This is a genomic window from Wenzhouxiangella limi, assembly GCF_010499265.1.
Taxonomy (GTDB): Bacteria; Pseudomonadota; Gammaproteobacteria; order Xanthomonadales; family Wenzhouxiangellaceae; genus Wenzhouxiangella; species Wenzhouxiangella limi.
Genome location: NZ_JAAGSC010000041.1, coordinates 1 through 49470 on the forward strand (window position 1 = coordinate 1; position 49470 = coordinate 49470).

Here is a 49470-nt window from a genome sequence, read left to right on the forward strand (position 1 = left end):
TCATTGGAATCAGACATGTTTCCACTCCGTTAGCGCCCTGAATGTTACAGATAAAACCGATCAGGAACTGTTGGACTGGATGTTGACACACAGGGTTGCGCCGCTGGTGCCGCCACCCCAAGTGTCCGACCGAATTCCGCTCGACTCCTTGTCGGGGGCTGTGCGGCCGCTGGTGAATACGTACGCATTGATACGGGGGCAGTCCTTCACGATCGCGGTCGCATGGGTGGCTAGATAAATGTCAATCCGCTGTTTGCTCTTGTTCTCAGTGTTGCGCCAGTAGTCGCCTTCGATGTCGGCCCAGCGGATCATGCCGATCTCGCCGATGCGCTGGCCGGTGCATAGAGCCAGCCGCAGCGCGTGGCCGTAGGGGTAGCCTGCCAGTTCGCACGCTCGCCACAGGATTCGGATTTCGGCCCGGTCTAGCGTCCGTGACCGCTTCAAGGGCTTGGTTGGGTTCTTCAGGCCGACGGCAGGGTTCGCCGGCAGGTCGTACCGATCCAGCGCGTATTGGAACAGTTGCCGGATGATCGATGCCGCTTGATTCGCGCCGGATGCGCTGATTTGGCGCTGCGCATCCAGAAACCGAATCAGGTCGCCACGGGTGATGTCGGCGGCATCGTGCCCTCGGAACGCCTCCACGATCCGCGCCAGCAGATAGGCGTAATTGACGCGGGTGCTTTCGGCCAGCCCGTCGAAATGGTGGCGCTGCCATTCCTCAGCCAACTTCTCGAACAGTCGCTTCTGATCTCGATCTCGGGATGTGCGCTGCTCGGCCCTTTGACGCGCCTGTTCGGCTTTCGGATGCTTGCCAGTGGCGATGGTTTCCTCGATGCGCCCGACCTCTTGGCGGGCATCGGCGATGCCGACCGAGGGCCAGTCGCCCAGCTTTAGACGGCACAGTTTGCCGTCTATCCGGCGGAGGTAATTCCAGACTGCACCGCGTGGCCCGATCCGAAACACCAGCCCTTGTGTCAGGATGTCGCGGTAGTCCGTTTGGGTGTGGTGTTCCTGCCGCAGCAGGGCCTCGATCTTCTTCTGACTGACCTTGATTGCGGGCATCAGTAGGCCTTTCTAGGTAACTTTCTAGGTAACTTTGGCTATGTTACCTGAAGTTAAGGCGTGTTATGGTCTGATGTCAATATTTTGATAAAACCCAATAAATTAAGGATTTGAAGGGCAGTTTCGGGTTATATGTTGTTCGGCTAAGATAAGATGCAGCATCATTTTTGTAATCAGAGGGTCGGGAGTTCGAATCTCTCAGCCGGCACCAGTTCAATCAAGCTTGTTCGCCAGTTTCCGGTCTACGGTTCCGAACGCTTATTTTCCTCATTAACCAAAAGTCTCCGGAACACCAGCAGGACGCCGCCGAGCCCAATCAGCAAAAGCCCGCCCAGCAGAAAAGGCAGCATCCAGAAGGCCATCGACTGATCGGCGGTACCGGCGACAGACCATGCTTCAAATGCATAGAGCCCGATCGCAGTCGTGCCGGCAGCGATCAGTGAACCGCTTATCAGCAACAAGATCCGGGCGCGGAAACTGCGGTCTTGACAAGTCATTACTAGCCCCTGCTGTCGAGATGTGCGGGTACATGTCTTGAGTGCATCGTGGTGATGGTATCCGGGGTCGAAGTGCAGCACCAGCCACAGGGCTCTGGAACTGGATCACCCACTTTGCCGTATCTTATGCAGGCCGAAACGATCAACCCGCGGAGACCGTCGATGAGCGAAATAGCGAGAAAAGCCGTCATCCTGCTCAGCGGCGGGCTGGATTCGGCCACCGCGCTCGCCATGGCCTCGGCCGCCGGCTTCGAGTGTTTCGCCCTGTCGTTTCGCTACGGCCAGCGCCACAGCGTCGAGCTCGATTGCGCACAGCGACTCGCCAAAGCCATGGGTGCCAGGGAGCACCACATCGTCGACTTCGATCTGCGCCATTTCGGCGGCTCGGCGCTGACCAGCGACGTGGAAGTGCCCAAGGGTCGCACCATGGATGACATGGATTACATGAGCGCCGACATTCCGATCACCTACGTGCCGGCGCGCAACACGGTGTTTTTGTCCTTCGGCCTGGCCTGGGCCGAGGTGCTCGAGTCCTTCGACATCTTCATTGGGGTCAATGCGCTGGATTATTCCGGCTACCCCGACTGTCGGCCGGAGTACATCGCCGCCTTCCAGACCATGGCCAACCTGGCGACCCGTTCCGGGGTTGAGGGTCGCGGGGCCCTGACCATCCATACGCCGCTGATCGAACTGACCAAGGGCGAGATCATTGGCAAGGGCGTGGACCTGGGCGTGGACTACGCCATGACCAGCAGTTGCTACGACCCGGACCCGCACGGTCGACCCTGCGGCCAGTGCGACTCCTGCCTGCTGCGCAAGAAGGGTTTTGCCGAGGCCGGCCTGCCGGACCCGCTGTACGTGAAGTTCGGGATGGGCGAATGACGCAAGAAAGGCTGATGCACGCGGCCAGCGTGCCCTTCGAGGCCGCGCGCGAACTCGACATCCTGCCCCAAGGGCACCGCGCCAGAGGCCTTCACGGCCACAGCTTCCGGGCCCGGGTTCGGGCCAGCCTGCCTGAGGACTGGGCGCAGTTCAAAGGGGTTGAGACCGACGATCTGGAGCGCGCCCTGGCCGGGTGCGTGCGAGGCCTCGATTACCGTTACCTGAACGATCAGCTCGCCGTCCCGACCGACGAAAACCTGGCCCGCTGGATTCGCGAGCGCGTCGACATTCCCGGCCTGGACAGCATCGGCATACGGAGTGCCGCCGACCGGGGCGCCGATATCGACCCCCACGGCCAGGTCCATGTCTGGCGCCGGTTTCGGTTCGAGTCCGCCCACCAGCTGCCCAACGTCCCGCCCGGGCATAAATGCGGGCGCATGCACGGTCACGGCTTTGTGGTCGCCGTGCACTGCAAGCAGGGCGAGCACGGGATGGGGATGGATTCCGATCAGCTCGAACGCTGCTGGCAGCCGCTCCACCAAGAACTCGACCACGCCTGCCTGAACGACATCCCGGGATTGGACAATCCCACCAGCGAGCATATCGCCGGCTGGATCTGGCGGCGTTTGCAGCAGACCCTGCCCGATCTGTCCTGGGTCACGGTGTATGAAACCGCGACCGCCGGCTGCAGCCATGACGGCGAGCACTACCGGATCTGGAAGGAAATGAGCCTGGATAGCGCCGTGCGTCTAAACAATGCGCCGCAGGGCGACCGGCGCCGTCGCATTCATGGCCACAGCTTTACCGTTCGACTCCACCTATTGGCAGGGCTGGACCAGGTCATGGGCTGGGTGATGGACTACGGTGACGTCAAGACGCTGTTCCGCCCGGTGTTCGAGCGGCTCGATCACCAGCCGCTGCATGGATTGCCCGACCTCGCCGATACCGATCCGGCCAGCCTGGCGCGCTGGACCCGGCGCGCAATCGGCGACCAGCTGCCGGCGCTGGATCGAATCGACTTCTACCAGACCCCAGGCTGCGGCGCCATCCTGTCCTGGGGCGCGCGGCCCCCGGCCCTGCCGATCTGACGATGACCTACTCGGCCAAGGAAATTTTCTACACCCTGCAGGGGGAGGGCGGCAACGTCGGTCGGGCGGCGGTGTTCCTGCGCTTTGCCGGCTGCAACCTGTGGTCCGGACTGGAGCGCGATCGGGCGGCCGCGGTGTGCAGTTTCTGCGACACCGACTTCGTCGGCACCGACGGCCCGGGCGGCGGCAAGTTCACCAGCTCCGAGGATCTGGCCGAAGCGGTCGCGAGTCACTGGCCGGGCGCGGCCGAGGGTCGAGGTCTGGTGGTGTGCACCGGCGGCGAGCCCTTGCTGCAGCTCGATGAAACGGCGATCGAAGCGCTGCACGCGCGCGGCTTCGAGATCGCCGTGGAGACCAACGGCACCATCGCCGCACCGGCCGGCATCGACTGGCTGTGCGTCAGCCCCAAGGCCAACGCCGAGCTCAAGCAGTCCTCGGGCGATGAGCTCAAGCTGGTCTACCCGCAGCAGCTGGCGCGGCCTGAACAGTTCGAGGGCCTGGACTTTCGCCACTTCCTGCTCCAGCCCATGGACGGGCCGGAGCTGGAACGCAACACCCGCCTGACCATCGAGTACTGCCTCAAGCACCCGCAGTGGCGCTTCAGCCTGCAGACCCACAAGGTGATCGGGGTGCGATAGTGGCCGTCAGCGCTGCGCCAGGCGAAATGCGGCGTCGTGCTTGCCGATATGATGACTTGATGGTGACTCGAATCGAAAGCGGTCTGGCGGTGCTGCAGTCCAATCGGCCCGAAGATCTGCGCCAGCTGCTGGTCTCCCGGCTGGGCCGGGCACCGCTGGCGCCGCTGGAAGACGAGATCATCCTGGTCCAGTCCGGCGGTATCGGCCGCTGGCTGCAGCTGGGCATGGCCGAAAGCGTCGGTGACGACGAGCTGAGCGGCGGGCTGGGCATCAGCGCCAGCGTGCGCACGCTGCTGCCGGCGCGCTTCTTGTGGGAGGCCTACCGCCAGGTGTTGGGCGAGCAGCGCCTGCCCGAGCACTCGCTGTTCGACGCCGAGCGCCTGCGCTGGCTGATCTATCGGCTGCTCGACAGTCTGCTCGGCCGCCCGGGCTTCGAGCCGATCACCGGCTACCTGGCGGTGGAGCCCGGCGATGCCTGGCGCCGCTTTCAGCTCGCCGGGCGTGTGGCCGACCTGTTCGAGGCCTACCAGTTCTTTCGCGCCGACTGGCTGCTGGACTGGGAGGCCGGTCGCGATCGGCTGCGCCTGGCCGGACGCTCCAGCCAGCCGCTGCCGGCCGAGCAGGCCTGGCAGCCGGTGCTGTGGCGGGCCCTGATCGAGCAGGCCGGCGCCGCCGGCGGCCAGCACCGGGCACGCCTGCACGCCGATTTTGTCGCCGCGCTTGAAGACAGCGGGCAAGCGTTTCCAGACCTGCCCCGGCGGGTCAGCGTGTTCGGCATCAGTTCGTTGCCCGAGCAGAGCCTGCGCGCGCTGGCGGCGCTGGCCCGGCGGATCGAGGTCCTGGTCTTCGTCCACAATCCCAGCCGCTATTTCTGGGGCAACCTGGTCGAAGCGCGCGACGACTACCGGCGCTGGAATCCGCGCCATCCGCTCAAGACCGGCATGCCCGACCGGGCGCTGGCCGAGACCGAGATCAGCGACTGGGGCAACCCGCTGCTGGCGTCCTGGGGCAAGCAGGGCCGCGACTTCATCGGCCTGCTCGATCGCATGGACCGGCCCGAGGACTATCGCCACTGGTTCGACGATCGTATCGACCTGTTTTCCGACTTCGCCCGGAACGACCATGCCCCCCTGCTGGCGCAGCTGCAGCAGGATATCCTGGAGCTGGAGCCGCCGCCGTCGCCCGACCGGCGCAGCCAGATCGGGCGCAACGACGAGTCCATCGTTTTCACCATCGCCCACAGCCGCCAGCGCGAGGTCGAGATCCTGCACGATCATCTGCTGGCCGCGTTCGAAGACGACCCCAGGCTGCAGCCGCGCGACGTGATCGTGATGGTGCCCGACATCGAGGACTACGCGCCGCACGTCGAGGCGGTGTTCGGTCGCTTTGCCGGCGGCGAAGGCCAGTCATCGCGCGACGAACGCCAGATACCTTTCTCGATTGCCGATCGCAGCGATCGGGCCGGTTCGTCGCTGCTGCGCGTGGTCGAGGTTCTGCTGAGCCTGCCGCGCTGGCGCTTTACCGCCGCCGAGGTGCTGGACCTGCTGCGCCAGCCCGCGGTGCGCGCGCGCTTCGGGATGCAGGCATCAGATCTGGATCTGGCCGAACGCTGGCTCGACCAGGCCGGCGTGCGCTGGGGCCTGGACGGCGCCCACCGCGATGCGCTGCTGGACATGACTGGCGCGTTCGAGCAAAACAGCTGGCGCTTTGGGCTGGACCGCATGATGCTGGGCTACGCCAGCGGCGACCCCCTCGAGCATGCCGGCATCCTGGCTTTCGATGAAGTCAGCGCCGGCGAGGCGCCCCTGGTCGCGCAGCTGGCCGGGGTGGTCGAGCAGCTGGGCCACTGGCGAACGGTTCTGGACACCCCGGCCACGCCGACCGAGTGGGGCGCGCGCCTGGGCGCCCTGGTCGAGGCGTTCCTGGCGCCGGCGGACGACGAGGAGGCGCTGGCCCGCCACCGCTTCGACGCGGCCGTGACCGAGCTGCTCGACGGCATGCGCCAGGCCGGGCTCGACCAGCCGATCGCGCTGGAGGTGGTCCGCGACGCGCTGCTGGCCAGCCTGGACACGCACGGCCCTTCCAGCCGCTTTCTGGCCGGCCGGGTGAATTTCTGTACCCTGCTGCCGATGCGGGCCATCCCGTTTCGCCGCGTCTGCCTGCTGGGCATGAACGACGGCGAGTATCCGCGCACCCGCAAGCCGGCCGATTTCGACCTGATGGAAGCGCACCGCCGGCCGGGCGATCGCAGCCGGCGTGAAGACGATCGCTACCTGTTTCTCGAGGCTTTGCTGTCGGCGCGCGAACAGCTCTACGTCAGCTGGGTGGGTCGCAGTATTCGCGACAATGCGCCGATTCCGCCCTCGGTGCTGGTCGGGCAGCTGCGCGACGCGATCACGGCCGGCTGGACCCTGGCCACAGGTGTGCAAGAAGAAACCGGGCTGGTCGACCATCTGACCACCGCCCACCCGCTGCAGCCGTTCAGCCGGGAGTATTTCCGCCCCGGCCAGACCCGGCTGATCACCTACGCGCGCGAATGGGGCGAGGTCTGGGACCCGGGGCGCGAGCGCGAAGCGGGTTCGGCCGGGCTGGCGCTGGCGTGGCCTGAGCAGGCAGTGAGGCTGCGCGAGCTGGCGCGGTTTTATCGCCGGCCGGCGTCGGTGCTGGTGCAGCAGCGCCTGCGCGCCCGCCTGCTGCGCAGCGACGATATCGGCGTCATCGCCAGCGACGAGCCGCTGGAGCTCGGCGGCCTGGCGCGCTGGCAGCTGCTCGACGACTTGCTCGCCGCGCTGGCCGAGGGGCCGGACCCGGGCCAACGGCTGGGTCGGTTCCAGCAACAGCTTCGCCAGGCCCGCCTGGCTGGACGGCTGCCGCCGGGGCCGGTCGGCGAGGCGATGGCGACCGAAGCGTTGGAGCAGGCCGACGAGATTGCCCGGCGCTACGTCCAGGCGCTCGACCCGCTCGGGCCGCCGACCGAGGACCTGGCCATCGACCGGGCAGTACACCTTAAGCTAAGCGGCAGCCAGGGCCGGGTTCGAATCGAGGATTGCTTGAGCGGTCTGCGCGCCGACCAGGATGCGGGGCTCAGCCGGGTCTGTCTGCTGGCCAGCGGCATCGGCAATGCCAGCACGCCGGCCTGGGACAAGCTGGCCGGGTACTGGCCCGATCACCTGGCCGCCTGCGCCGCCGGCCAGTCGCTGCGCACCGTGCTGGTCGGCAAGGACAAGACGCTGGCGCTGGAGCCCGTGGAACCCGCGCTGGCCGGCGATTGGCTTGAGCGCCTGGTCGAGTGCTGGCTGGTCGCCCAGACCGGTCCGATCCCGGCCGCGCCGCTGGCTTCCTGTGCCTACCTGAAAGCCTATTACGCTGATCTCGACAAGGCCCGTGAGCCGGGGCTGGAAAAAGCGCTGGACAAGGCAGCGCAGGCCTTTGCGGGCGGGCCGTTCGCGCCAGGCGACCTCGGCAAGGACCCGTCGCTGGCGCGGCTCTACCCCGACTTCGATGCCCTGCTGGCAGACGATGGCGGCGACGCATTCCGGGCCTGGTCGGAGCGTCTTTACGGTCCGCTGGTGCGGGCTTTCCTCGACCAGGGCAAGCGCCGATGAACGCTGCGGCCGCGCATCTGGATCCGCTGCGCTTTCCGCTGCACGGCGTGCGCCTGATCGAGGCCAGCGCCGGCACCGGCAAGACCTGGAGCATCACCGCGCTGTACCTGCGCCTGGTGCTGGGGCACGGCCGGGCGGGCGACGAAGCGCTGACGCCACCCGAAATCCTGGTGCTGACCTTCACCCGGGCGGCCACCCAGGAGCTGCGCGACCGCATCCGCCGGCGGCTGGCCGAAGCCGCCGACGCCTTTCGCACGGGCCACGGCGGCGACGACGAATTTCTGTGCGCGCTGCTGGCCGACTACCCGGATACGGTCGGGCGCGCCGCCTGCGCCCGTCGGCTGCAGGTCGCGGCCGAATGGATGGACGAGGCCGCCGTCCACACCATTCATGCCTGGTGCCAGGGCATGCTGCGCCAGCACGCCTTCGACAGCGGCAGTCTGTTCGAGCAGGAAGTCGACAGCGAAGACCGGGCCCTGTTCGAGCAGGTGGTCAACGACTACTGGCGATGCTTTCTCTACGTTCGCCATCCGCTGGCCCAGTCGCTGCTGGAGCAGCTGCCGTCGCCGCAGGCGTTTTCGAGCGTGCTGCGCCAGCTGCTCACGCCCGGTCTGTCGATTCGCTACCGCGGCCGGGACGTGGCCGGGGTCGCGCCGGGCGCGCTGCTGGCGAAGGCCCAGGCCCACCGCCAGCGCCTGGCCGACCACGACTGTCGAGCGCTGCTCGTCGCCTGGGCTGGAGTCGGTGGCCAGGTGCGCACGGCGCTGGAAAGCGCGCTGAAACAAGGGCACTTTTACGCCGACTCCAACAAGGAGGCGGCGCGCTTCAAGAAGCGCTTCCCGAGCGTGCTGGACGCGCTCGATGCCTGGCGCCCGGGCGATCCGCTGCCGCTCGACCTGGACCTGCTTCATGCCCGCGTCCTGCTGACCGTCAGCAAGAAGAACAAGGCCCCGTCCCACCCCTGGCTGGATCAGCTGAGCGCGGCGCTGGACGCCGCGCCGGCGGCGCCCGAGCTGATGCCCGCGCTGTGGGCGCACGCCGTCGACTGGGTGCGCGCGCGCTACCGGGTCGAAAAGCGTCGCCTCAATCGCCTCGACTTCGACGACCTGCTCACGCAGCTCGATCAGGCGCTCGACGAGGCGCGCGGTCCGGCCCTGCGGCGGCGCATTCTCGAGGCGTTTCCGGTCGCCCTGATCGATGAGTTCCAGGACACCGACCCGGTCCAGTACCGGATCTTCGAGCGCCTCTACCAGCCGGAGCGCGACGATCCGCGCCACGGCCTGTTCATGATAGGCGATCCCAAGCAGTCGATCTACGCCTTTCGCGGCGCCGACATTTATACCTACCTGCGCGCGCGCTCGGCCACCGCCAGCGAGGATCACTTCACCCTGCCGAAAAACCACCGCTCGACCCGGCCCATGGTCGAAGCGGTCAACGCCCTTTTCGCCGCCGGCGACGCCAATAAGCACGGCGTGTTCGGCTTCCGCCGGGGCGATGATGATCCGGTGCCGTTCCTGCCGGTCGCAAGCCGGGATCGCGGCGATCGGCTGCTGATCGACGGCCAGGAGCGCGCCCCGCTGACCTTCTGGCATCAGCCGCCCGAGGGCGACGGCAAGGCGCTGGCCAAAACCGCGCACCGGCCGCGCCTGGCCGAGACCACCGCCGCGCGCATCGCCCGGCTGCTCGACCAGGCCCGCGGTGATCGTTCCACCACCGGGTTTCGGTCCGAAGACGCGACCTGGCAGCCCTTGCGGCCGGCCGACATCGCCATCCTGGTCAATGACCGCCACGATGCGGCCTTGATGCAGCGGGCGCTGCGCCAGTGCGGCGTGGACTGCGTTTACCTGTCCGAGCGCGACTCGGTGTTCGACCAGCCCGAGGCGGTGGACATGCTCGCCATTCTAGAGGCCGCCGCCCAGCCGCTGGACGATCAGCGCGTGCGCAATGCCCTGGCCACCGCCAGCCTGGCGCGGTCGCTGGAAGAACTCGACGGCGTCGGTCGCGACGAGCAGCAGCTGGAAAGCGAGATCGGCCTGTTCGTCCGGCTTGGCCGGATCTGGCGGCAGCAGGGCGTGCTGGCGATGGTGCGTCACTTGCTGGTCGAAAAGTCGATCCCGGCTCGCCTGCTGGCCTCGCGTCGCGGCGGCGAGCGCAGCCTCACCAACCTGCTGCACCTGGCCGAGCTGCTGCAGGCCGAAAGCGACCAGCAGGAGGGGGAGCAGGGATTGATCCAGTGGTTCCAGGTCCAGATCGCGCGCGAGCACCGATCCGACAACGACAGCCAGGTCATTCGCCTGGAAAGCGACGCCGACCTGGTCCGGATCGTGACCGTGCACAAGTCCAAGGGTCTGGAGTTTCCGCTGGTGTTCATCCCGTTTGCCAGCTGTTACAAAACGCCCGGCTCGCCGCCGTTTTTCGAGTACCACGACGCGGCCGGTGACCGCATCGCCGAGCTCGATACCAGCGATGCAGCGGCCAAAGCGGCCGGCGAGTGGGAAGCGCTGCAGGAGCGCGTGCGCCTGTTCTACGTCGCCGTGACCCGGGCCAGCCATGCCTGCTGGGTGGGCGTGGCCGAAATCAGCGGCTGCGGCGATGCCGCACCAAACTACCTGCTGGCCAAGCCCGGCTTGTCGGCCGGCCTCGAGCAATTGGCGAACGCCTCGCCCCGGATCGCGCGGGTCGAGGTCGACGATCAAGTGGTTGGACCGCAGTTGCCCGGTCCGGATGACGGCGGCTTCAGGCCCGAACCGGCGCGCGAATACCGGGGCGCGCCGCGCGAGAACTGGTGGGTGGCCAGCTACTCGGCCCTGCGCCACGGCGCGGGTGCCGCCAGCGGACCCGAAGAAGCTCAGACCCCGATAGAATCCAACCTTGCCGAGATGGTGCGCGAGCAGCGCGAGCAAGCCGATCGCCCCGAGCTGCCCGCGCGCGAACCCCGGGCCGGCACGATCCACGCCTTCCCGCGCGGCGCCACCCCCGGCAATTTCCTACACCTGCTGCTGGAGTGGGCCGCCGATCAGGGCTTCGCCGAGGTGCTGGAGCGGCCGCAGGCGGTGCGCGAGCACCTCGGCCATCAGCTGAAACGACGCGGCTGGTCGGGCTGGACAGAAACCCTGGAACAGTGGCTGCGCAGCCAGATCGAGGCGCCGATCGCGCTGGGACAATCCAGTCTGCGCCTGCGCGATCTTGAGCGCCGGCCGGCGAGGTATCGACCGGAGCTCGAGTTCTGGCTGGCCGCCGATCAGGTGGATGCTGCCGCCGTCGATGCCCTGGTCAGCCGCCACACCCTGGGCGGCCGTCCCCGAATCCCGTTTGAGCCGCGCGAGCTCAACGGCATGCTGCACGGTTTCATCGACCTGGTCTTCGAGCACCAGGGGCGCTGGTATGTCGCCGATTACAAGTCCAACTGGCTGGGGCCCGACGCCTGTGATTACACCATCGAAAACATGACCGAGACCGTGCAAACGCGCCGCTACGACATGCAGTACGCGCTCTATACCCTGGCCCTGCACCGTCTGCTCAAGCATCGGCTGGGGGCGAGTTACCGGCCCGGGCAGCAACTCGGCGGCGCGGTCTATCTGTTCCTCAGGGGCTGCGAAAATCCGACCACCCGGGGCGTGTTCTTCGAGCCGGCCAGCCCGGCGCTGGTGGCGACACTGGACCGCCTGTTCGCCGGCGAGGGGGCAGACGATGCCGGCTGAGGACCTGCAGGCCGACCTGGCGCTGTGGCGCGAGCTGGGCTGGATCCGGCGGCTGGAGGAAGAGTTCGCCCGCTTCCTCTGGCGGCTGCAGCCGGAGGCCGACGAGCGGGTCGTGCTGGCCGCAGCGCTGGCCAGCCACCAGCTGGGCCGCGGCCACGTCGCCCTGCCGCTGGATGCCTGGCTGGCCGACCCGCAGGGCTTTCTGGCGCTGCCGCCGCATCACCATGAACCGGCTTCGACGCTGGCCGAGCCGGCCCGCAGGCACCAGCAGGGCCTGGAGGCGCTGCGGCGTCGCCTGCAGGCATTGACCGTCGCCGACCTGGCCGAGCGCCTGGCCGCTTCAGGCCTGGTCGATGCCGGCCCCGGCACGGCGCCGCTGGTCTTTGATCGCGCGCATCTCTACCTGCGCCGCACCTGGCAGGCCGAAACCGCCATCGTTGCCTCGATCGCCCGGCGCGCGGCGGCCGGCGCTCCGTTGGTGGCGGCCGCAGAGGTCCGATCGGCCATCGACGAGATCTTTGCGCCGGCCGGCGACCCCGTACCGGGCAGCGCCTCTGGGCCGGATTGGCAGAAATTCGCCGCCGCGCTGGCGGTGCGCAGTCCGTTTACCATCGTCACCGGCGGCCCCGGCACCGGCAAGACCTGGACCGCGGTACGCATCATCGCCCTGCTCCAGCGCCTGCATCGCAAGCATTTCGACCAGCCGCTGCGGATTCGCCTGGCCGCGCCCACCGGCAAGGCCGCCCAGCGCCTGACCGAGTCGATTTCGGCCGGCTGGCTGGCCCTGCAGAACGCCCAGGGCCTGGATGCCGCGGGCGCGCCGGAACCGGCTTCGACCCTGCACCGCCTGCTCGGCAGCCAGTACCACACGCGCCGTTTCCGCCACGACCGGACCCACCTCTTGGCGGCCGACGTGGTCATCGTCGACGAGGCCAGCATGATCGACCAGGAGCTCATGCAAAGCCTGCTCGATGCGCTCCATCCGGCAACCCGGCTGGTGCTGCTCGGCGACAAGAACCAGCTGGCCTCGGTCGAGGCCGGCTCGGTCTTCGGCGACCTGTGCCGCGGCGCCGAGCAGCTGGACTATAGTCAGGGGATGAACGACTGGCTGGTCCAGGTTTTGGGCCATCGGGCCGGTCCCGACGGCGAAGGCGGGCTGGCCGACCAGCGCGTCATGCTGCGCCGCAACCGGCGCTCCACGCCCGGCATCGGGGAACTGGCCGAGGCGGTCAACGCCGGCGATGCCGATCGAGCGATGCAGCTGCTGCGCGACCCCGAGCGCGCCGAACTGGCGTGGGCCGATGGCATCGAGGAGCCCGACGACAGGCTCTGGGACTTGCTCGGCAACGCTTACCTGGCCTATCTGGAAGCGATCGAACAATCCCGGCCGACGGGTGACCAGCCGGGTCAGGGCGAGATCGATGGCTGGGCCCGGTCCGCTCTGGCGGCCTATGGGCGTTTCCAGGTGCTCACCGCGCTGCGGGAAGGGCCGTGGGGCGTGACCGGCATCAACCGCGGCATTGGCGAGTGGCTGGACCGGGTCAAGAGCGGCGGGCCAGCGGCCGCCGGCGCGGGCGAATGGTTCCACGGCCGGCCGGTCATGATCACCCGCAACGACTACGCGACCGGCCTGATGAACGGCGACATCGGCCTGTGCCTGGCGCTGCCGCACGCCGGCCAAACGCGGCTGCGCGTGGTCTTCCCCAAGGCCGATCACAGCCTGCTCTACCTCAGCCCCGGCCGGGTGCGCGAGGCCCAGACCGCCTGGGCGATCACCGTGCACAAGGCCCAGGGCAGCGAGTTCGATCGTGCGGTGCTGGTTCTGCCCGGGCAGTCCAGCCCGGTGCTGACCAGAGAGCTGATCTACACCGGCCTGACCCGGGCCCGCGACGATTTCACCCTGGTGGCGCCCAGCGCGAGCGTGTTCGCTCAGGCCGTTGGCCAGCGCACCCGGCGCTCGTCGGCGCTGGCCGACCGGCTGGGCCTGCGCGTTTAGTGGGCCAGGCGTCGAATCTGCGAGATTAGACGACGCTGTGGTTCAGTCGGTCAGCCCCATCCGGCGCAGAACCGCCTCCAGGCGCTGGTGGCTGTCCTGGTTCAGCGGCGCCAGCGGGCTGCGCACGCTGCCGGCGGGGATGCCGCACAGGTTCATCGCCGCCTTGATCGGCACCGGGTTGGTTTCGATGAAGGCGGCCTGGAACAGCGGCAGCAGCTCGTAGTGAATCGCGCGGGCGGCGGCAAAGTCGCTGCCGGCGGCGGCTTCAACCAGGGCCACCATGCGCTCGGGCACCAGGTTCGACACCACCGAGATCACGCCGTGACCGCCGATGCTCATCAGCGGCAGGGTCAGCGCGTCGTCGCCGGAGAGCACGTAGAACGGCCGTTCGCGCTGCATGGCGATGCGAGCGATAACGTCGGCCATCTGGCCCAGGTCGCCCGAGGCTTCCTTGACCGCCACGATGTTGGGCAACTGGGCAATCTCGGCCAGAGTGTCGGTTTCGACGTTGACGGCCGTGCGGCCCTTGATGTTGTAGACGATGACCGGCAGCGCGGTGGCTTCGCTGATGTCGCGGTAGTAGCGCACCAGGCCCGCCTGGCTGGGCTTGTTGTAGTACGGGGTAACGATCAGTGCGCCGTCGGCGCCGGCTTTTTCGGCCTCGCGCGTGGTCCGAATGGCCTGGGCGGTGTTGTTCGATCCGGTGCCGGCCCAGACCTGGACGCGCCCGGCGACGCGCTCGACCGTGTGGCGAATGACGCCGTCGTGCTCGGCGTTGAACATGGTCGGTGATTCGCCGGTGGTCCCCATGGGCACCACGCCGGCCACCCCGGCCGCGATCTGGCGCTCGAGGATTTCATCCAGGGCGTCGTAGTCGATCTGCCCGGCTTCGTCGAGCGGCGTGACCAGCGCGGTGTGGACTCCTGTCAGCTTCAAGTGATCGCTCCTTGTGGTGTTATCGGGCCGAGAAGGCGTATCGGCGATTGTACAGAGATCAATGCCCGGCCCCTTTAAATCAGCCCGACAGCGGCTTATTCAGGGGCTCGGCAGCACGCGCGGGCTGAATGGGCCGAAATCCGGGCGGCTGTCGCTGGCTCGACCGGCCAGGAACTCCGCCAGCGCGTCGCGATCCAGCGGCCCGATCTCCTCGCGCGGCAGATCGGCAAGCAGGCCGTAGCCGTCGCCGCCTTCGGCCAGGAACAGCGGTACGGCCAGGGTCAGTACCTGGTCGGCGCTGATCGCGCTGCCCTTGTGCTCCAGCGATTGAATGCGCGTTCCCGGCGGCGCCTCGGGATCGAAGCGCACGCTCAGCCCGCTGACCAGCGGATAGGCGTTGCGCGCCGTCGGGTGGCCGGCCAGGGCCTGCTCCATCAGCGCGCGAAGCTCGGCGCCGGTCGCGCGCAGGCGGACCAGCCGGTTGTCGAACGGCAGCACGGCGGCGACGTCGGCCAGGGTCAGCGCCGGTGGCTCGGCAACCAGGTCGGCGCGCAGCCCGCCGGCGCTTGCGAAGCCGATATCGCTGTCCAGGGCGTGGCGGAAGGCGTCGGCGACCAGGTGGCCCAGGCGCGTGTCTTGGCCGCGGGCCGCCTCGCGCGACAGTCGCCAGCCCTGCTCGACGGCCAGCACCGGCTCGGCCAGGCGCTGCTCCAGCAGGGCGGTGTAGCGGTCGCGCATCTTGGCAAGCGCCGGCTGTTCGGGTGCCGAGGCATCGACCGGGATCACGCTCAGCCGCCAGTCATTCTCCTCAGGCCCCAGCCACTGGGCTCGGATCAGGCTGGAGATATTGCCGGCCGAGCGGGCCAGGTAGCTGCCGGCCAGGTAGTCGATGCGCGAGACGGTTTCGGAAGTTTCTTCGCCCAGCACCAGGTCGATGCCGGGCACCTGCCGGACCATGTCCAGGTCTTGCTCGGCCGTTTGCTGGGTCAGGGCGACGATCAGCTGCGCGCCGGCGTTGTCCAGTGCGGCCACGGCCGAGCGGGCGGAGGCGACCACGTCCTGCTCCAGCACCCGGCCTTCATGGCGGGTGGTGGCCATGGCGGTGGTGATGCCGAACACGCCGACGCGCACATCGCCCGCCTTGAGGATCCGGAACCGCTCCAGTCCGTGAAACGCGCGGCCGTCGGTCTCGGTCAGGTTGGCCGTAACCCAGGAAAAATCCGACCGATCGACCAGCCGCCGGGCCTGGTCCACGCCATGGTCGAACTCGTGCTGGCCGAAACTGGCCGCGTCGATGCCGATGGCGTTCATGGCCTCGACCATGGGCTCACCGCGCATCAGCCCGAACAGGGTCCCGCCGGCCAGGTCGCCGCCGAACAGAACCAGGACGTCTGACTCGCGCGAGCGTTCGGCCTCGATCAGGCCGGCCAGCCGGGCCACGCCGCCACGCACCCCGCCGTCGACCGGCGCGATCTCGTGGGCGTCGTTGAAGTACAGGATGGTCAGCGCAACGGCCGGGCTGGACGCAAAAAGCGCCACGGCAAGCAGGGCGATCAAACTTGATCTGCCGGAAAATCTCATGCCAGCCCGGTTCCCCTGATGGGTCCGGGGTCTGGATAGCCAATGCGCCGCCTGACCCACTAGGCGACCCGTTCCAGCACCCTCGACGCGGCCGGATCACCGAACCATTCCATGACCAGATCGAGCTGGGCAGGGGCCGATTCAAGACGATTGAACACCGCGCGCAGGCGCTCATGTCCCGGCGTGCCCCGGGCGTACCAGCCCAGGTGCTTGCGCGCGATACGAACGCCGGCCGCTTCGCCGTAGAAGTCGTGCAACGCCTGCAGGTGTCCCAGAAGGATGTCGCGCACCTCGATCGGGGAGGGCGGTGCCGTGTGTTCGCCGGTGTCGAGGTAGTGCCGGATCTCGCGAAAAATCCAGGGCCGGCCCTGCGCGGCCCGGCCGATCAGGAGGCCATCGGCGTCGGTGTAGTCGAGAACGAAACGGGCTTTTTGCGGCGAGTCGATGTCGCCGTTGGCCAGCACCGGAATGTTCAGGCTTTGCTTGATCCGGGCGATGGTGTCGTACTCGGCACAGCCTTCGTATTTCTGATCGCGGGTGCGCCCGTGGACGGCCAGGGTATGAATGCCGCAGTCTTCGGCTATACGGGCGATGACCGGCCCGTTGCGCTGATCGCGATCCCAGCCGGTTCGAATCTTGAGCGTCACCGGCACGTCGACCGCGGCCACGACGGCGCGCAGGATGCGCTCGACCAGGCCCTCGTCGCGCATCAGGGCCGAGCCGGCCCAGGCCTTGCAGACCTTCTTGGCCGGGCAGCCCATATTGATGTCGATGATGTGCGCGCCTTGGGCGACGTTGTGGCGGGCGGCCTCGGCCATCTGTTCCGGGGCAGTGCCGGCGATCTGGACGCTGACCGGTTCCGGCTCCCCGACATGATCCATGCGCTGGAGCGACTTGCGCGTATGCCACAGCGAAGCATCGGATGTGGTCATTTCCGAGACCGCCAGGTCGGCGCCCATGCGCTTGCACAACTGCCGGAAGGGTTTGTCGGTGACCCCGGCCATTGGCGCCAGGCCCAGTAGAAACTTTCGGTCGCCGATCATGGTCTTGGAATCATCGCCAGACGATTTGTCATTTATCAGGTCATTTCGCGTTGTAAACGCTTGATGCGAGCTGTTGGCTCGATGAATTTCATGGTACCTTGATCGCCAGGCAAGGGGTGGTAAGGCCGGCTCGGGTGAGGCATTGCTCGAACCGATGCCCGGGGTACAGTGAGCCGGGGAGTCGAGTCATGGTGCAGGATCAGGAACGTCGAAGCTTTCATCGTTTCCCTTTTGAAGGTCGGGGGCTGCTCAGCGTGGGCAACGTGCAGCGAGTGCACTGCGGCGTGATCGATGTTTCGATTAATGGAGCCCTGCTCGAGCTTCAAGAACCGGTCGAGTTCGGCACGGGGGCATCCGGTGAGCTGGGGCTGATTCTGCGCGGTCGAATCCGCCAGTCCCAGGTAGACCTGGAATTTTCGATCGAAGTGGTCTGGCAGAAAGACCAGGTGCTCGGCTGTCGATTTATGCGGGTCGACCCCGAGACCTTCGAGCAGCTGAAGATTTTCGTTGCCGACAACCTGGGCGATACAGCCTTGCTGGACCGCGAGCTCACCAAGCTGGGTTACTGGCCCGGTGTGGGACCTTCTTCTGTCGCCTGACTAAGGCCCAGCCAATCCGCCAGTTGCTGCTGGAGCGCATCCAGACCCTGTCCTGACGTGGCCGAGAAGGCCTGCACGCCCACGCGCGGGTCCACCTTTCTCCCAATCTGCATCAGGGTTTCGCTCTGTTTGCCGCGACCGAGCTTGTCGGCCTTGGTCAGCACCAGATGCAGTGCCAGCCCCCGGCTGCCGGCCCACTCGATGAGTTCGATGTCGCTGTCTTTGAGCGGATGGCGGATGTCCATGACCACGACGATGCCGACCAGGGACTTGCGGCGTTCCAGATAGGTTTGAATGAGGCCGCGCCAGTGGCGCTTCAAATCGCCGGCCACCTTGGCATAACCGTAACCAGGCAGGTCGACCAGGTGACGGTTGGGGTCAAGCTGAAAAAAGACCAGTTGGCGTGTGCGGCCGGGCGTTTTGCTGGTTCTGGCGAGGCTGTTGTGACCGCACAAGCGGTTGATCAGACTTGACTTGCCGGCGTTGGAGCGGCCCGCGATGGCCACCTCCACACCCTGGTCGGGCGGCAACTGCGACAGGTTGTGGATGCTGTCCAGGTACACTGCGCGGCGAAATATGGCCACAGGCTGGCTCATCGACTGGATCAGCTCCGGCTAAACAGGCGATAATATCAGGTTGTTGACTTTGCTGAATGGAGATTCACGGGCATGCTTCGAGTGTGGATGATGCTGCTGATTCTGGCCCCGGCTGCGGTGTGGGCGGTGGGCGATCCGGAACGCGGCGCCGAGCTGGCGGAAGCCTGTGCGGCCTGTCACGGACAGGATGGCAACAGTTCTGTCTCCGACTGGCCGAAAATTGCCGGCCAGCATCCCGACTACGCTGCGCGCCAGTCCCGGCTGATTCGAGAGCAGATTCGCGACGTACCCGAGATGTATCCGATGGTCATGAACCTCAGCGACCAGGATCTCCAGGACATCGCCGCGCACTATGCTGAGTTTGATGTCGAGCCCGGGGTGGCCGACGAAGAATTGGTCGAGCGCGGCCAGACGCTGTTTCAGGCAGGAGATCTGCAGGCGGGGATTCCGTCCTGTTCCGGCTGCCATGGTCCGGCCGGCGATGGCATTCCGGGGGCCCATTATCCCCAGCTCCGCGGTCAGCACGCCGACTACACCGCAGACAGGTTGCAGCGGTATCGGTCCGGAGAGAACTACGGGGACGATGACCCCTACAGCCACATCATGACCGCGGTGGCGCGCAACCTGACCGATGCCGATATCCAGGCGCTCAGCTCCTACATCGAGGGCCTGTATCCGGCCCGCTTTGCCGAGGGGACGTCCCGCTGAGGGGAACTGAAGTCGCCCGGGCCGGTCTGTAGCCCCGTCCTCTGACATATCCCATCGCAGGAAACAATGACAATGAGCAGATTGAACCACATCACCCTGTTTTTCGGCTGCCTGGTCTGGCTGGGCCTGTCCGGCAGTGTCGCGGCCCAGACGTTCGAGGAGGGTACGCATTTCCACGCCATTGGCTCGCCGGCGACGCCGCCGTCTGACCGGGTCGAAGTGGTGGAAGCTTTCGCCTATCCTTGCCCGGCGTGCCGCAACTTCATGCCGATCATTGCCGAGTGGGCCACCGGGCTTCCGGATCACGTCAGTCTGAGCCACCTGCCGGTTGGCCTGCAGCCGGGCTGGGAAGTTTTCGCCCGGGCGTACTACACGGCCGACGTGCTGGGGCTGGGCCAGGACGCGCACGAAGCGATGTTCCGAGCGCTTCACGACGAGCGGCGGCAGTTTCGGAGCATCGAGGACATCGCCGAGGTTTACACCGAGTTTGGCGTCGAGGTCGAGGAATTCGTCAACACGTCGCAGTCGTTTGCCGTGGATGGCCGTATGCGCCGAAACCGCAACGACATCATGGGTTTCGGCGTGCGCGGGACACCGACCATGATCGTGCAGGGCAAGTGGCGGCTGAGTCCGACGGACTTCAACAGCTACCAGGAGCTGCTGGCCGCGGTCGATTACCTGATCGAACGTGAATCCGAAGCCCTGGAGCAGTCCGGCAACGGAAGCGCGGACACCCAGTAGTTGCCCATGATTGGTGCTCCCCGGCAGTTGCGGCTGCTGAGCTACAACATCCAGGCCGGGACGACCACCGGGAAATACCGGGAGTACGTGACCCATAGCTGGCGGCAACTGTTGCCCAATCACCAGCGGGTTGCCAATCTTGACGCCATCGCCGAGCTGCTGCGCGATTACGATATTGTGGCGCTGCAGGAAGTCGATTGCGGCAGTCTGCGCTCCGGCTTTCTCAATCAGGCCAAGTACCTCGCCAGCCATGCCGGCTTTCCCTTCTGGCATTACCGGGGCAATCGCAAGGTCGGGGTCATCGCTCACGCCGGTATCGGCCTGCTCAGCCGGATCGAACCCAGCCTGGTGGAGGAACATGGCCTGCCTGGGGCCATCCCCGGCCGGGGCGCGCTGGTCGCGCGCTTCGGAGAGGGTGAGCAGGCCCTGTGGCTGATGGTGCTGCATCTGGCCCTCGGCCGGCGGGCGCGGGCCCAGCAGCTGAAGTACCTGTCCGGCCTGGTCCGGGAATATCCCAACGTGCTGGTGATGGGGGATTTCAATACCGGGCCGGGCTCGCGCGAGCTGCGCACGTTTTGTGACCACGCGGGCCTGGTTGTTCCAGCCGGCGACGTCATGACGTTTCCGTCCTGGAATCCGCAACGGTCGATCGACCACATCCTGGTCTCGCCGCGGATGGACATCGCCGAACTTGGTGCGCTGCCTATCCGATTTTCCGACCACCGCCCGCTGGCCATGCGCCTGAACCTCAACGGCGCCGTCGAACTACCAGAACATTCGGACGGCAATCAGCAGCAGTAACAAGCCGAAGATCCGGCGCAGGCCAGCGGCGGGCAGCCGATGCGCCAGCGCCACGCCCGCCGGAGCCGAGACCGCGCCGGCCATGCCGACCACCACGACGCCGGGCCAAAACAGGTAGCCCAGGCTCAGATCCAGAAGGTGCTGGTTCCAGCCGGCGATCAGGAAGCCGACCACACCACCCAGGGCGATCGGCCAACCGCAGGCAGACGCAATCGCCACGGCTTGAACCGGCGCAAAGCCGTTGCGGACGAGATAAGGTACGTTGAAGCTGCCGCCGCCGATGCCCATCAGCGCTGAAACGCCCCCGATGGCCGGACCGGCCAGCCACCAGCCCCGGGGATATGGACTGATCGGAGGCCGCGAAGGGTTGAGCGACAGGAGCATCCGAATCCCGATCAGGGCGGCCAGCAGGGCGAAGACCTTGGCAAGCAACTGGCCGGGCAGCGCCGCGGCGAAGACCGCTCCAAGCCCGGCGCCCACGGCCATGGCCGGCGCCAGGCGCGCGACTGTGGGCCAGTGGACCGCGTCGCGGCGGGCGTGGAACCAGACCGCGCTGGCCGAGGTCAGCAACATGGTCCCCAGCGAAGTCGCCACCGCGACCGGGACTGCGATCTCGACCTCCACGCCGCGGGCCCGCAGCAGAAAGCTCAGGGCCGGAACGATGACCAGGCCGCCGCCAATACCGAGCAGCCCGGCCAGCAGGCCGGCCGTCAGCCCGGTGATCAACAGCAGCAACACAAGGAGCAGCACTTGTTGGACGGTCTCTCGACGCGCGACAATACCCGTCATCTTGAAGCAGGCAACAGGCGGATGGCAAGCTGGCTGATCAGGGGCTTGACGGTGGCACTGGCCGTTGGAGCGTCGACGTGTGCCCTGGCGGATCGCGCATCCGAGCGTGAGCGCTTCATGCAGGGCTGGCAGGCGGCTGGGCGTGCCGATCATGCCGCCGTGCGGCAGGCCATAGCAGCCCTGCCGGACTACCCGCTAACGCCATACCTGGAATACGAACTCAAGCGCCAGACGCTCAATCAGATTCCGAGCGCCGAGATGAGCCGTTTTTTGGCCCGGTACCGCGACTGGTCGTTCGGCGCCGCGCTTGAAACCCGGTGGCTGAGAAGCCTCGGTGAGCGCGGCGATTACGAGCTGCTTGGCCGCTACGGCCGGGATTCGGCCGATACGGAAGTCCGCTGCTGGCTGGCGCGGGCGGATATCGCGGCCGGCCGCAGCGAAGGCTTGAGCGAACGCATCGCCCGGTTGTGGCTGGTTGGGCGCTCGCAGTCCTCGACCTGTGATCCGGCCTTCGAGTGGTGGCGGCGTCAGGGTCATCCCTCGACCGACCAGGCCTGGAGACGCTTCCGGCTGGCCCTGGACAGTGGCGAGACCGGACTGGCCCGTTACCTGCGCCGCTATCTGGATCAGGAGCAGCGCGCGTGGGCCGATCACTGGCTGGAGGTTCGGGCGCGGCCGGGCAGGCTGATTTCGCTGGCCCGACTGTGGCCCGACCGCGAGCAGTCCCGCCAGCTGGTTGCCGATACCCTGACGCGTATGGCCCGCCGTGATTGGCAGGAGGCGGAACGAGCCTGGCAGGTCTTGCGCAATCGCTTTGACTTCCCGCCCGCCACGATCGCGGCCGTTGAGCGCGAAATTGCGCTGTTCCGGGCGGTCGCACTGGATTCGCGCGCGGTCGCGGCCATCGATGCCCTGCCGGAACGGGCGCTCGATCAGCAGATGCTCGAATGGCGCGCCCGGTCGGCGATGGCCCAGGGCGAATGGGAAGAGGTGCTGGCCAGCATTCAGCGCATGCGCCTGATCGAGCAGGGGCAGTCCCGCTGGCGCTACTGGCGCGGACGGGCCCTGGCCGAACTCGGCCGGGCTGAGGCCATGCTGGCATTTGGTTCCCTGGCAGGAGAGGCCACCTATTACGGGTTTCTGGCGGCGACCTGGCTGCAGCAGGATCTCAGCCTGTGTCCGCAGGATCTTGCGGCCGATCCGGCCCGACAACGACGGCTGATGCGGGATGCGGAGTTCGAGCGGGCCATCGAGCTGTTCGAAGTCGGACTGTTCAATCACGCCCGACGCACCTGGTCCAGCGTCTGGCGGCGTCTGAGCGAAGATGAACGTCACCAGGCCGCATTGCTGGCCGCCGGCCGCGGCTGGCACGATCGTGCGATTGCCGCCCTGGGTGCGTCCGGCCTGATGCGCGCCTACCCCTGGCGTTTCCCCCTGATCGAAATCGGTCGGGTCTCAGAGCACGCGGCCCGCCGGGAAGTGGACCCGGCGCTGGTCTACGGTCTCATGCGGGCCGAGTCGGCCATGCAACCCGATGCCTTGTCGCCCGCCGGGGCACGCGGCCTGCTGCAACTCATGCCCGGCACGGCACAGGCCGTGGCGCGGCGTCACGGGCTGCCGTTCAACGGCGCTGCCGACCTGATGGATCCGGCGATCAATATTCCGCTTGGCATTGCCCATCTGGGGGAGCTGCAGCGCCGTTACGAAGGCGACTGGATCCGCGTTGCCGCCGCCTACAATGCGGGCGCGAATGCCGTAGCTCGCTGGCTGGAAGAGCGCCCGGACAGCGATCCCGACGTCTGGCTGGAGACCCTGCCGTTTTTCGAGACCCGCGACTACGTGCCCCGCGTGCTTGCCTTCGCGACCATCTACGAATGGCAGCTGGAGCGTTCACCAACGGTGCTCGCACGGTCGGTCCTCCCGCAGCAGGTCAACGGGGCGGCGACTTTTCAGTGCAGCGAGTAGCCCGCGATCGGCGTCTTGAAGGCCTGGAGGTATACCAGGTCGGAGGTTCGGTGCGCGACCGTTTGCTCGGACTGCCGGCCGGCGATCGCGACTTCGTGGTTGTTGGCGTCGGACCACAAGAGCTCGAGGATCGGGGATTCCGGCCGGTCGGTCGCGACTTTCCGGTCTTTCTGCACCCCGAAACCGGGGAAGAATATGCCCTGGCAAGAACCGAACGCAAGCAGGGTCGGGGTTATCGCGGTTTCGTGTTCCGCACCGGCTCCGGGGTCAGCCTGGAAGAAGATCTGGCCCGCCGGGATCTGACCATCAACGCCATGGCCCTGGCTCAGGATGGACGCCTGATCGATCCGTTCAACGGACGTCTGGATCTGCAGGCCGGCCGCCTGCGACATGTTTCTGAAGCCTTCCGCGAAGATCCCGTGCGCATCCTCCGTCTGGCCCGTTTTGCGACCCGCTTTGGTCACTTCGAGATCGCCCCGCGAACCCTCGAGCTCTGCCGCGAAATGGTTGCAAGCGGCGAGGTCGAGCACCTGGTCGCTGAGCGCGTATGGCAGGAAATGAGCCGGGCTCTGATGCACGAGCCGCCGTCGCGCTTTATCGACGTGTTGCGTGAGGTCGGCGCGCTGGCCGTCATCCTGCCCGAGGTCGACGCCCTGTTCGACGGAGCCGGAACGGGACGGCGCGTGCTCAGGGTCCTGGACCGTGCAGCCGAGCTTGGGGCCGAACTGCCGGTGCGGTTTGCGGTGCTGGTCGGCCGCACGGCAGAGGACGGCGGCTCGATTCGGGCGCTGTGTCAGCGCTTGCGCGTTCCCGCCGCCTGTCGCGAGCTGGCCGAAGCTTTCGGGCAGCTCCGATCAAAGGCTCACGAAGTGGCACGCCTGGATGCCGACCGCGTTCTGTCAGTGCTCGGACAGCTCGACGTTTTCCGGCGACCGGAACGTCTGCAGAGCTTTCTGCTGGCTTGCGAGGCGGACTTTACGGCGGGCTCCGACGCGCAGGCCAGCAGCTATCCCCAGGCGGAGATGTGGCGCAGGGCGGCCGCGGAGGCGCGCGCCGTGGACGCCGGGGCCCTGGCCCGAACGGGTTTGCGGGGTCAGGAAATGGCCGAGGCACTGCGGCGGAAGCGAACGGCGCGAATTGCCGATGTGCTGCCCGGGGGTGAGGTCAAAAAGTGCTGATGTATCTATGTTCCAGTAAATCGTGATAAGCCTCGGCCGGTTGCGGACGGCCAAGCAGATAGCCTTGAACAAAGTCGACCCGGCATTGGATAAGGTGACCGAGCTGGCCGCGGGTCTCTACCCCCTCGGCCAGCACTTTCATGTTGAGGCTGTGAATCAGCTCCACGATCGCGCGGGTCAGGGCCAGTTGCTGTTCATCGTGCTCGATGCCCTGGACGAAGCTGCGGTCCAGCTTGACGTAGTCGACCCGCAGCCGCTGCAGATGCGCCAGCGAACTGTAGCCGGTGCCGAAGTCGTCGAGGCTGACCTTGATGCCCTGCTCGCGCAGCCGCTGGACGGTGTCCAGGCCGGCCTCGAAATCGGTGATCGCGGCGGCCTCGGTGAGCTCCACGTCCACGTAACCCGGGCTGATGCCGCGGGTGCGGCACATCTCGACCAGTTTATCCGTTAGGGTCGGCTGCTGAAAGCGCTCGGCCGAGACATTGATCGATACGCTGACCGGGGCCAGTGCAAGATCGCCATGCCACTCGGCGAGCTGGTCCATGGCCTGGGCGAAGATCTGATCTTCCAATTCGTCCAGCACGCCCAGTGAAGCGGCATCCTGCAGGAAATGATCCGGGCCCAGGATGCCCTGCGTCGGATGATGCCAGCGCAAGAGCGCCTCGAAGCCGGCAATGCTGCGTTTGCGGATGCTGATGAGTGGCTGGAAATGCAGGACAAACTGGCCTTCCCGGCAGGCCTGACGCAGCTCCGTTTCGCGATGGACCAGATCACCTGGTCCCGAATCCATGCTGGAAGTCCGGTGTAACATCAACTCTCTGGCCTCGGGAGGCGACTGCAGCTGGGCTCGATGGGCCTGGGTGAGCAGTACGGCAGCGTCGTCGCTATGATCCGGTCCAATGCTCATGCCGCCGCTGACGCTAAGAAAGAACTCCTGTGCACCGTGATGAAACGGCAGGCGCAAACGGGCCAGGATTTTCTCGGCGTGTCCGACAGCGTCTTCGCGGCGCCGGATGTTGGGCATCAGAATGATGAAGTCGCGTTCTCCGGTTCTTCCCAGAATGAAACGCTCGGGCAGCTTTTCGCGGATGCGGCGGGTCAGGTCACGCATCATGTCTTCGGTGTGGTGCCAGCCCACCGCTTCGCTGACGGCTTTGAATCGATGGATGCCCAGCGCAAGTACGGCCACGCGACGATCCTTGCTGGCGCGGGTACGGAGGATTTCCTGGCTGAGCAGGTTCTCTACCTGGCGCTGGTTCGGCAGTCCTGTGGCCGCGTCGTGTGTGCGGAAGTACAAAAGCCGTTGTTCTGCCGACAAGGCCTTGACCTTCGCTGTACGGGCCCGTTCCTGTTCGTTTTCCAGCAGCCAGATGACGATGCTCAGACCGATGAAAGTGAGGCTCATCAGGCTGATCAGCGACAGAAAAGGGATATGAAACAAAGGCCGGACGCTGGCATCGGACGTGATGTTCAGGACACTCGAATAGAGCATGAGCAGGCCCGCGACAACAGACGCTGCCGTTCCCAGGACCGGACTGATCAGAGCTGGAAAGCGGTGTCTGACCTGGTTCATTTGCCAGCCAAGCCAGAGGAAAACAATCGCAGCAATGCCATAGGGGACCGAGACCCGGAAAAGGTTCGCCAGCAGCGGGTCGTCGGCCACTAAAAGCCGGCCTCCCCCCAATGCTGTGCCGAAGAGCACGGTCGCGCTCACCAGGAGGCGTTCGGTCCGAGGTGCCAGCGGCTGCTGCTTCAGGGCACTTTGCATGCCGATCACCAGCCAGGTTAAAAAAGCCAGCAGCGAAATGGTTTCGGCAAAGAGGAGTGCTTCGTGAGCACCGAAGAGATCGGCTTCGTTGGTCGTCAGAACCAGATTGACCGCTGACAGCCCAAGATGGAGACTCAGGGCGGTAAAGGCCAGGGCGAGCTGGCGCAGAAAATGGTGTTCCAGCGAGCGCAGGAACATCCACAGTAGCCCGGCGAGAACCAGCGCAGCCAGTCCCTGCACCAGCAACGTGGCAATGACGAACTCAGAAGGGGTCACGGGCGGTCCGCGCGCTGCATGGACGACGAGGATGATTGGCAGACACTGGCGTTTTTCTTGGATCGGACAATGCCCGCATGCTACCGGAATCAGGCGCCAAGCGGCAATTTGTCGAATCGACATCAGGTCCTTTCTTCACAAAAGTCGTTGACGCGCCGATGACCGCGTTCTGATATTCTTCGCCCGCTTCGGAAGTGGAGAGTTCCCGTGCCTTTGACCCGCCTTGGGCTGGGCAACCCTGTGGCGGTCGCCGTGGGTTGCATCCTGCTCGTGATTTTCGGCCTGATCAGTCTGAACCGATTGCCGATTCAGCTCACGCCCGATATCGACCGCCCGACGATCAGCATCAGCACCGGCTGGCGAGCGGCTGCGCCGACCGAGGTGGAGTCGGAAATTCTCGAACCGCAGGAAGACCAGCTGCGCGACGTTCCCGGCCTGCAGCGCATGACCTCGACCGCGCGCCAGGGCAGGGCCTCGATCAATCTCGAGTTTGACGTCAACGTCGATTTGAACCGCGCGCTGATCGAAGTCATCAACCGGCTCAACCAGGTGCCGCGCTATCCGGCAGACGCCAGCGAACCGACGGTGCGCGTCGGCTCCGATCAGTTCGGAGACACCATCGCCTGGTTCGCGATCCGGCCGATGCCCGAAAACAACCGGCCGATCATCGAATATCAGGATTTCGTCGATGAGGTTGTGCGTGAACGCCTGGAGCGCATCCCGGGCGTGTCTTCGGCCAACCCGCGCGGCGGGCGGCCTTTCGAAATCCGCGTCACCTTCGATCCCTTCCGCGCCGCTGCCATCGGCGTCGATCTGACCCGCATCGGGCAGCGGCTGGGCCAGAATGCCGATGTGTCCGGTGGTTTCCAGGAGGTTGGGCGACGTCAGTTCACGCTGCGCTTTGCCGGCCAGTACGAGGTCGCCGACCTGGAAAACCTGGTCCTGGACTGGCGTGACGGCAGTCCGGTGTTTCTCCGCGACGTCGCCCGGGTCGAACGCACCATGCGCGATTCCAGCGGCGTGATGACCCAGAACGGTGGCCCGTCGATTGCCATGAACGTGATCGCCGAGCCCGGGGTCAACGTGCTGGAGGTCATGGCAGACCTGAAAGCGGCGATCGAGGAGCTGCGCCAGACCCACATTGAACCGGCCGGGCTGTCCATTACCCAGGTCTCCGACGATACCATCTACATTCGCCAGTCGATATCGATGGTGGCCACCAACCTGTTGCTGGGCATGGGCCTGGCCATCGTGGTGCTGTGGTGGTTCTTCCGCAAGATGCGCGCCACGCTGATGGTCGCGCTGGCCATACCGCTGTGCCTGTGTTTCGCCTTCCTGGTGCTCGACGGGGCCGGCCGCACCCTCAACGTCATATCGCTGGCCGGGCTGGCGTTTGCCGTCGGCATGGTGCTCGATGCCGCCATCGTGGTACTGGAAAACATCGTCCGCCAGCGCGAAATGGGTCGCGCCCCGCTGGAGGCGGCCGACCGGGGGACCGGTCAGGTCTACGGTGCCCTGCTGGCTTCGACGGCGACCACGGTCGCCATCTTTGTCCCGGTGATCTTTCTGCAGGACGAGGCCGGACAGCTGTTCGCCGACCTGGCGGTGGTCATCTCTGCCGCCATCATCTGTTCCTTGCTGGTTGCGATTCTGGTCCTGCCGGCGGCCAGCTACCGGTTGCTGGGCAACGCCGAGCTCGTCGACCGCAAGGCGAACTGGTGGCAGGCGGCGACCGGCTTCATCATGCGCCTGACCGACACCCCAAAGCGGCGCTGGAGCTGGATCGGCGGCCTGACCGTGATCCCGCTGCTGATCGGCGCGCTGCTGTTGCCCCCGGCCGACTATCTGCCTGAGGGCCAGCGCAACTTCATTTTCGGCTTTATCCAGACTCCCTCGGGCATTGGCCCGGATACGGCCGAAGAGGAGCTCGTCGACGTCATCAACCAGCGCCTGATTCCGTACCTGGAAGGTGAGAAGGAACCGAAAATCCGCAACAGCTTTCTCGGGTTTTTCGGCACCGGAGCCTTTTTCGGGATTCGTGCCGAGCGCGACGAGGATGTCGATCGCCTGGTCGAGGTCGTCAACCAGGAAATCCTGACCGGGTTTCCGGACACCTTCGGCCGCGCCAACCGTTCACCCATCTTCGGTGGGCGCGGCAGCCGACGCATCGATGTCGATCTGCAGGCCGCTGATTTCGAGGAACTGCTGGAGGCCGGCCAGATCGGTTTCCGGCTGATCCAGGACGTGCTGCCCGGTGCGACGGTGCGGCCGCAACCGGGACTGGAACTCGCCGAACCCGAACTGCGCCTGGTCCCCGATGATCGCCGTATCGCCGAGCTGGGGTGGACCCGGAGCGATGTGGCCACGCTGACGAGGGCGCTGGGCAGTGGCGCTTTTCTGGGAGACTACTTCGACGGCGATCGACGGCTGGACGTGATTCTGCGCGGCGAAGAGTGGCTCACACCCGAAGAGCTGATGGGTATGCCACTGCATACCCCGTCGGGTCGCATTGCCACGCTGGGCGAGCTGACGCGCCTGGAAATGACGGCGGGGCCGAACCAGATTCGACGCGTCGATCGCAGGCGAACCTTGTCCTTGCAGGTCACGCCGCCCTCGGGAATCCCGATGGAAACCGCCCTGGAGACCCTGCGCGCGGAAGTCGACCCGCAGCTGCGTGCGGCCTTGCCGGCCGACGGCGTCATCACCTACCGCGGCACGGCCGAGGCGCTGGGCGAGACGCTGCGCGCACTCGGCGGCAGCTTCCTGCTGGCGATCGTGATTCTCTACCTGCTGATCTCGGCCCTGTTCAGATCGTTCCGGGATTCCATCCTTGTGCTCATGACCATTCCGATGGCGACGGTCGGCGGCATTATTGCCTTGCGCATTACCGGCATGCTGACCGGCCAGGCGATGGACATGCTGACCATGATCGGCTTCGTGATCCTTCTGGGACTGGTGGTCAACAACGCCATCCTGCTGGTCTATCGAGCGCGCGATGGGGAGCGCGACGGCCTGACCCGCCGCGAGGCGGTGGAGACGGCGGTGCGCCTGCGCCTGCGACCGATCCTGATGAGTACCTTTACCAGCCTGTTCGGCATGCTGCCGCTGCTGCTGCTGCCGGGTGCCGGCACCGAGCTCTACCGCGGGCTGGCTGCCGTGATCGTCGGCGGCATGGCGCTGAGCACCTTGTTCACCCTGATCCTGTTGCCCAGCCTGTTGCGGGTCAACGAAGAAAACGTTCGGGCACCTGCTTCGGAAGTGGTCCCGGCATGAGGACGTTCGGTATGAAAATGTTTGTGCAAGTTTTGACGCTGCTGGCGTTGCTGGTGCCGGTGGCTCAGGCCCAGTTCGGCGGCGCCTCGCCGGTGGAACTGAGCGAGGCGCGGGTCACCATGATGGCGCCGACCATGCAGGTCGCCGGCACGGTGGTCTCGCGTTCGGACGCCTCCTTGGCGGCCGAGGTCGAAGGCCGCCTGATCGAGGTGGCTGACGTGGGAACGCGGGTCGAGGCCGGCGACGTGATCGCGCGCATCGAGGACACCCCGCTGCGCCTGCGGGCTCAGGAGCTGGCCGCCGAAATCACTCGCGCCCAGGCTCGGCTGCGGTTTCTCGAGGCGGAACTGGTTCGCTTCGAGCGCCTGGCCGAAACCAACCTGGCCGCCGTCAGCCAAATCGAACAGACCCGTTCCGAGCGTGACGTGGCGACCAGCGATCTGACCGTTGTGCGCAGTCGCCTGGAGCAGATTGAAGATCAGCTGGAGCGCACTCGAATCACCGCGCCGTTTCCCGGTGTTGTTGTTGAACGGGTGGCTCAGGCCGGCGAACGGGTCGCGGTCGGCACCCGCGTGGTTCGCCTGGTGGATCCGGCCAGTCTGGAAGTCGTGGCTCGCGCGCCCCTGAGCTATTACCGCTACGTCGAGCCGGGAGATGAGCTCGGGCTGAACTTCGCAGACGAAGAGCTGATCGCGCCGGTTCGCACCGTGGTCAGCGTCGGCGACGAATCCCGCCACGTCTTCGAGCTGAGGCTGGACCTGGCCGAATCCTTGCCGGTCGGCCAGACCGTCAGGGTCACCGTCCCGACGGCAAACGTTCGCGAGGTACTGGCCGTGCCGCGCGATGCGCTGGTGCTGCGCGGTGACGGCATCGCCGTGTTCATCGTCGACGAAGACAACACCGCGCGCCGCATCCGGGTCACGACCGGCATTGGCGCCGGCGACTGGATCGAGGTCTCCGGCCCGATTCAGGCCGGTGATCGGGTCGTCATTCGTGGCAACGAGCGCCTGCGGCCTGGGCAGGAAGTCAGCGTTCAGGGTTAATCACACCCCCAGCGAGCGGCCGGCGCGTCCGCCCTGCGACGGTCTGTCGTCCTCGAGGCACGACGTTTCGCAGCGCTGGCCCATCGCGGGCCATGGGTTCAATTTCCCCGCCAGATCATGGTGATCACCGGCATCGCTAGGGGCGAGAGCATCAGGCTTTCCAGCGCCGGCTCGGATTGCAGCATTTCAGCGCAGGTCGAATTCATCTGCTCTTGCGTGCCTGGATCACCCAGGGCAATGATAAGCGCGCCGGCGCTCAGACGCCGGGTGGTCGACAGGACGTCATCGCTCCACTGGGCGCCGCAAACCACGGCGGCATCGAAGCCGGTTCCGATCTCGGCGTCGACTGTGAGCGACTGTCGACGTAGCACCCAGTCCAGACCGGCATCGGCCAGCAGCTTGAGGGTGTGCTCCCGAGGTCGCTGCCCGGCGGCGTGGATGCGGCCAGTCTGACCAATGCTTACGGCTGCCGCAGCCATCAGCAGGACGCCGTCGTCGCTGTGACCGTTCATCAGGACCTTCCGGGGCTGGCGAGTACGCAACAGCCAGTAGACCCAGCTCAGGCGCTCGATATCGCAGACCGAGGCGGTGCTCAAGCGCTCGCTGAGCGTGCGGCGCAGGCGCGGGTCGGCCCGTGTGAGGATGACCTGTTCGGCAGGCGCTGAAGATCTTTGAGACCAAAGCATTTGCATTCCTTGAGGCTGTGCCGGTACGGATGTTTCCGGCTCAAGGCTGCAAGCTATCATAGAATGGTTCTTAAATACAAATGATTCGTATTTATTGACTGTTTTGTTCCGGGCTGATTGCCGCACCGGTCGCCAGTGGCGACGACCTGATCAATATCCTTTTCCTCCGGCAACGGCGAAGACTGTTTGCCGACCATCGTCGACCAGCCGCACGCGGCAGCCGTAGAGCCGACTCAGATTCTCGGCGGTCAGCAATTGTTCGGTCGGTCCGGCGGACCATTCTCCGCGACCATACAACAAGACAATATGGGTGCAGTAGCAGGTCGCCAGGTTGACCTCATGCAAGGCCATGATCGCGCCCTTGTTTTGCGCTCGAACGCGACCGACGAGCACGTCGAGGATCCCGACCTGGTTGGCGGGGTCCAGGTGATTGGTTGGTTCGTCGAGCAGCAGGACCTTCGGATCCTGGACCAGCAGGGTCGCCAGGGCCAGCCTTCGGGATTCGCCGCCGGATAGTTCCATGCAACTGCGGTCGGCCAACTCAAGCAGACCGAGATCGGTCAGGGCCTGACGCGCCATCGCCCGGTCGGCGCCTGACTCGCGCGACCAGGCTTTCAGGTAGGGATGGCGACCGACCAGGGCGGTTTCCTCGCAGCTGGCATCGAAGGCGTAACGGGTGTGCTGGGTGAGCATGCCCAGTCGTCGGGCAATCGCCCGACGTGGTTGCGCGACCAGCGCCTGCCCGTCCAGACGGATCTCGCCGCTGGCGGCCGGATGAAGTCCGGCCAGGGTCCTGAGCAGCGTGGTCTTGCCGACACCGTTTGGACCCAGCAAACCCCAGAATTCACCGGGGCGCACGGCCAGCGAGAGATCTTCAGCGACCCGGACCTGGCCGATGCTGACCGAAAGGCCCTTGGCCTCGAGCAGGGTGTTGTCAGCGCTGGCACCCATCAGCGAATTTTGACGGCCCGATGGAGCAGGAGCAGGAACAGCGGCACGCCGATCAGCGCCGTCAGGACGCCGACCGGCATCTGGCGTGGTCCGAAGGCGCTGCGCGCGATCGTGTCGGCGACGACCAGAAACGCGCCGCCGAACAGCGCCGCGGCGGGCAGCAGCCGGCGATGATCCGAGCCCACGATCAGGCGCATCAGGTGGGGCACGATCAGGCCGATGAAGCCGATGGCCCCGGCCAGCGATACCGCCAGCGCGGTCAGCAGGGAAGCGGCTACATAAATTTCCCAGAATCGCTGGCGGGTGGCTTCCCCCAGCAGCGCCGCCTGCAGCTGACCGCCGGCCATGACGTTGAGGCTGCGCGCGCGCAGCCACAAAAGCCCCAGGCCCAGCGCCAGCGGCAGCAGCCACCAGGTCGACAGGCTGGCATAGCTCAGGTCACCCATGAGCCAGAACAGCATGCTTCGGAGCGAGGCATCCGGACCCAGCGCCAGAATCAGCGAGATCAGCGCGCCCCAGCCGCTGGCCAGCACCACGCCGGTCAGCAGCACCCGGGTCGTGCTCCAGGGTCCGCTGCCGCGCGCCAGCACGAAGACCACGATCATGGTCAGCAATGCACCAGCGAAAGCCAGTAGGGGCACCGGCAGAAAGCTCAGTCCCAGGGTCATGCCCAGCAAGGCAAACACGGCCGCGCCCCCGGACAGCCCGAGCACATAAGGGTCGGCCAGCGGGTTGCGCAGCAGCACCTGCATCAGGCAACCGGCCACAGCCAGCAGGCACCCGGTCACCAGCGCGGCCATCGCCCGCGGCAGGCGCAGTTCCAGCACCACGCGGGTCATGGCCGCATCCGCTTCCCACGGCCAGGCCCAGCCCGAGCTACCCCAGCAGACCGCGAGCAACAGGCTGGCCGGTACCAGCGCGATCAGGGCAAGCCAGAGGGCAGGGTGACGCATGGCTGACAATCGGGGCGGGAATTGATTACCATTCGGGTAGATTCTATTTTGCGGCACGGTATCACAGCCGGTTCGCGACAAGCGATAACAATGATCGACCCGGACGGTTTTCGCCCCAACGTGGGCATCGTGCTGGCGCGGGATGATGGTCGAGTGTTCTGGGCCCGGCGGGCCGGGCAGGACGGCTGGCAATTCCCGCAAGGCGGCATGAACACAGATGAAACGCCGATCGAGGCGATGTACCGCGAACTCGGCGAAGAGACCGGTTTGCTGCCGGAACACGTTCGCGTGCTCGGTGCCACCCCCGGCTGGCTGCGTTACCGGCTGCCCCGACGTTATCGCAGGCGCCATCAGCGGCCGGTCTGCATCGGCCAGAAGCAGGTCTGGTTCCTGCTACACTTTCTGGCCGATGACGCCGTTTTTCGACTCGACGCCGTCGATCATCCTGAGTTCGACCTCTTTCGTTGGGTGGACTTCTGGTACCCGGCGCGCAACGTGATTTCGTTCAAGCGTCGGGTCTATGCGCGCGCGCTGAAGCATTTCGAACCGCTACTGCCGAATATGGCCAACAAAGCGGACGTGAACGGCGGCTAGGCTTCTGCTCGTTCTCGCCTTGTATTTCGAACCTTGAATCCTGGAGTAGCTTGACCGGATGGATCTGATCGGCGCCGCTATTTTGCTGTTCGTGGTCATGGACCCGCTGGGCAACATCCCCATCTTTCTGGCGGTGCTCGACAAGGTGCCGGCAGAACGCCGCTACCGCGTGCTGATTCGCGAGCTGATCCTGGCCCTGATCCTGCTGCTGCTGTTTCTGTTTGCAGGCAAGTACGTGCTGGCGTTTCTGGGCTTGAGCGAGGCCTCGATCAGCGTGGCAGGCGGCATTATCCTGTTTCTGATCGCGGTGAAAATGATCTTTCCGGTGCCGCGCTCGATGCGCGACGACTACGACGATGACCACGACGAGCCTTTCCTCGTGCCGCTGGCGGTTCCCATGATTGCCGGGCCCAGCGCGATGGCGATCCTGCTGCTGCTGGCCACCGGCGAGCCGGGACGACTCGCGATCTGGACGGTGGCGGTGCTGCTGGCCTGGGGGGCAACCGCGGTGATTTTGTTGGCCGCCCCGTTACTCAAGCGATTGCTGGGACAGCGCGGACTGATCGCCACCGAACGCCTGATGGGCATGCTGCTGGTCGCCATTTCCGTGCAGATGTTTCTGGAAGGCGTCGGCCAATTCCTCGGAGTGAGAGCCATTTCATGAGATTCTGGATACTTTTGTGCTTGTCCGCTTTGCTGACCGTCCCGGCGGTGGCCGATATCTTTAGTGCGGACGATCTGGCGGTCGCCCGCGAGCTGCGCGAGCAGGCCCTGGCCGGTGACGGCGGTTATGAAATCGTGGCCGACCTGACCACCCGCATCGGCCCGCGTCTGGCCGGCAGCGAGGCCGATCCGCGCGCCGTCGCCTGGGCCGAGCGATTGCTGACGGAGATGGGTTTCGATCGGGTCTGGCTGGAGCCTGCGACCTTCCCGACCTGGCACCGCAACCTGGAGCGGGCGCAGATTACCGAGCCGGTGGCCTTCGACATGGTCACCCTGGCGCTCGGTTTCTCTCCGGCCACACCGGCTGGCGGACTGGAGGGCGAAGTCGTCATGTTCGATGATCTCGCCGCCCTGGAGGCCGCCGAGCCGGCCGAGGTCAAGGGTCGAATCGTGTTCATCCGCAATCGTATGCGCGCCGCGCGTGATGGCTCCGGCTACGGTCCCGCCGTGCAGGCGCGCTCGATCGGGGCGCGGGTGGCGGCTTCCAAGGGCGGACTGGCCCTGATGATCCGCTCCATCGGAACCTCTTCGAACCGCTTTGCCCACACCGGAACCCAGCGTTTCGACGCCGATACCCGGGCGCTGCCCGCCGTGGCCATCTCCAATCCCGACGCCGATCGCCTGGAGCGCCTGATCGCCATGGGCGAGCCGGTTCGGGCCGAGATCGAGGTCGATGCCGAGTTCATCGAGGCCTATACCTCGCACAACGTCATCGCCGAGATCACCGGTTCGAAATACCCGGAACAGATCGTCGCTCTGGGCGCGCACCTGGATTCCTGGGACGTGGGCACCGGCGCGCTCGACGACGGCGCCGGCATCGCCATCGTCACCGAGGCCGGGCGCCTGATCCTGGACCTCGAGCAGCGCCCTGATCGCTCCATCCAGATCATCTACTTCGCGGCCGAGGAAATCGGACTGTGGGGCGGCCGGGCCTGGGCCGAGGCCAACGCCGACAATTTCCACAATATCCAGGTCGGCGCCGAGTCCGATTTCGGTGCCGGACCGATCTACGAGATTGCCGCGCGCGTCAGCGACCAGGCCTGGCCGGTGATCAAGGCCATACAGGCCGAGCTTGCTCCGCTGGGCATCGAGCTGGGCGATCGCCGCGCCTCCGGCGGCCCGGACTTTATCCCGGCCGCGCCCTACGGCATGGCCGCCATCGACCTGCGCCAGGACGGCCTGCATTACTTCGACTACCACCATACCGAAAACGACACCCTGGACAAGATCAATCCCGAAGAACTGGCCCAGAACGCGGCCGCTTATGCCGTGCTGGCCTGGCTTTCAGCCCAGTCCCCGATCGACTTTGGTTCCGGTGAAACGCTGTTGGATGAGGAGGCGGCGCGCGCCGCTGAGTGATGGCCAGGCAACTGCTCAATCTGCGCCACGTCAGTGATGAGGAAGCCCACGAAGTGGCCGAACTGATGGACGAGCACGGCATCGAGCATTACTCGACCCCGCCCGGTTCGTTCGGCGTCAGCGCGGGCGGTATCTGGCTGCGTGACGAGGAAGACTATCCGCGCGCCCGGGCGCTGCTGGACGACTATCAGGCCCAACGCAGTCTGCGCGTGCGCGCGGAACTGGACCAGGCCCGCAGGGAGGGCCGCGCCGAAACCTTCTGGACCACCCTGTACCGTCATCCCGTGCGCACCGTCGTCTACCTGGCGCTGGCCGGCTTCATCCTGATGATTTTCTTCGCGCCGGTCGTTCAGCTGGGCCGCAGCGGGTAGGCTCGCAGCCGGCCGCCAACGCACTCAGCGTGCCTTGTCGGCGGCCTTGGCCACTTCAGCGGCATCTTCGGCCAGCTCCATCCGCACCAGGCCGGTGATCAGACGCGGAAACTCGGACTTCTCGACCAGCTCCGAAAGGGCCTCGGCGCTGTCGGGCAGGCCGAGTCGGCGGGCCCCTTGCAGCGCTTTTTTGTCGGCGAACGGCGCCAGTTCCGGCCACGCGGTCTGGGCTTCGCGAAAGAAGATGTCGACGCCGACATCGCCAATCCCCTTGAATTCGGTGAGCAGGCGGCGCTCGGCGGCCGGTTTGTGCTCGCCGGCCGAGCGCAGGCGCCGCAAATCGCCGCCGTATTGGTCGACCAGCCGCCGCGCGGTGTCTTCGAGCATGGTCGAGGTGCGTTCATCGAAACGGGCATAGCCGGCCTGGTTGAGCGTCTGGACCCGCCTGGCCCATGGTGCGGCGGCCAGTTTGGCCGGCGTTGTCCAGCCCTGGTCGAGGAGGGCGCGCATGGCCTGAACGGCGAGATCGGCGCTGATTCGGGCGCTGAACAGCAAGGCCAGGCACAATGCCTGAAACAGGGCGGCCGGGGTGTTGTTCTCGACCTCGATGCCCAGTTGCTCACAATAGGTCTGGCCGTGGCGGGCAAGCAGGGCCTCAATCCGGCGCTGGTGCGAACGATGGTCGGTCATGCCGCGACTCCTGTGGCGGACGATTCGATCACAGCCTAGCAGGCAGCGGCCACGGCCTGCCGCGAGAGCGCCCCAAATCGGTCGGGTTTTCTCTGCACTGCGGCTTGCCGGGCAGATCGCAATATCGGATATCGGTTTCACGGAATGAGCGCGCTGAACTTCCATCACGTCGTTGGCATTGACGATGCGCCCTTCGCGCGCAACCACCGCGGCGACGTGATGATCGTGGGTGCGGTGTTTGCGGGTGCCCGGCTGGAGGGTGTGCTCAGCGCAACGGTACGGCGCGACGGCGCCAATGCCACCAACCGGATCGCGGCCATGTTGAGTCGCTGCCGTTTCTTGCCCCAACTTGAGGCGGTGATGCTGCAGGGCATTGCGGTGGCCGGCTTCAACGTCATCGACATTCACCGGCTGGCCGCCGAGTTGGAGCGGCCGGTGCTGGTGGTGGCACGCAAATCGCCGGACCTGGACGCGATTCGCGATGCCTTGTTGCACAAGGTCCCGGGGGGCGCGCGCAAGTGGCGCCTGATCGAACGCGCCGGGCCGATGGAGCCGGTGGCGAAGCTTTGGGTCCAGCGCGCGGGCTTGAGCACGGACCAGGCGCGCTGTCTGATCCGGCATCACGCCCGGGCCGGTCTGCTCCCCGAACCGCTGCGCACGGCCCATCTGATCGCCGGCGGCGTGACCACTGGGGAATCCCGCCAGCGGGCTTGAGCACCGCCCTGGCGCCTGGCGACCCAAACGTCGGCCGCGTGCGTCAAGGCCGAGGGTCTCGGGCCCGGAAATCAGGGCGATGTCTTACACTGGAACCGGATCAAGCGCTCTTACGGCCTCTGCTCGAGGCGCGCATGCAGGGCCGCCGGCGCCGGGCAGGCTCGCAGAGACCGCCACATGGAGATCGATATGGGACACGGCAAGAGAAAGTTCGTCGTTATCGGCCTGGATATCCTGGGCAGCACGGTGGCCCGTGAACTGGCCAGCTTCGGCAACCACGTACTCGGCATCTGCACCGACGAAGATCGCGTCAACGAACTGGCCGATTGCTTAAGCGAGGCGGTCATCGCCGATGCCCGGGATGCCGACGCGCTGCGCGAGGCGGGGGTGGACCAGTACGACGTCGCGGTGGTGGCGATCAAGAACCTGGAAGCCAACATTCTTGCCGCCATGAACACCAAGCTGCTGGGCGTTTCCGAAGTCTGGGCGAAGGCCAGCACCCGGGTCCACCACGCCATCCTGACCCGCCTTGACGTGGACCGCGTCATCCATCCCGAGCAGGAAGTCGGCCGGCACATCGCCCAGATGCTGCACAACCCGCAGGTGCGCGACTACATCAGGGTCGGCGAACACACCCATGTGGTTGATTTCGCGGTGCCGGAAAAGCTGGCCGATCATCCGCTGGCCGACCTCAAGCTCCAAGATCGTTTCGAGATCCGTTGCCTGGGCCTGGTGCGCGGTCCGGACTACATCGGCGCCGACGCCGACGTTCGCCTGCAGCGCGACGACAAACTGCTGCTGCTGGGGCATCGCAAGAGCCTGTTCAAGTTCACCGAAAGCATCTGAAGCGCGATTAGCGTGCGCACCGGGCGGCTAACGGGCAAGGGCAACCGCAGTATCGGCATTCCGCCGCCGCTGGTGCTGGCCCTGGTGTACGCGCTGTTGATGATGGGCGGCGCCGCGCTGCTGATGCTGCCGGTCGCTTCGACCCAGGCGCTGGACTGGTCACAGGCGCTGTTTACCGCCGTTTCGGCGGTCACGGTGACCGGCCTGGTCGTGGTCGATACCGGCTCTGCCTACACCGTTTTCGGCCAGGCCGTGATCCTGGTGCTGATCCAGCTCGGCGGGCTGGGGATCATGACCTTTGCGGTCCTGGTCCTGGCCATGCTGGGCCAGTCGGTGGGCCTGCAGGGCAGGGTCTATCTGCGCGATGAGCTCAGCCAGACCTCGCTGGCCCACCTGCTGTGGCTGGTGTGGGTCATTTTTCGGGTGGTGCTGGCCTGCGAGCTGCTCGGCGCGGCCGCCCTGGCGGTGATTTTCGTGCCCGAGTTCGGCTGGCGCGAAGGGCTGTGGCAGGCCCTGTTCCACGCCGTTTCCGCGTTCAACAACGCCGGCTTTGGTCTTTTCCCCGACAGCCTGTCGCGCTGGGCCACGCATCCGCTGATGAACCTGGTCGTTCCTGTCCTGATCGTGATCGGGGGGCTGGGCTTCAGCGTCATCGCCGACGTCTACCGGCAGCGACGCTGGCAGGGGTTTTCCCTGCACACCCGGCTGATGCTGAGCGGCACGGCGGTGATTTTGCCGCTGAGTGTCGTGGCGGTCGCTGCGCTGGAGTGGACCAACCCCGAAACCCTGGGCCAGTTTGCCGGGTGGACGGAGCGCGGGATGGCAGCGTGGTTCCAGGCCGTGACCCCGCGCACAGCCGGGTTCAACACGGTCGATATTTCAGGCCTGCGGGATTCGACCTCGGTGCTGTTTCTGGGCCTGATGTTCGTCGGCGCCGGCAGTACTTCGACCGCCGGCGGGATCAAGCTGACCACCCTGGTCGTGCTGCTGCTGGCCGTGGCTGCGTTTGTGCGTCGGCGCTCCGAGCTCGACGTCTTCGGCCGCACCCTGGCCCATGCCCAGGTCATGAAGCTGTGGGTGGTCAGCCTGCTGGCGCTGCTGGCCGTCGGCTTCGGGGTGTTCGTTATCACCCTGACTAACGGCGGTGACTTTCTCGACTATTTGTTCGAAGCGGTCTCGGCTTTCGGCACCGTCGGCCTGTCGCGCGGCGTGACCGCCGAGCTCGACCCGCTGGGTCAGACCGCGCTGATGGCGCTGATGTTCATCGGCCGCGTTGGCCCGCTGGCCCTGGGCCTGTTCCTGGCCACCCGCACCGTGCCACGTGTGCGCTACCCGGCAGGTGAGGTCTATATCGGCTGATCTTCTGCGCGCCGGGCCCTGGCCGCTGTTGACCGCCATCGGTCTGGACAAGCGCATGGCGCCCCGAACAGCTCGTGAAAGGCGTTCGCAGGTGTTTTGCATCGACGCTGATCCGACTGAGCACGGACAGGGGATTGATCGGCCTGAAGCCGTTGCATGGCCATTGAACTCCTGTCCCTGAGTCTGTCCCAGCTTGTGAACGCAATGCGTCAGCCGACAATGGCAGACAAGGGTTCTGCAAGGTTTATGACTACGAAGGTGGCACGAAAGACTGGTTTGAACAAAAACAGGCGGCCTGAGTGAGTCCACTGGGCCGGCCATGAACCCGGCGCGCATCACGCTGCTGGGCGGTACGGGATTCATTGGCCGAGCCCTGAGCAGGCGCCTGCTGGCCGCAGGAAGCTTGGTGCGCGTGGTGTCGCGCCATGCTGAAACGGCTGCCGATCTGCCGATCGGGGTCAGCGCTCGCTCGGCCGACGTTCGCGACCCCAGGGCGGTGAGCGCGGCGCTGGTCGATTCCGATGCTGCAGTCTATCTGCCGGGTCGCGTTCAGGGCCGGCGTCGATCGGATTTCGAAGAAATTCATGCGCGGGCCGCGCGAACCAGCGCGGCCTGCGCCCGCCGTGCGGGGGTGGCCCGCTTTATCTATCTCTCGGCGCTAGGCGCTTCGCCCGACGCGAGCGCATGGGCCGATCAGACCAAGGCCGAGGGTGAGCTGGGCGTGGCGCATGCGTTTCCCGGCGCCGTTGTCGTGCGGCCGAGCCTGGTGTTCGGTGCCCATGATCACTTCCGCAGCGACATGCTCGGTCTGATGCGGCGATTGCCGGTATTGCCGGTGATTGGGCCCGGCACGCGAGTGCAGCCTTTGCATATCGACGACATGGTCGAAGCTCTGCGGTTGCTGCTGCGCGGCCAGAAACCGCGTGACAACATTCTGCAGGCAGCGGGTCCGCGCGTATGGCGCCATATTGATTTGCTCGCTGCCCTGCGCGATCGAGCTGAAATCCGCTGTCGCCTGCTCGCTCTGCCTGAATGGCTCGCGCTTATGCTGGCGGTGGCATCGAGAATCCTGCCGAAGTCGCCGCTGAGCCCGGACCAGGTGAGACTGATGCGTAGCGACAAGATCGCCGATCCAGAAAACGCCAGACTGGGCGACCTCGGTATCGTGCCGCGCGATCCGCTTGCCTGAAGCCATCATTGCCGGTTCGGCATCGATGGATTTCGCTGGTGTTGTCAAGCACGATACGAAGGCAGAGCATCCTCTCTATTGCTGCACGGGCTGAAACTCCGGATTTTCCCTGTTCGGCGACAGCCAGTTGTGCGCTTCATTAGGATGGAAGGTACGTGAAGCGATCGTTGCCCAAAACGGGTGCGTGCCGTTTCAAGTGACCATTTTTAAAAAAGCGAGGTAGTCGTTATGTTGAGTTGGGCGCTTATTTTTTTGATTGTTGCGCTGATCGCCGGCGCGCTGGGGCTTTCCGGCGTTGCCGGAACCGCCTCCAGCATTGCCTGGGTTTTATTTGTGGTCGGGCTTGTTGTCGCACTGATCTTTTTCATCAGCGGTCGTCGCCCTCCTGTTTGACGAAATGGATTCCTGATCCCTGGCAAGAAGACGTAGTGATGAACAGGAGAAGCGCAATGAAAACCCGGACACAACGATTGATTCATGCGAGCGTGTTGATCCTCATGTTGGTTGTGCCGCTATCGTTGGCGGCCAGTGACATGTCAGACGAAGCCGCAGAAGCGCGGATCGAGGGCCGGCTCCTGATGGCCTACGCGCTCAATGCCCATCTATCGACTTTCGATTTCGATGTGGACGTCGATCGATCGCGGGCGATCCTCATGGGTCAGGTTGAAGAAAGCGTCCAGAAAGACCTGGCCGGAGAGATCGCGCTGGATGTCGATGGAATCGACGAGGTTGACAATCGGATACAGGTTGCTGGCGAGGCCAGCGAAGGCGAAACGGCGGGGCGCAGTTTCCGCCAGCGTTTCGAGGACGCCACAACCACCGCCTCGGTCAAGTCCAAATTGTTGTGGAATCAAAATACCGGCGGACTGGATATCGAGGTTTCCACGCGCGATAGTGCCGTCATCCTGGAAGGGGAGGCCGACAGCGAGGCCAGCAAGGAACTCGCCGAGCGCCTGGCCGGCAATACCGATGGCGTGCGCTCGGTCGATAACCGGATTCGCGTGACCGGCAACGCCAGTGATCCGTCGCGCGACGCTGGCGATGTGGTCTCGGATAGTTGGATCACCACCAAGGTCCGTTCGACCTTCATCTTCAGCAACGTGCCGGCTCGCTCCATTGGTATCGATACCACCGACGGGGTCGTGACGCTGGACGGCGAGGTGGACAATGACGCGGCCCATGAACTCGCCGTTGAACTGGCCAGCGACATCCGTGGCGTGCGCGAAGTCAACGCAGACCAGCTGCGGATTGCCGACGATTCATGATCCGTGATGAACTGCCGCCGGCACCTTACGAGGTGCCTGTCTGTCTGGCGCGCGGCCACTGGCTGTAGCGACGGTCCAGCCACCTGCCGGCCAGCAAGGCGATCATCAACGGTCCGAACCACGCCATCTGCTGGAGCAAAGCGGTCTCCAGGCCAGGCAGCAACCGCATCAGTCCGATCTGAAAGAAGGCGATGTGGGTGGCCACGCCGTTGGCGATCATGGCGCCGTAGTGCTCTTTCAGCCACCAGTTTGAAGCGAGTGCCTGACCGCGTTTGCGTGCCCGGCGCTGCTTTGCCAGCTGCAACAGTATCAGCGGCCCGATCATGCCGAAGGCCACCAGAATCCACGCCTGGCGGGTCAGGCCCATGATCACCACGATAATGCCGGCCAGGCCGGTGGTGGTTGCAAGCACCTGCATGTCCAGTCCGGCAAATCGAGCCGGATCGCGCCGAAAACGGATTGCGCACCAGGCATTTCGGCAGGTCAGCGCGATCAACAAGGTCAGATAGCCCAGAAAGATGGCCGTGACCGGATGGCCGCGCATCCAGGTCAGGATCACCAGCGGAATTGCGGTGAGGATGATGGCCAGCATGGCGAGCAGGTAGCCCTGTCCGACGCGGCGATGCAGCGGGCTGCCCTTTTGCAGGACGGCGGCCATCCAGAACAGCGCCAGGGCGACGGTGCCGGCGACGACGTGCGGCAGAACGAACAGGGTCAGCACAGTATCCAGATTCATCAGCTTGTCGCTCCGTGGTGAATGTGGTGCCCAGTTTCCTGGACGCGGAGTGGGTTGATGAGGTGCCAAAAGTCAGGTCAACGGGGTGCCGAAAGTCATTACATTGCCCATGCGGCTTGTTCGCCGCGATTCCGCGGTTTATACAGGGGTCATGAATCGTCTTTCCAATTCCGACTTCTCGGAGCTGATCTCGCCGCTGGCCATGGCGTCCTACCTGGCGATTGCCGGGGTCTATGTGTCCGTGACCGGTTTGCTCGGCTTGCCCGGCGACGGTCTGGGCTGGCCGGGCCAGGTTGCGCTATTGGCCTTCGTCGTGGTCTGGTTGACCCTGCTGATAACCGACACGGCCGGACACCAAAGGCGGGCCGTTTTCTGGCTGGCCGCACTGGCGATCAGTGCCCTGGGCTTGCTGACGCTCGGCCGGACCAATACCGGGCCGATTCTCCTGGTGCTGCTGGCCACCATGGTGGTGAGTATTTTTCCGGGGCGTCGGGCGCTGCTGATCTTGTTGGCGATCAACGTCATGTTCGCCCTGATCCTGCACTTTCGCTGGGGTTGGGCATGGAACTGGATCTTGACCCAGGTGATGACTTTCGGCGCGTTCCAGGCGTTTGCCGCCCTGATCATTCACTATGCCCGGCGTGCCGAGCTGGCGGCCGAGGCATTGCGGGAGGTCAACGCCAAGCTGATGGCCACCCGCAGCCTGCTTGGCGAGACCGCGCGTGACCAGGAGCGCCTTCGCCTGTCGCGCGAACTTCATGACGTCGCCGGCCACAAGCTCACCGCGATCAAGCTCAACCTGCACCATCTGGCGCGACAGCCCGGTCTGGCCGCCAGCGGCGAGCTCCGCCAGGCCACCAGCCTGGCCGGCGACCTGCTGGAAGATCTGCGCGCCGTGGTCCGCCAGCTGCGCCAGAATGACGGCATTGATCTGGCCCTGGGCATCCGGCAGCTGATCGAGCCCTTGCCCACGCCGACGGTGGCGCTGAACCTGGATCCCGCTCTGCGCGTGCCCCGGGCTGAACAGGCCGAGACCCTGCTGCGGGTGATCCAGGAAGGGCTGACCAATGCCGCCCGCCACGGTCGTGCCCGCCACGCCTGGCTCGAACTGGGTCGCGACGGCGATCAGCTGCGCCTGTGCCTGGAAGACGACGGCCGTCTTGACTGGCCGCTGACGCCGGGCAACGGCCTGTCGATCATGCGCGAGCGACTGGTTGAGCTCGGCGGCGATCTGGAGCTCGCGCCGTCCAGACGCGGCGGGCTCAGCCTGACCGCTCGCCTGCCGCTGGAGTCGGTCCCATGAGCTTGCGCATTGCCCTGGCTGACGATCAGGCCCTGGTGCGAGAAGGCCTGAAGGCGTTGTTGCGTGACCTGGACGGCATCGAGGTTGTGGCCGAGGCCGAGGGTGGCGAGGAACTGCTGGCCCAAATCGAGACAACAAGCCCGGACCTGGTGCTCTCCGACATTCGCATGCCGGGCGTGGACGGTATCGAGCTGACCCGACGGCTGGGGGAGGTTCGTCCCGATCTGCCGGTGATCTTGCTGACCACGTTTGACGACGCCGAGTTGACGCTCAAGGCCGCCGAAGCCGGGGCCCGAGGATTCCTGCTCAAGGATGTCTCACCCGAAGAACTCGAAGACGTCATTCGCCGGGTGGCCGGCGGTGAAACCGTGCTGCAGCCGGTGACTTCGCGCGTGGTCCGCGCTCGCTATGCCTACAGCGACGATCGAGTGCCGGTGGAAGGCTTCAGCCCACGCGAGATCGAGATTCTGCGCCTGCTGGCCGGCGGCTATTCCAACCGCGAAATCGCCAATACCATTTTCCTGGCCGAAGGCACGGTCAAGAATTACGTCTCCGAGATCCTCGAAAAGCTCGAAACCCGCGATCGCACCCGGGCCGTGCTGAAAGCCATCACCCTGAGAATCATCTAATCGCCTGTTGGCAGGCGCAAGGTTATAATCGTGGTGCTTCCTCGGGGCGGCATTTCGCCTGAGACACCCGGCTGGGTGGACCCGTTGAACCTGATCCGGTTAATGCCGGCGTAGGGACAGGAACGAAAAACATCCGGCTCGAGCCGATGTTTTGGCACCTCCCCCGTGCATTCCGGGTCTCCATTGGCTTGTATTCGGAGACTCACGATGAAAAACACCTTGTTTCTGAGCGGTCTGTTGCTGTCCGTGTCCGCGGCGGCAACGGCCCAGTCTGATCCTGTAGCCGAACCGCTCGACGACCGCATTGTCGTCACGGCCGATTTCCGCCAGTCCGCTCTGTTTGATCTGGGCACCAGCGCCACCGTGTTGGATGCCGAGACCCTCCGTCAGCGCAGTGCCTCGCACCTGGAGCACGTGCTGAACCTGGCGCCCAACGTCAATTTCGCCAGCGGCGCGTCGCGCGGCCGCTTTTTCCAGATACGCGGTATCGGCTCGCGCAGCCAGTTTGTCGAGCCGATGAACGCCTCGGTCGGCCTGCTGGTCGATGGCATCGACATGACCGGCCTGGGCGGTGGGGCCACGACCCTGGATATCGAGCAGGTCGAGATCCTGCGCGGACCGCAGGGAACGCTGTTCGGCGCCAACGCGCTGGCCGGCATGATCAACATGGTCTCGGGCAGCCCCACCGGCGCTTTTTCCAGCCGGGCCGAAGCCAGCGCGGGCAATTTTGGTCTGCGCGCGTTCCAGGGCATGGTCTCCGGACCGGCCAGCGATACCCTGGGCTACCGGCTGGCCTACGCCAGTCAGCGCAGTGACGGATTCCAGGATAATGGTTTCCTGGGTACCGACGATGTCCAGAATATCGATGAGCAGACCCTGCGCACCAAGCTGCGCTGGCAGCCGGGCGATGATCTGCGCGTGGACCTGACCGGGCTGTATCTGGACGTTGATAACGGCTACGACGGCTTCTCTCTGGACAACACCCGCACGACCTTCTCCGATGAACCGGGCCATGACCGCCAGGAAACGCGGGCCGGGTCGGTCCGGCTCAGCTGGCGCGCCCATCGCTTGTTCAGCATCGAGGCGCTGGTCAGCCACACCGATGCCGACCTGGAATACGGCTATGACGAGGACTGGAGCTTCGAGGGCTTCTGCGATGTCTTCGACTGTGCCGCACCCGGCTATTCGTCGTTCGACAATTACATCCGCGGCGATCGCAACACGACCCTCGACGTCCGGGCGCTGTCCAGCGCCGAGCCCGGGCGGCTCGGCTGGCTCGTCGGCGCCTACAGCCGTGCACAGCAGCAGACGCTGCGCCGCGAATACACGTTCCAGGCAGAGGATTTCCTGTTCGACCATGACACCGACAGCCGTGCCTTGTACGGTCAGCTTGATATCCCCTTGACCGGCAGACTCAAGCTGATCGCCGGACTGCGCCACGAGCAGCGCAAGGTCGACTATGTCGATAGCGACGGCGCGGCGTTCCGTCCCAACGAGGACATGTGGGGCGGCAAAATGGCGCTGGAATACCGCACGCCCGGCGGTGGACTTTGGTATGCGCTGGCTTCGCGCGGCTACAAAGCCGGCGGGGTCAACAGCGATTCGGCCATTCCGGACGACCGCCGCGAGTTCGCCACCGAGACACTCTGGAACTATGAGCTGGGGCTCAAGACACGCTGGCTGGACAACCGCGTCGGATTACAGGCCGCCGTGTTTTTCCAGGACCGAGACGACGTGCAGACCGAGCAGGCGCTGGTCAAGCCGATCGAAGGCGAAAACTGCCCTTGCCAATTCATCGAGTACAAGGCCAATGCGACGGCCGGAAGCAGCTACGGCCTGGAAGCGGAACTGGACTGGCGTATTCACGGCTCGGTGCAGGCCTTTGCCAGCCTGGGCCTGTTGAACTCGCAGTTCGACGACTTCCTGAACTTCTCCCACGTCGATGCCAACCCGGGGACCGGCGAGGCGTTCGACATGGACGGTCGCGAACTGCCCCAGGCGCCCGGCTACATGTTCGGCATCGGAGCGGTCTTTCATCTGTCCGATCGCTGGTATATGCGGCTGGAGGCCGAGGGCAAGGACGCGTACTTCTTTTCCAGCCGGCACGAGGTCCGATCCGACGCCTACGAGCTGTTTCACGCCCGCTTGGGCTATCGAGGTCCGAGCTGGGACCTGGCGCTTTGGGTCCGCAACGTCACCGACGAGGAGGTCAAGGTCCGTGGTTTCGGCGGCTTTGGCAACGATCCGCGCAAGGGCTACGCGGTCGAGCCCTACTTTCAGTTCGGCGAACCGCGTCTGATCGGGGTCTCGGCAAGTTATGTCTTCTGACCTGCTCTCCGGGCCGCCAGGAGGGCCGGAATGAGCGCCGAGGGCTGGTTCCAGCAGCTTGTCCAGCGCTGGGGGACCCTGTCGGGCTGGGAGATCACGGCGGTGCTGCTTGCCCTGGTCTACCTGCTGCTGGCGGTGCGCCAGAATCGGTGGTGCTGGGTGGCCGCCTTGGTCAGCACGGCCATCTTTACCGCGCTGTTCTGGCAGGTGCAGCTGCTGATGCAGTCGGGGCTGAATATTTACTACATGGGCATGGCGCTTTACGGCTGGTGGCACTGGCGCCATGGCAGCAGCGGCCAGGGCGCGCTGCCGATTACGCGCTGGCGCTGGCGCCGACATGCCCAGGCATTGGGCCTGATTGTCCTGCTGGCGGTGATCTCGGGCTTTTTTCTCGAGCGCCACACCGGCGCGGCCTGGCCGTATCTGGATTCCTTCATCACCTGGGGCGCGGTGGTGACGACCTTCATGGTCGCGCGCAAAGTACTGGAAAACTGGGCCTACTGGATGGTGATCAACAGCCTGGCGATCGTCTTGTTTCTCGATCGCGGCATGGCGCTGACGGCGGCGCTGCATGCGGCCTACCTGGTGATTTCGGTTGTAGGCTGGATCAGCTGGCATCGGGACTATCGCCGCCATGGGCATGACCCCGCGCCGGCCGCCGGCCCGGTAACTGACAAACAATGAACGGGTCGTCGGTCGACGGGTCGACCGCTCGGCTCGAGGAACTGCTCGATTCATGGCGCGAGTGGACGCTGCCGCTGCGCACCCGACCACGCGTGCTGGGACGGATCCAATCGGGTCGAACCAACTGCAATTACCGCTTGCGTGCGCCGGGGCTGAGCGAGGATCTGCTGCTGCGGGTCAACCACCCGAACCCCGTTCGTCTCGGCATTGATCGCGAGCAGGAGCGGCGAATCCTGTCCTTGACCGCCGACGCTGCAATCGGTCGGCCGTTCTTGCACTGGGACCCCGGGCAGCGCTTTGTGATCTTTCCCTGGCTGCCGGGCCGGGTCTGGACACCCGCTGACCTGGCATCCCCCGACCAGCGCGCAAGGCTTTGGCCGCTCCTGAAGCGCTGTCACCGCATCGTGCCGGCTGGGCCCCGCCGCAGCTACCACGGCTATTTATGTCACTACTGGGGACAGCTGGCCCAAGCGGGCGAGGTCGACGGCACGCTGCAGCGCGCGTGGCGTGAGTTTGAGCCGCGGCTGAGAACCTTCGACCAGGCAGCCTGGCCGGCGCGCCTGGTCCACCACGACCTGATTCCCGACAACATTATCGATACCGGCGACCGGCTGTACCTGATCGACTGGGAGTACGCCGCGCCGGGGCACCCGGACATCGACCTGTGGTCGGTGGATCGAGCCGCCGTGCGTGAGCCGTTCGTCATCGAGATGATGGAATGGATCAACGGTCTTTGGGAGCGCTTGATCCGGACGAGCTGACCCCCGTTTTTCCGGACCTGGCTTCCGCGGGCTGATCAAAACCGGTTTTTTCCGGCACAATCGGGAGGGTTTGGCGGCAACAAACAAAGTACCCCGATGCAGGGACACCAAAAATGAGCAAGACCAATGAGCGGCCGTGAAAACCGGATCAACATCGACACTCCGCTGGGGACGATGATGATCGCTCAACGTCGGGACGGTCTGCTGGGGTCGTGGTTTCTGTACCAGCGGCACTTCCCGGTCGAGGCGGACAGCGGATCCGGGCGCCCGACCGATCTTCTGACTGAAGCCGCGTCCCAAATCCAGGCCTACCTGGCCGGCGAGCTCAGCGATTTCGATCTGCCCCTCGCGCAGCAGGGCACGGCGTTTCAGCGCGCGGTGTGGGAATATCTGCGCTCCATTCCCTACGGCCAGTCGGCAAGCTACGGCCAGATCGCCCGCGCGCTGGGCAGACCGTCTGCTGCACGCGCCGTGGGGCTGGCGGTGGGGCGCAACCCGTGGGCCCTGATCGTTCCCTGTCATCGCGTTATCGGCAGCAATGGTGCGCTCACCGGCTATGCCGG

Annotated in this window: 43 protein-coding genes and 1 riboswitch; of the genes, 30 read left to right on the forward strand and 13 right to left on the reverse strand. The window is 65.7% G+C overall.

The window, feature by feature from the left end:
* Positions 1–60 precede the first annotated feature (60 nt).
* Both G3I74_RS08740 and G3I74_RS08745 read right to left on the reverse strand, forming a co-directional pair.
* Positions 61–1062: a tyrosine-type recombinase/integrase gene (locus G3I74_RS08740; protein WP_164211219.1), complete on the reverse strand. Its 1002-nt coding sequence runs from the start codon at positions 1060–1062 to the stop codon at positions 61–63.
* A 242-nt stretch (positions 1063–1304) separates the two neighbouring features.
* Positions 1305–1559 (reverse strand): hypothetical protein, encoded by a 255-nt coding sequence (locus tag G3I74_RS08745; RefSeq protein ID WP_164211220.1) that lies wholly within the window; start codon positions 1557–1559, stop codon positions 1305–1307.
* A gap of 162 nt (positions 1560–1721) precedes the next feature.
* On the opposite strand from G3I74_RS08745, the gene queC reads away from it, so the two are divergent.
* Genes queC through recD form a run of 6 tightly spaced genes read left to right on the forward strand, consistent with a single transcriptional unit; the run spans position 1722 to position 13469 of the window.
* Positions 1722–2441: a 7-cyano-7-deazaguanine synthase QueC gene (gene queC / locus G3I74_RS08750; protein WP_164211221.1), complete on the forward strand. Its 720-nt coding sequence runs from the start codon at positions 1722–1724 to the stop codon at positions 2439–2441.
* The gene (locus G3I74_RS16325; RefSeq protein ID WP_164211222.1) at positions 2438–3529 is read left to right on the forward strand and encodes a 6-carboxytetrahydropterin synthase; all 1092 of its coding nucleotides are present in this window, start codon (positions 2438–2440) and stop codon (positions 3527–3529) included. Before queC ends, G3I74_RS16325 begins: the two co-directional genes overlap by 4 nt.
* A 2-nt stretch (positions 3530–3531) precedes the next feature.
* Positions 3532–4167, forward strand: a complete 636-nt coding sequence (queE, locus tag G3I74_RS08760) for a 7-carboxy-7-deazaguanine synthase (RefSeq protein ID WP_164211223.1) — start codon at positions 3532–3534, stop codon at positions 4165–4167.
* Positions 4168–4226: 59 nt separating this feature from the next.
* Positions 4227–7772, forward strand: a complete 3546-nt coding sequence (gene recC, locus G3I74_RS08765) for an exodeoxyribonuclease V subunit gamma (protein WP_164211224.1) — start codon at positions 4227–4229, stop codon at positions 7770–7772.
* The gene (gene recB / locus G3I74_RS08770) at positions 7769–11473 is read left to right on the forward strand and encodes an exodeoxyribonuclease V subunit beta (protein ID WP_164211225.1); all 3705 of its coding nucleotides are present in this window, start codon (positions 7769–7771) and stop codon (positions 11471–11473) included. The genes recC and recB overlap by 4 nt, the downstream gene beginning before the upstream one ends.
* Positions 11463–13469 carry an exodeoxyribonuclease V subunit alpha gene (gene recD / locus G3I74_RS08775; protein ID WP_164211226.1) on the forward strand — a complete coding sequence of 669 codons (2007 nt, stop codon included), beginning with the start codon at positions 11463–11465 and terminating at the stop codon, positions 13467–13469. Before recB ends, recD begins: the two co-directional genes overlap by 11 nt.
* A gap of 42 nt (positions 13470–13511) precedes the next feature.
* On the opposite strand, the gene dapA is transcribed toward recD, so the two are convergent.
* From dapA to dusB, 3 genes are all read right to left on the reverse strand, one after another.
* The gene (dapA, locus tag G3I74_RS08780; RefSeq protein WP_164211227.1) at positions 13512–14405 is read right to left on the reverse strand and encodes a 4-hydroxy-tetrahydrodipicolinate synthase; all 894 of its coding nucleotides are present in this window, start codon (positions 14403–14405) and stop codon (positions 13512–13514) included.
* A gap of 99 nt (positions 14406–14504) precedes the next feature.
* Positions 14505–15986, reverse strand: a complete 1482-nt coding sequence (locus G3I74_RS08785) for a bifunctional metallophosphatase/5'-nucleotidase (RefSeq protein ID WP_164211228.1) — start codon at positions 15984–15986, stop codon at positions 14505–14507.
* 59 nt (positions 15987–16045) lie between these two features.
* Positions 16046–17029 (reverse strand): tRNA dihydrouridine synthase DusB, encoded by a 984-nt coding sequence (gene dusB / locus G3I74_RS08790; RefSeq protein ID WP_164211229.1) that lies wholly within the window; start codon positions 17027–17029, stop codon positions 16046–16048.
* A 188-nt stretch (positions 17030–17217) separates the two neighbouring features.
* On the opposite strand from dusB, the gene G3I74_RS08795 reads away from it, so the two are divergent.
* On the forward strand, positions 17218–17628 hold the full coding sequence (locus G3I74_RS08795; protein ID WP_164211230.1) for a PilZ domain-containing protein: 411 nt from the start codon (positions 17218–17220) through the stop codon (positions 17626–17628).
* Here the strand turns inward: G3I74_RS08795 and yihA are convergent.
* A complete protein-coding gene (yihA, locus tag G3I74_RS08800; RefSeq protein WP_164211231.1) occupies positions 17592–18224 on the reverse strand; it encodes a ribosome biogenesis GTP-binding protein YihA/YsxC in 633 nt (210 codons plus the stop codon). The genes G3I74_RS08795 and yihA overlap by 37 nt on opposite strands.
* A 72-nt stretch (positions 18225–18296) precedes the next feature.
* Between yihA and G3I74_RS08805 the strand changes: the two genes are divergently transcribed.
* The 3 genes from G3I74_RS08805 (at position 18297) to G3I74_RS08815 (ending at position 20474) form a co-directional block, all read left to right on the forward strand.
* Complete coding sequence (locus G3I74_RS08805; protein WP_164211232.1) at positions 18297–18932, forward strand: c-type cytochrome; 636 nt, start codon at positions 18297–18299, stop codon at positions 18930–18932.
* 72 nt (positions 18933–19004) lie between these two features.
* Positions 19005–19673 carry a thiol:disulfide interchange protein DsbA/DsbL gene (locus tag G3I74_RS08810; RefSeq protein ID WP_164211233.1) on the forward strand — a complete coding sequence of 223 codons (669 nt, stop codon included), beginning with the start codon at positions 19005–19007 and terminating at the stop codon, positions 19671–19673.
* 6 nt (positions 19674–19679) lie between these two features.
* A complete protein-coding gene (locus G3I74_RS08815) occupies positions 19680–20474 on the forward strand; it encodes an endonuclease/exonuclease/phosphatase family protein (protein WP_164211234.1) in 795 nt (264 codons plus the stop codon).
* Here the strand turns inward: G3I74_RS08815 and G3I74_RS08820 are convergent.
* Positions 20439–21263, reverse strand: a complete 825-nt coding sequence (locus G3I74_RS08820) for a sulfite exporter TauE/SafE family protein (protein ID WP_164211235.1) — start codon at positions 21261–21263, stop codon at positions 20439–20441. The genes G3I74_RS08815 and G3I74_RS08820 overlap by 36 nt on opposite strands.
* A 21-nt stretch (positions 21264–21284) precedes the next feature.
* Here G3I74_RS08820 and G3I74_RS08825 point away from each other — a divergent pair, with 21 nt between their 5' ends.
* Positions 21285–23228 carry a transglycosylase SLT domain-containing protein gene (locus G3I74_RS08825; protein ID WP_164211236.1) on the forward strand — a complete coding sequence of 648 codons (1944 nt, stop codon included), beginning with the start codon at positions 21285–21287 and terminating at the stop codon, positions 23226–23228.
* A gap of 23 nt (positions 23229–23251) precedes the next feature.
* On the forward strand, positions 23252–24406 hold the full coding sequence (locus G3I74_RS08830; protein WP_164211634.1) for a multifunctional CCA addition/repair protein: 1155 nt from the start codon (positions 23252–23254) through the stop codon (positions 24404–24406).
* On the opposite strand, the gene G3I74_RS08835 is transcribed toward G3I74_RS08830, so the two are convergent.
* Positions 24393–26450 (reverse strand): EAL domain-containing protein, encoded by a 2058-nt coding sequence (locus G3I74_RS08835; RefSeq protein ID WP_164211237.1) that lies wholly within the window; start codon positions 26448–26450, stop codon positions 24393–24395. The two genes, G3I74_RS08830 and G3I74_RS08835, sit on opposite strands and share 14 nt — an antisense overlap.
* A gap of 207 nt (positions 26451–26657) precedes the next feature.
* On the opposite strand from G3I74_RS08835, the gene G3I74_RS08840 reads away from it, so the two are divergent.
* Positions 26658–29723: an efflux RND transporter permease subunit gene (locus G3I74_RS08840; RefSeq protein ID WP_164211238.1), complete on the forward strand. Its 3066-nt coding sequence runs from the start codon at positions 26658–26660 to the stop codon at positions 29721–29723.
* A gap of 11 nt (positions 29724–29734) precedes the next feature.
* A complete protein-coding gene (locus tag G3I74_RS08845; RefSeq protein WP_164211239.1) occupies positions 29735–30766 on the forward strand; it encodes an efflux RND transporter periplasmic adaptor subunit in 1032 nt (343 codons plus the stop codon).
* A 98-nt stretch (positions 30767–30864) separates the two neighbouring features.
* Here the strand turns inward: G3I74_RS08845 and G3I74_RS08850 are convergent, their stop codons facing one another.
* The 3 genes from G3I74_RS08850 to G3I74_RS08860 form a co-directional block, all read right to left on the reverse strand.
* A complete protein-coding gene (locus G3I74_RS08850; protein ID WP_164211240.1) occupies positions 30865–31452 on the reverse strand; it encodes a hypothetical protein in 588 nt (195 codons plus the stop codon).
* A gap of 150 nt (positions 31453–31602) precedes the next feature.
* A complete protein-coding gene (locus tag G3I74_RS08855) occupies positions 31603–32403 on the reverse strand; it encodes an ABC transporter ATP-binding protein (RefSeq protein ID WP_164211241.1) in 801 nt (266 codons plus the stop codon).
* Complete coding sequence (locus tag G3I74_RS08860) at positions 32403–33356, reverse strand: FecCD family ABC transporter permease (protein ID WP_164211242.1); 954 nt, start codon at positions 33354–33356, stop codon at positions 32403–32405. Before G3I74_RS08860 ends, G3I74_RS08855 begins: the two co-directional genes overlap by 1 nt.
* A gap of 90 nt (positions 33357–33446) precedes the next feature.
* On the opposite strand from G3I74_RS08860, the gene G3I74_RS08865 reads away from it, so the two are divergent.
* From G3I74_RS08865 to G3I74_RS08880, 4 genes are read left to right on the forward strand one after another with little or no spacing between them, the layout of a single operon-like run.
* Positions 33447–33950 carry an RNA pyrophosphohydrolase gene (locus G3I74_RS08865; protein ID WP_164211243.1) on the forward strand — a complete coding sequence of 168 codons (504 nt, stop codon included), beginning with the start codon at positions 33447–33449 and terminating at the stop codon, positions 33948–33950.
* A gap of 58 nt (positions 33951–34008) precedes the next feature.
* Entirely contained in the window at positions 34009–34614 is a 606-nt protein-coding gene (locus tag G3I74_RS08870; RefSeq protein ID WP_164211244.1) for a YhgN family NAAT transporter, read from the forward strand.
* Positions 34611–36032 carry a M28 family peptidase gene (locus G3I74_RS08875; RefSeq protein WP_164211245.1) on the forward strand — a complete coding sequence of 474 codons (1422 nt, stop codon included), beginning with the start codon at positions 34611–34613 and terminating at the stop codon, positions 36030–36032. Before G3I74_RS08870 ends, G3I74_RS08875 begins: the two co-directional genes overlap by 4 nt.
* Complete coding sequence (locus tag G3I74_RS08880; RefSeq protein ID WP_164211246.1) at positions 36032–36403, forward strand: DUF6164 family protein; 372 nt, start codon at positions 36032–36034, stop codon at positions 36401–36403. Before G3I74_RS08875 ends, G3I74_RS08880 begins: the two co-directional genes overlap by 1 nt.
* Positions 36404–36427: 24 nt before the next feature.
* On the opposite strand, the gene G3I74_RS08885 is transcribed toward G3I74_RS08880, so the two are convergent.
* Positions 36428–37093 (reverse strand): hypothetical protein, encoded by a 666-nt coding sequence (locus tag G3I74_RS08885; RefSeq protein WP_164211247.1) that lies wholly within the window; start codon positions 37091–37093, stop codon positions 36428–36430.
* Positions 37094–37237: 144 nt separating this feature from the next.
* Between G3I74_RS08885 and G3I74_RS08890 the strand changes: the two genes are divergently transcribed.
* The 6 genes from G3I74_RS08890 to G3I74_RS08915 all read left to right on the forward strand — a co-directional run bounded on the left by G3I74_RS08890 (position 37238) and on the right by G3I74_RS08915 (position 42466).
* On the forward strand, positions 37238–37807 hold the full coding sequence (locus tag G3I74_RS08890; protein WP_164211248.1) for an endonuclease dU: 570 nt from the start codon (positions 37238–37240) through the stop codon (positions 37805–37807).
* A gap of 177 nt (positions 37808–37984) precedes the next feature.
* Positions 37985–38653 (forward strand): potassium channel family protein, encoded by a 669-nt coding sequence (locus G3I74_RS08895; protein ID WP_203594646.1) that lies wholly within the window; start codon positions 37985–37987, stop codon positions 38651–38653.
* Positions 38654–38665: 12 nt separating this feature from the next.
* Positions 38666–40012, forward strand: a complete 1347-nt coding sequence (locus G3I74_RS08900) for a TrkH family potassium uptake protein (protein ID WP_338063086.1) — start codon at positions 38666–38668, stop codon at positions 40010–40012.
* Between the two features lie 319 nt (positions 40013–40331).
* Positions 40332–41201 (forward strand): NAD(P)H-binding protein, encoded by an 870-nt coding sequence (locus tag G3I74_RS08905; RefSeq protein WP_164211249.1) that lies wholly within the window; start codon positions 40332–40334, stop codon positions 41199–41201.
* Positions 41202–41429: 228 nt separating this feature from the next.
* Positions 41430–41594, forward strand: a complete 165-nt coding sequence (locus G3I74_RS08910) for a DUF1328 domain-containing protein (RefSeq protein ID WP_164211250.1) — start codon at positions 41430–41432, stop codon at positions 41592–41594.
* 56 nt (positions 41595–41650) lie between these two features.
* Positions 41651–42466 (forward strand): BON domain-containing protein, encoded by an 816-nt coding sequence (locus G3I74_RS08915; RefSeq protein WP_203594647.1) that lies wholly within the window; start codon positions 41651–41653, stop codon positions 42464–42466.
* Between the two features lie 25 nt (positions 42467–42491).
* Here the strand turns inward: G3I74_RS08915 and G3I74_RS08920 are convergent, their stop codons facing one another.
* The gene (locus G3I74_RS08920; RefSeq protein ID WP_164211251.1) at positions 42492–43202 is read right to left on the reverse strand and encodes a hypothetical protein; all 711 of its coding nucleotides are present in this window, start codon (positions 43200–43202) and stop codon (positions 42492–42494) included.
* Positions 43203–43353: 151 nt separating this feature from the next.
* Here G3I74_RS08920 and G3I74_RS08925 point away from each other — a divergent pair, with 151 nt between their 5' ends.
* The 6 genes from G3I74_RS08925 to G3I74_RS08950 form a co-directional block, all read left to right on the forward strand.
* Positions 43354–44505 carry a sensor histidine kinase gene (locus tag G3I74_RS08925; RefSeq protein ID WP_164211252.1) on the forward strand — a complete coding sequence of 384 codons (1152 nt, stop codon included), beginning with the start codon at positions 43354–43356 and terminating at the stop codon, positions 44503–44505.
* Positions 44502–45134, forward strand: coding sequence for a response regulator transcription factor (locus G3I74_RS08930; RefSeq protein WP_164211253.1), 633 nt, complete (start codon positions 44502–44504; stop codon positions 45132–45134). Before G3I74_RS08925 ends, G3I74_RS08930 begins: the two co-directional genes overlap by 4 nt.
* A gap of 32 nt (positions 45135–45166) precedes the next feature.
* A riboswitch (TPP riboswitch) is annotated at positions 45167–45269 on the forward strand.
* Between the two features lie 72 nt (positions 45270–45341).
* Positions 45342–47462, forward strand: coding sequence for a TonB-dependent receptor (locus G3I74_RS08935; RefSeq protein ID WP_164211254.1), 2121 nt, complete (start codon positions 45342–45344; stop codon positions 47460–47462).
* 30 nt (positions 47463–47492) lie between these two features.
* The gene (gene pnuC / locus G3I74_RS08940; RefSeq protein WP_164211255.1) at positions 47493–48146 is read left to right on the forward strand and encodes a nicotinamide riboside transporter PnuC; all 654 of its coding nucleotides are present in this window, start codon (positions 47493–47495) and stop codon (positions 48144–48146) included.
* Complete coding sequence (locus G3I74_RS08945) at positions 48143–48907, forward strand: choline/ethanolamine kinase family protein (RefSeq protein WP_164211256.1); 765 nt, start codon at positions 48143–48145, stop codon at positions 48905–48907. The genes pnuC and G3I74_RS08945 overlap by 4 nt, the downstream gene beginning before the upstream one ends.
* A 126-nt stretch (positions 48908–49033) precedes the next feature.
* Positions 49034–49470, forward strand: a 437-nt coding sequence (locus tag G3I74_RS08950; protein WP_239056803.1) for a methylated-DNA--[protein]-cysteine S-methyltransferase, incomplete at its 3' end; no start/stop codon positions are given.

What these genes read in the sequence shown, in the direction of transcription:
- G3I74_RS08890 (WP_164211248.1), top strand. Translation starts at nt 37,238, where the DNA reads ATGAGCGCGCTGAACTTCCATCACGTCGTTGGCATTGACGATGCGCCC.
- G3I74_RS08875 (WP_164211245.1), top strand. Translation starts at nt 34,611, where the DNA reads ATGAGATTCTGGATACTTTTGTGCTTGTCCGCTTTGCTGACCGTCCCG.
- G3I74_RS08815 (WP_164211234.1), top strand. Translation starts at nt 19,680, where the DNA reads ATGATTGGTGCTCCCCGGCAGTTGCGGCTGCTGAGCTACAACATCCAG.
- G3I74_RS16325 (WP_164211222.1), top strand. Translation starts at nt 2,438, where the DNA reads ATGACGCAAGAAAGGCTGATGCACGCGGCCAGCGTGCCCTTCGAGGCC.
- G3I74_RS08910 (WP_164211250.1), top strand. Translation starts at nt 41,430, where the DNA reads ATGTTGAGTTGGGCGCTTATTTTTTTGATTGTTGCGCTGATCGCCGGC.
- G3I74_RS08845 (WP_164211239.1), top strand. Translation starts at nt 29,735, where the DNA reads ATGAAAATGTTTGTGCAAGTTTTGACGCTGCTGGCGTTGCTGGTGCCG.
- G3I74_RS08880 (WP_164211246.1), top strand. Translation starts at nt 36,032, where the DNA reads ATGGCCAGGCAACTGCTCAATCTGCGCCACGTCAGTGATGAGGAAGCC.
- recB (WP_164211225.1), top strand. Translation starts at nt 7,769, where the DNA reads ATGAACGCTGCGGCCGCGCATCTGGATCCGCTGCGCTTTCCGCTGCAC.
- G3I74_RS08920 (WP_164211251.1), bottom strand. Translation starts at nt 43,202, where the DNA reads ATGAATCTGGATACTGTGCTGACCCTGTTCGTTCTGCCGCACGTCGTC.
- G3I74_RS08870 (WP_164211244.1), top strand. Translation starts at nt 34,009, where the DNA reads ATGGATCTGATCGGCGCCGCTATTTTGCTGTTCGTGGTCATGGACCCG.
- G3I74_RS08915 (WP_203594647.1), top strand. Translation starts at nt 41,651, where the DNA reads ATGAAAACCCGGACACAACGATTGATTCATGCGAGCGTGTTGATCCTC.
- G3I74_RS08825 (WP_164211236.1), top strand. Translation starts at nt 21,285, where the DNA reads ATGGCAAGCTGGCTGATCAGGGGCTTGACGGTGGCACTGGCCGTTGGA.
- G3I74_RS08905 (WP_164211249.1), top strand. Translation starts at nt 40,332, where the DNA reads ATGAACCCGGCGCGCATCACGCTGCTGGGCGGTACGGGATTCATTGGC.
- G3I74_RS08895 (WP_203594646.1), top strand. Translation starts at nt 37,985, where the DNA reads ATGGAGATCGATATGGGACACGGCAAGAGAAAGTTCGTCGTTATCGGC.
- G3I74_RS08820 (WP_164211235.1), bottom strand. Translation starts at nt 21,263, where the DNA reads ATGACGGGTATTGTCGCGCGTCGAGAGACCGTCCAACAAGTGCTGCTC.
- G3I74_RS08930 (WP_164211253.1), top strand. Translation starts at nt 44,502, where the DNA reads ATGAGCTTGCGCATTGCCCTGGCTGACGATCAGGCCCTGGTGCGAGAA.
- G3I74_RS08860 (WP_164211242.1), bottom strand. Translation starts at nt 33,356, where the DNA reads ATGCGTCACCCTGCCCTCTGGCTTGCCCTGATCGCGCTGGTACCGGCC.
- G3I74_RS08850 (WP_164211240.1), bottom strand. Translation starts at nt 31,452, where the DNA reads ATGCTTTGGTCTCAAAGATCTTCAGCGCCTGCCGAACAGGTCATCCTC.
- recD (WP_164211226.1), top strand. Translation starts at nt 11,463, where the DNA reads ATGCCGGCTGAGGACCTGCAGGCCGACCTGGCGCTGTGGCGCGAGCTG.
- G3I74_RS08885 (WP_164211247.1), bottom strand. Translation starts at nt 37,093, where the DNA reads ATGACCGACCATCGTTCGCACCAGCGCCGGATTGAGGCCCTGCTTGCC.
- G3I74_RS08805 (WP_164211232.1), top strand. Translation starts at nt 18,297, where the DNA reads ATGCTTCGAGTGTGGATGATGCTGCTGATTCTGGCCCCGGCTGCGGTG.
- G3I74_RS08945 (WP_164211256.1), top strand. Translation starts at nt 48,143, where the DNA reads ATGAACGGGTCGTCGGTCGACGGGTCGACCGCTCGGCTCGAGGAACTG.
- pnuC (WP_164211255.1), top strand. Translation starts at nt 47,493, where the DNA reads ATGAGCGCCGAGGGCTGGTTCCAGCAGCTTGTCCAGCGCTGGGGGACC.
- G3I74_RS08745 (WP_164211220.1), bottom strand. Translation starts at nt 1,559, where the DNA reads ATGACTTGTCAAGACCGCAGTTTCCGCGCCCGGATCTTGTTGCTGATA.
- G3I74_RS08925 (WP_164211252.1), top strand. Translation starts at nt 43,354, where the DNA reads ATGAATCGTCTTTCCAATTCCGACTTCTCGGAGCTGATCTCGCCGCTG.
- queC (WP_164211221.1), top strand. Translation starts at nt 1,722, where the DNA reads ATGAGCGAAATAGCGAGAAAAGCCGTCATCCTGCTCAGCGGCGGGCTG.
- G3I74_RS08935 (WP_164211254.1), top strand. Translation starts at nt 45,342, where the DNA reads ATGAAAAACACCTTGTTTCTGAGCGGTCTGTTGCTGTCCGTGTCCGCG.
- G3I74_RS08785 (WP_164211228.1), bottom strand. Translation starts at nt 15,986, where the DNA reads ATGAGATTTTCCGGCAGATCAAGTTTGATCGCCCTGCTTGCCGTGGCG.
- yihA (WP_164211231.1), bottom strand. Translation starts at nt 18,224, where the DNA reads ATGAGCCAGCCTGTGGCCATATTTCGCCGCGCAGTGTACCTGGACAGC.
- dusB (WP_164211229.1), bottom strand. Translation starts at nt 17,029, where the DNA reads ATGATCGGCGACCGAAAGTTTCTACTGGGCCTGGCGCCAATGGCCGGG.
- G3I74_RS08795 (WP_164211230.1), top strand. Translation starts at nt 17,218, where the DNA reads ATGGTGCAGGATCAGGAACGTCGAAGCTTTCATCGTTTCCCTTTTGAA.
- G3I74_RS08865 (WP_164211243.1), top strand. Translation starts at nt 33,447, where the DNA reads ATGATCGACCCGGACGGTTTTCGCCCCAACGTGGGCATCGTGCTGGCG.
- queE (WP_164211223.1), top strand. Translation starts at nt 3,532, where the DNA reads ATGACCTACTCGGCCAAGGAAATTTTCTACACCCTGCAGGGGGAGGGC.
- recC (WP_164211224.1), top strand. Translation starts at nt 4,227, where the DNA reads ATGGTGACTCGAATCGAAAGCGGTCTGGCGGTGCTGCAGTCCAATCGG.
- G3I74_RS08740 (WP_164211219.1), bottom strand. Translation starts at nt 1,062, where the DNA reads ATGCCCGCAATCAAGGTCAGTCAGAAGAAGATCGAGGCCCTGCTGCGG.
- G3I74_RS08810 (WP_164211233.1), top strand. Translation starts at nt 19,005, where the DNA reads ATGAGCAGATTGAACCACATCACCCTGTTTTTCGGCTGCCTGGTCTGG.
- G3I74_RS08855 (WP_164211241.1), bottom strand. Translation starts at nt 32,403, where the DNA reads ATGGGTGCCAGCGCTGACAACACCCTGCTCGAGGCCAAGGGCCTTTCG.